This window comes from Sphingomonas sp. Leaf257 (genome assembly GCF_001422185.1).
In the GTDB taxonomy this organism is placed as follows: Bacteria; Pseudomonadota; Alphaproteobacteria; order Sphingomonadales; family Sphingomonadaceae; genus Sphingomonas; species Sphingomonas yabuuchiae.
This window is the reverse complement of the sequence record NZ_LMMH01000008.1, coordinates 1-50476: the sequence shown is the minus strand read 5'-3', so window position 1 is coordinate 50476 and position 50476 is coordinate 1. Positions and strand designations below refer to the sequence as shown.

68 protein-coding genes and 1 riboswitch (1 of these 69 cut by a window edge) are annotated in these 50476 nt (G+C 65.3%); of the genes, 35 read left to right on the top strand and 33 right to left on the bottom strand.

Features of this window, described 5'->3' with window-relative positions; all coding sequences use genetic code 11:
* A protein-coding gene (gene cobJ, locus ASF14_RS06895; protein ID WP_056433395.1) for a precorrin-3B C(17)-methyltransferase crosses the window boundary here: on the top strand, positions 1–595 show its 3' portion. The gene continues 155 nt to the left of window position 1, outside the view; 595 of the gene's 750 nt are visible here — the last part of the coding sequence; the start codon falls outside the window, past its left edge; the stop codon is at positions 593–595.
* On the opposite strand, the gene ASF14_RS06890 is transcribed toward cobJ, so the two are convergent.
* The gene (locus tag ASF14_RS06890; RefSeq protein WP_056433393.1) at positions 571–1317 is read right to left on the bottom strand and encodes a cobalt-precorrin-6A reductase; all 747 of its coding nucleotides are present in this window, start codon (positions 1315–1317) and stop codon (positions 571–573) included. The genes cobJ and ASF14_RS06890 overlap by 25 nt on opposite strands.
* On the opposite strand from ASF14_RS06890, the gene ASF14_RS06885 reads away from it, so the two are divergent.
* Genes ASF14_RS06885 through cobF form a run of 6 tightly spaced genes read left to right on the top strand, consistent with a single transcriptional unit; the run spans position 1316 to position 6422 of the window.
* Positions 1316–2515, top strand: coding sequence for a bifunctional cobalt-precorrin-7 (C(5))-methyltransferase/cobalt-precorrin-6B (C(15))-methyltransferase (locus tag ASF14_RS06885; RefSeq protein ID WP_056433389.1), 1200 nt, complete (start codon positions 1316–1318; stop codon positions 2513–2515). The two genes, ASF14_RS06890 and ASF14_RS06885, sit on opposite strands and share 2 nt — an antisense overlap.
* The gene (locus ASF14_RS06880) at positions 2509–2865 is read left to right on the top strand and encodes a cobalamin biosynthesis protein (RefSeq protein WP_056433386.1); all 357 of its coding nucleotides are present in this window, start codon (positions 2509–2511) and stop codon (positions 2863–2865) included. Before ASF14_RS06885 ends, ASF14_RS06880 begins: the two co-directional genes overlap by 7 nt.
* Positions 2862–3626 (top strand): precorrin-4 C(11)-methyltransferase, encoded by a 765-nt coding sequence (gene cobM, locus ASF14_RS06875; protein ID WP_056433383.1) that lies wholly within the window; start codon positions 2862–2864, stop codon positions 3624–3626. The genes ASF14_RS06880 and cobM overlap by 4 nt, the downstream gene beginning before the upstream one ends.
* Complete coding sequence (locus tag ASF14_RS06870; protein ID WP_056433380.1) at positions 3623–4930, top strand: cobyrinate a,c-diamide synthase; 1308 nt, start codon at positions 3623–3625, stop codon at positions 4928–4930. The genes cobM and ASF14_RS06870 overlap by 4 nt, the downstream gene beginning before the upstream one ends.
* On the top strand, positions 4924–5661 hold the full coding sequence (cobA, locus tag ASF14_RS06865; RefSeq protein WP_236696966.1) for a uroporphyrinogen-III C-methyltransferase: 738 nt from the start codon (positions 4924–4926) through the stop codon (positions 5659–5661). Before ASF14_RS06870 ends, cobA begins: the two co-directional genes overlap by 7 nt.
* Entirely contained in the window at positions 5658–6422 is a 765-nt protein-coding gene (cobF, locus tag ASF14_RS06860; protein ID WP_056433375.1) for a precorrin-6A synthase (deacetylating), read from the top strand. The genes cobA and cobF overlap by 4 nt, the downstream gene beginning before the upstream one ends.
* 194 nt (positions 6423–6616) lie before the next feature.
* On the opposite strand, the gene cobO is transcribed toward cobF, so the two are convergent.
* Together cobO and cobU are read right to left on the bottom strand one after the other, a co-directional pair.
* Entirely contained in the window at positions 6617–7216 is a 600-nt protein-coding gene (gene cobO / locus ASF14_RS06855; protein ID WP_443025766.1) for a cob(I)yrinic acid a,c-diamide adenosyltransferase, read from the bottom strand.
* Positions 7216–7740: a bifunctional adenosylcobinamide kinase/adenosylcobinamide-phosphate guanylyltransferase gene (gene cobU, locus ASF14_RS06850; protein ID WP_056433446.1), complete on the bottom strand. Its 525-nt coding sequence runs from the start codon at positions 7738–7740 to the stop codon at positions 7216–7218. The genes cobO and cobU overlap by 1 nt, the downstream gene beginning before the upstream one ends.
* A gap of 27 nt (positions 7741–7767) precedes the next feature.
* Here cobU and ASF14_RS06845 point away from each other — a divergent pair, with 27 nt between their 5' ends.
* Genes ASF14_RS06845 through ASF14_RS06835 form a run of 3 tightly spaced genes read left to right on the top strand, consistent with a single transcriptional unit; the run spans position 7768 to position 11130 of the window.
* Positions 7768–8757, top strand: a complete 990-nt coding sequence (locus ASF14_RS06845) for an aminotransferase class I/II-fold pyridoxal phosphate-dependent enzyme (protein ID WP_082442122.1) — start codon at positions 7768–7770, stop codon at positions 8755–8757.
* Complete coding sequence (cbiB, locus tag ASF14_RS06840; RefSeq protein ID WP_056433369.1) at positions 8750–9688, top strand: adenosylcobinamide-phosphate synthase CbiB; 939 nt, start codon at positions 8750–8752, stop codon at positions 9686–9688. Before ASF14_RS06845 ends, cbiB begins: the two co-directional genes overlap by 8 nt.
* Positions 9676–11130, top strand: a complete 1455-nt coding sequence (locus ASF14_RS06835) for a cobyric acid synthase (RefSeq protein ID WP_056433366.1) — start codon at positions 9676–9678, stop codon at positions 11128–11130. The genes cbiB and ASF14_RS06835 overlap by 13 nt, the downstream gene beginning before the upstream one ends.
* Here the strand turns inward: ASF14_RS06835 and cobS are convergent.
* The 4 genes from cobS to ASF14_RS06815 are packed head-to-tail and all read right to left on the bottom strand — an operon-like array spanning position 11115 to position 13796.
* Positions 11115–11831, bottom strand: coding sequence for an adenosylcobinamide-GDP ribazoletransferase (gene cobS, locus ASF14_RS06830; protein WP_056433363.1), 717 nt, complete (start codon positions 11829–11831; stop codon positions 11115–11117). The two genes, ASF14_RS06835 and cobS, sit on opposite strands and share 16 nt — an antisense overlap.
* Positions 11828–12385, bottom strand: a complete 558-nt coding sequence (locus tag ASF14_RS06825) for a histidine phosphatase family protein (RefSeq protein WP_056433359.1) — start codon at positions 12383–12385, stop codon at positions 11828–11830. Before ASF14_RS06825 ends, cobS begins: the two co-directional genes overlap by 4 nt.
* Positions 12382–13392 (bottom strand): nicotinate-nucleotide--dimethylbenzimidazole phosphoribosyltransferase, encoded by a 1011-nt coding sequence (cobT, locus tag ASF14_RS06820; RefSeq protein WP_056433355.1) that lies wholly within the window; start codon positions 13390–13392, stop codon positions 12382–12384. The genes ASF14_RS06825 and cobT overlap by 4 nt, the downstream gene beginning before the upstream one ends.
* Positions 13389–13796: a DUF1636 domain-containing protein gene (locus tag ASF14_RS06815; protein WP_056433352.1), complete on the bottom strand. Its 408-nt coding sequence runs from the start codon at positions 13794–13796 to the stop codon at positions 13389–13391. The genes cobT and ASF14_RS06815 overlap by 4 nt, the downstream gene beginning before the upstream one ends.
* 90 nt (positions 13797–13886) lie before the next feature.
* Positions 13887–14071: riboswitch (cobalamin riboswitch) on the bottom strand.
* A gap of 100 nt (positions 14072–14171) precedes the next feature.
* Between ASF14_RS06815 and fumC the strand changes: the two genes are divergently transcribed.
* On the top strand, positions 14172–15572 hold the full coding sequence (gene fumC, locus ASF14_RS06810; RefSeq protein WP_056433351.1) for a class II fumarate hydratase: 1401 nt from the start codon (positions 14172–14174) through the stop codon (positions 15570–15572).
* 102 nt (positions 15573–15674) lie between these two features.
* On the opposite strand, the gene ASF14_RS06805 is transcribed toward fumC, so the two are convergent.
* Positions 15675–16313, bottom strand: a complete 639-nt coding sequence (locus ASF14_RS06805; protein ID WP_076717207.1) for a trimeric intracellular cation channel family protein — start codon at positions 16311–16313, stop codon at positions 15675–15677.
* Between the two features lie 136 nt (positions 16314–16449).
* Here ASF14_RS06805 and ASF14_RS06800 point away from each other — a divergent pair, with 136 nt between their 5' ends.
* Together ASF14_RS06800 and ASF14_RS06795 are read left to right on the top strand one after the other, a co-directional pair.
* Positions 16450–16758 carry a glycine zipper 2TM domain-containing protein gene (locus tag ASF14_RS06800; RefSeq protein WP_042484532.1) on the top strand — a complete coding sequence of 103 codons (309 nt, stop codon included), beginning with the start codon at positions 16450–16452 and terminating at the stop codon, positions 16756–16758.
* Between the two features lie 176 nt (positions 16759–16934).
* A complete protein-coding gene (locus ASF14_RS06795) occupies positions 16935–17498 on the top strand; it encodes a glycine zipper 2TM domain-containing protein (RefSeq protein ID WP_056433345.1) in 564 nt (187 codons plus the stop codon).
* 56 nt (positions 17499–17554) lie between these two features.
* Here the strand turns inward: ASF14_RS06795 and ASF14_RS06790 are convergent, their stop codons facing one another.
* On the bottom strand, positions 17555–17776 hold the full coding sequence (locus ASF14_RS06790) for a hypothetical protein (protein ID WP_056433343.1): 222 nt from the start codon (positions 17774–17776) through the stop codon (positions 17555–17557).
* 276 nt (positions 17777–18052) lie between these two features.
* Here ASF14_RS06790 and ASF14_RS06785 point away from each other — a divergent pair, with 276 nt between their 5' ends.
* Genes ASF14_RS06785 through ASF14_RS06775 form a run of 3 tightly spaced genes read left to right on the top strand, consistent with a single transcriptional unit; the run spans position 18053 to position 20313 of the window.
* Positions 18053–18787, top strand: coding sequence for a hypothetical protein (locus tag ASF14_RS06785; protein WP_056433340.1), 735 nt, complete (start codon positions 18053–18055; stop codon positions 18785–18787).
* 60 nt (positions 18788–18847) lie between these two features.
* A complete protein-coding gene (crcB, locus tag ASF14_RS06780; RefSeq protein ID WP_056433337.1) occupies positions 18848–19222 on the top strand; it encodes a fluoride efflux transporter CrcB in 375 nt (124 codons plus the stop codon).
* Complete coding sequence (locus ASF14_RS06775; RefSeq protein WP_056433334.1) at positions 19219–20313, top strand: RluA family pseudouridine synthase; 1095 nt, start codon at positions 19219–19221, stop codon at positions 20311–20313. Before crcB ends, ASF14_RS06775 begins: the two co-directional genes overlap by 4 nt.
* A 137-nt stretch (positions 20314–20450) precedes the next feature.
* On the opposite strand, the gene ASF14_RS06770 is transcribed toward ASF14_RS06775, so the two are convergent.
* From ASF14_RS06770 to ASF14_RS06760, 3 genes are all read right to left on the bottom strand, one after another.
* Complete coding sequence (locus ASF14_RS06770; RefSeq protein WP_056433331.1) at positions 20451–21017, bottom strand: HAAS signaling domain-containing protein; 567 nt, start codon at positions 21015–21017, stop codon at positions 20451–20453.
* Positions 21014–21349: a PadR family transcriptional regulator gene (locus ASF14_RS06765; RefSeq protein WP_056433328.1), complete on the bottom strand. Its 336-nt coding sequence runs from the start codon at positions 21347–21349 to the stop codon at positions 21014–21016. Before ASF14_RS06765 ends, ASF14_RS06770 begins: the two co-directional genes overlap by 4 nt.
* Before the next feature lie 125 nt (positions 21350–21474).
* Positions 21475–21864, bottom strand: coding sequence for a glycine zipper 2TM domain-containing protein (locus ASF14_RS06760; RefSeq protein WP_056433325.1), 390 nt, complete (start codon positions 21862–21864; stop codon positions 21475–21477).
* Between the two features lie 166 nt (positions 21865–22030).
* Here ASF14_RS06760 and ASF14_RS06755 point away from each other — a divergent pair, with 166 nt between their 5' ends.
* From ASF14_RS06755 to ASF14_RS06745, 3 genes are read left to right on the top strand one after another with little or no spacing between them, the layout of a single operon-like run.
* Positions 22031–22696, top strand: a complete 666-nt coding sequence (locus ASF14_RS06755; protein WP_056433323.1) for an HAD-IA family hydrolase — start codon at positions 22031–22033, stop codon at positions 22694–22696.
* Positions 22693–22908 carry a hypothetical protein gene (locus ASF14_RS06750; RefSeq protein WP_056433321.1) on the top strand — a complete coding sequence of 72 codons (216 nt, stop codon included), beginning with the start codon at positions 22693–22695 and terminating at the stop codon, positions 22906–22908. The genes ASF14_RS06755 and ASF14_RS06750 overlap by 4 nt, the downstream gene beginning before the upstream one ends.
* On the top strand, positions 22905–23588 hold the full coding sequence (locus tag ASF14_RS06745; protein WP_056433319.1) for an ATP12 family chaperone protein: 684 nt from the start codon (positions 22905–22907) through the stop codon (positions 23586–23588). Before ASF14_RS06750 ends, ASF14_RS06745 begins: the two co-directional genes overlap by 4 nt.
* Positions 23589–23870: 282 nt before the next feature.
* Here the strand turns inward: ASF14_RS06745 and gmk are convergent, their stop codons facing one another.
* The 7 genes from gmk to rsmI all read right to left on the bottom strand — a co-directional run bounded on the left by gmk (position 23871) and on the right by rsmI (position 27942).
* Positions 23871–24530, bottom strand: a complete 660-nt coding sequence (gmk, locus tag ASF14_RS06740) for a guanylate kinase (protein ID WP_172839685.1) — start codon at positions 24528–24530, stop codon at positions 23871–23873.
* Between the two features lie 81 nt (positions 24531–24611).
* A complete protein-coding gene (locus ASF14_RS06735; RefSeq protein WP_056433316.1) occupies positions 24612–24821 on the bottom strand; it encodes a hypothetical protein in 210 nt (69 codons plus the stop codon).
* Positions 24818–25027 carry a hypothetical protein gene (locus ASF14_RS06730; protein WP_056433313.1) on the bottom strand — a complete coding sequence of 70 codons (210 nt, stop codon included), beginning with the start codon at positions 25025–25027 and terminating at the stop codon, positions 24818–24820. The genes ASF14_RS06735 and ASF14_RS06730 overlap by 4 nt, the downstream gene beginning before the upstream one ends.
* Before the next feature lie 192 nt (positions 25028–25219).
* The gene (gene gshB / locus ASF14_RS06725) at positions 25220–26182 is read right to left on the bottom strand and encodes a glutathione synthase (RefSeq protein WP_056433310.1); all 963 of its coding nucleotides are present in this window, start codon (positions 26180–26182) and stop codon (positions 25220–25222) included.
* A gap of 57 nt (positions 26183–26239) precedes the next feature.
* Complete coding sequence (locus ASF14_RS06720) at positions 26240–26617, bottom strand: YraN family protein (RefSeq protein WP_056433307.1); 378 nt, start codon at positions 26615–26617, stop codon at positions 26240–26242.
* A 39-nt stretch (positions 26618–26656) separates the two neighbouring features.
* Positions 26657–27013 carry a hypothetical protein gene (locus ASF14_RS06715; RefSeq protein ID WP_056433304.1) on the bottom strand — a complete coding sequence of 119 codons (357 nt, stop codon included), beginning with the start codon at positions 27011–27013 and terminating at the stop codon, positions 26657–26659.
* 59 nt (positions 27014–27072) lie between these two features.
* Complete coding sequence (gene rsmI / locus ASF14_RS06710) at positions 27073–27942, bottom strand: 16S rRNA (cytidine(1402)-2'-O)-methyltransferase (RefSeq protein ID WP_056433301.1); 870 nt, start codon at positions 27940–27942, stop codon at positions 27073–27075.
* Here rsmI and ASF14_RS06705 point away from each other — a divergent pair.
* Together ASF14_RS06705 and cutA are read left to right on the top strand one after the other, a co-directional pair.
* Positions 27941–29176: a penicillin-binding protein activator gene (locus ASF14_RS06705; protein ID WP_082442120.1), complete on the top strand. Its 1236-nt coding sequence runs from the start codon at positions 27941–27943 to the stop codon at positions 29174–29176. The genes rsmI and ASF14_RS06705 overlap by 2 nt on opposite strands.
* Entirely contained in the window at positions 29173–29490 is a 318-nt protein-coding gene (gene cutA / locus ASF14_RS06700) for a divalent-cation tolerance protein CutA (RefSeq protein ID WP_056433297.1), read from the top strand. Before ASF14_RS06705 ends, cutA begins: the two co-directional genes overlap by 4 nt.
* 6 nt (positions 29491–29496) lie before the next feature.
* Here the strand turns inward: cutA and hemW are convergent, their stop codons facing one another.
* Positions 29497–30660, bottom strand: a complete 1164-nt coding sequence (gene hemW, locus ASF14_RS06695; RefSeq protein ID WP_056433295.1) for a radical SAM family heme chaperone HemW — start codon at positions 30658–30660, stop codon at positions 29497–29499.
* Between hemW and ASF14_RS06690 the strand changes: the two genes are divergently transcribed.
* Both ASF14_RS06690 and ASF14_RS06685 read left to right on the top strand, forming a co-directional pair.
* Positions 30659–31279: a CAP domain-containing protein gene (locus ASF14_RS06690; protein ID WP_236696965.1), complete on the top strand. Its 621-nt coding sequence runs from the start codon at positions 30659–30661 to the stop codon at positions 31277–31279. The genes hemW and ASF14_RS06690 overlap by 2 nt on opposite strands.
* A 33-nt stretch (positions 31280–31312) precedes the next feature.
* Positions 31313–31699, top strand: coding sequence for a hypothetical protein (locus ASF14_RS06685; protein WP_056433293.1), 387 nt, complete (start codon positions 31313–31315; stop codon positions 31697–31699).
* Between the two features lie 41 nt (positions 31700–31740).
* Here ASF14_RS06685 and rdgB read toward each other — a convergent pair whose 3' ends face one another.
* Positions 31741–32367, bottom strand: a complete 627-nt coding sequence (gene rdgB, locus ASF14_RS06680; protein WP_056433290.1) for an RdgB/HAM1 family non-canonical purine NTP pyrophosphatase — start codon at positions 32365–32367, stop codon at positions 31741–31743.
* Positions 32364–33080 carry a ribonuclease PH gene (gene rph / locus ASF14_RS06675; protein ID WP_056433287.1) on the bottom strand — a complete coding sequence of 239 codons (717 nt, stop codon included), beginning with the start codon at positions 33078–33080 and terminating at the stop codon, positions 32364–32366. The genes rdgB and rph overlap by 4 nt, the downstream gene beginning before the upstream one ends.
* Positions 33081–33375: 295 nt before the next feature.
* On the opposite strand from rph, the gene hrcA reads away from it, so the two are divergent.
* Both hrcA and grpE read left to right on the top strand, forming a co-directional pair.
* A complete protein-coding gene (gene hrcA / locus ASF14_RS06670) occupies positions 33376–34416 on the top strand; it encodes a heat-inducible transcriptional repressor HrcA (protein ID WP_056433433.1) in 1041 nt (346 codons plus the stop codon).
* Positions 34417–34428: 12 nt separating this feature from the next.
* On the top strand, positions 34429–34974 hold the full coding sequence (gene grpE, locus ASF14_RS06665; RefSeq protein ID WP_056433430.1) for a nucleotide exchange factor GrpE: 546 nt from the start codon (positions 34429–34431) through the stop codon (positions 34972–34974).
* Positions 34975–35030: 56 nt separating this feature from the next.
* On the opposite strand, the gene ASF14_RS22175 is transcribed toward grpE, so the two are convergent.
* The 3 genes from ASF14_RS22175 to ASF14_RS22170 form a co-directional block, all read right to left on the bottom strand.
* Positions 35031–36155, bottom strand: a complete 1125-nt coding sequence (locus tag ASF14_RS22175) for a flagellin N-terminal helical domain-containing protein (protein ID WP_056433284.1) — start codon at positions 36153–36155, stop codon at positions 35031–35033.
* 289 nt (positions 36156–36444) lie between these two features.
* Entirely contained in the window at positions 36445–36672 is a 228-nt protein-coding gene (locus tag ASF14_RS06655; RefSeq protein ID WP_443025763.1) for a hypothetical protein, read from the bottom strand.
* 41 nt (positions 36673–36713) lie between these two features.
* Positions 36714–37187 carry a vgr related protein gene (locus ASF14_RS22170; protein ID WP_082442119.1) on the bottom strand — a complete coding sequence of 158 codons (474 nt, stop codon included), beginning with the start codon at positions 37185–37187 and terminating at the stop codon, positions 36714–36716.
* Positions 37188–37405: 218 nt separating this feature from the next.
* Between ASF14_RS22170 and ASF14_RS21815 the strand changes: the two genes are divergently transcribed.
* Entirely contained in the window at positions 37406–37555 is a 150-nt protein-coding gene (locus ASF14_RS21815) for a hypothetical protein (RefSeq protein ID WP_168371509.1), read from the top strand.
* Here the strand turns inward: ASF14_RS21815 and ASF14_RS22485 are convergent.
* Positions 37506–37694, bottom strand: coding sequence for a DUF6771 family protein (locus tag ASF14_RS22485; protein WP_082442118.1), 189 nt, complete (start codon positions 37692–37694; stop codon positions 37506–37508). The genes ASF14_RS21815 and ASF14_RS22485 overlap by 50 nt on opposite strands.
* 112 nt (positions 37695–37806) lie before the next feature.
* On the opposite strand from ASF14_RS22485, the gene ASF14_RS06645 reads away from it, so the two are divergent.
* Positions 37807–38214 carry a response regulator gene (locus ASF14_RS06645; protein WP_056433282.1) on the top strand — a complete coding sequence of 136 codons (408 nt, stop codon included), beginning with the start codon at positions 37807–37809 and terminating at the stop codon, positions 38212–38214.
* Between the two features lie 167 nt (positions 38215–38381).
* Here the strand turns inward: ASF14_RS06645 and ASF14_RS21360 are convergent, their stop codons facing one another.
* Both ASF14_RS21360 and ASF14_RS21355 read right to left on the bottom strand, forming a co-directional pair.
* Entirely contained in the window at positions 38382–38552 is a 171-nt protein-coding gene (locus ASF14_RS21360; protein ID WP_156361073.1) for a hypothetical protein, read from the bottom strand.
* Positions 38553–38572: 20 nt separating this feature from the next.
* The gene (locus tag ASF14_RS21355) at positions 38573–39127 is read right to left on the bottom strand and encodes a hypothetical protein (RefSeq protein ID WP_156361072.1); all 555 of its coding nucleotides are present in this window, start codon (positions 39125–39127) and stop codon (positions 38573–38575) included.
* 99 nt (positions 39128–39226) lie between these two features.
* On the opposite strand from ASF14_RS21355, the gene ASF14_RS06640 reads away from it, so the two are divergent.
* The 8 genes from ASF14_RS06640 (at position 39227) to ASF14_RS06615 (ending at position 44769) form a co-directional block, all read left to right on the top strand.
* Positions 39227–39652, top strand: coding sequence for a lysozyme (locus ASF14_RS06640; protein WP_056433278.1), 426 nt, complete (start codon positions 39227–39229; stop codon positions 39650–39652).
* Positions 39649–39978: an endodeoxyribonuclease gene (locus ASF14_RS06635; RefSeq protein WP_056433276.1), complete on the top strand. Its 330-nt coding sequence runs from the start codon at positions 39649–39651 to the stop codon at positions 39976–39978. The genes ASF14_RS06640 and ASF14_RS06635 overlap by 4 nt, the downstream gene beginning before the upstream one ends.
* Before the next feature lie 358 nt (positions 39979–40336).
* A complete protein-coding gene (locus ASF14_RS21350; protein ID WP_156361071.1) occupies positions 40337–40810 on the top strand; it encodes a hypothetical protein in 474 nt (157 codons plus the stop codon).
* Positions 40807–41157 (top strand): hypothetical protein, encoded by a 351-nt coding sequence (locus ASF14_RS06625; RefSeq protein ID WP_056433271.1) that lies wholly within the window; start codon positions 40807–40809, stop codon positions 41155–41157. The genes ASF14_RS21350 and ASF14_RS06625 overlap by 4 nt, the downstream gene beginning before the upstream one ends.
* The gene (locus ASF14_RS21345) at positions 41157–41324 is read left to right on the top strand and encodes a hypothetical protein (RefSeq protein ID WP_156361070.1); all 168 of its coding nucleotides are present in this window, start codon (positions 41157–41159) and stop codon (positions 41322–41324) included. The genes ASF14_RS06625 and ASF14_RS21345 overlap by 1 nt, the downstream gene beginning before the upstream one ends.
* Positions 41321–41785 carry a DUF6891 domain-containing protein gene (locus ASF14_RS06620; RefSeq protein WP_056433268.1) on the top strand — a complete coding sequence of 155 codons (465 nt, stop codon included), beginning with the start codon at positions 41321–41323 and terminating at the stop codon, positions 41783–41785. The genes ASF14_RS21345 and ASF14_RS06620 overlap by 4 nt, the downstream gene beginning before the upstream one ends.
* The gene (locus tag ASF14_RS21340; protein WP_156361069.1) at positions 41782–41955 is read left to right on the top strand and encodes a hypothetical protein; all 174 of its coding nucleotides are present in this window, start codon (positions 41782–41784) and stop codon (positions 41953–41955) included. The genes ASF14_RS06620 and ASF14_RS21340 overlap by 4 nt, the downstream gene beginning before the upstream one ends.
* A 402-nt stretch (positions 41956–42357) precedes the next feature.
* Positions 42358–44769 (top strand): hypothetical protein, encoded by a 2412-nt coding sequence (locus ASF14_RS06615; protein ID WP_056433265.1) that lies wholly within the window; start codon positions 42358–42360, stop codon positions 44767–44769.
* A 581-nt stretch (positions 44770–45350) separates the two neighbouring features.
* Here the strand turns inward: ASF14_RS06615 and ASF14_RS06610 are convergent.
* The 5 genes from ASF14_RS06610 to ASF14_RS06590 form a co-directional block, all read right to left on the bottom strand.
* Complete coding sequence (locus ASF14_RS06610; protein WP_056433260.1) at positions 45351–45629, bottom strand: helix-turn-helix transcriptional regulator; 279 nt, start codon at positions 45627–45629, stop codon at positions 45351–45353.
* 59 nt (positions 45630–45688) lie between these two features.
* Positions 45689–45988 carry a type II toxin-antitoxin system RelE/ParE family toxin gene (locus tag ASF14_RS06605; protein ID WP_056433255.1) on the bottom strand — a complete coding sequence of 100 codons (300 nt, stop codon included), beginning with the start codon at positions 45986–45988 and terminating at the stop codon, positions 45689–45691.
* A 90-nt stretch (positions 45989–46078) separates the two neighbouring features.
* The gene (locus ASF14_RS06600) at positions 46079–46459 is read right to left on the bottom strand and encodes a hypothetical protein (protein ID WP_156361068.1); all 381 of its coding nucleotides are present in this window, start codon (positions 46457–46459) and stop codon (positions 46079–46081) included.
* A gap of 1 nt (position 46460) precedes the next feature.
* Positions 46461–46679 carry a hypothetical protein gene (locus ASF14_RS06595; RefSeq protein ID WP_056433236.1) on the bottom strand — a complete coding sequence of 73 codons (219 nt, stop codon included), beginning with the start codon at positions 46677–46679 and terminating at the stop codon, positions 46461–46463.
* 27 nt (positions 46680–46706) lie between these two features.
* Positions 46707–50384 carry a collagen-like triple helix repeat-containing protein gene (locus ASF14_RS06590; RefSeq protein WP_156361067.1) on the bottom strand — a complete coding sequence of 1226 codons (3678 nt, stop codon included), beginning with the start codon at positions 50382–50384 and terminating at the stop codon, positions 46707–46709.
* Between the last annotated feature and the right edge of the window lie 92 nt (positions 50385–50476).

Genomic DNA, 50476 nt, shown 5'->3' with positions numbered 1-50476 from the left:
TAGCGACAACCGGGTCGAGCGAGACCGTGCGCTCCATGCGCTGGAGATGGCGGAGGCGGGCTGCCGCGTCGTCGTCGTATCCTCGGGCGATCCGGGGGTGTTCGCGATGGCGGCGGCGATCTTCGAGCGGGTCGAGGAAGATGCGGGACGCTGGCACGATCTCGACATCCGCGTCCTGCCCGGCATCACCGCGATGCTGGCGGCAAGCGCGCGGGCGGGCGCGCCGCTGGGGCATGATTTCTGCGCGATCAACCTGTCGGATAATCTCAAGCCGCAGGCACTGATCGAGCGGCGGCTGGCGCTGGCGGCGGAGGCGGATTTCGCCATCGCGCTCTACAATCCCCGGTCCAAGGCGCGGCCCGATGCGCTGGACGCGGCCTTTGCGCTGCTGCGCGAGACATGCGGCGACGACCGCCCGGTGCTGTTCGCCCGCGCCGTTTCCACATCCGAGGAGCATTTGCGCATCGTGCCGCTTCTGGAAGCGCGCGGCGACATGGCCGATATGCGCACCGTCGTCATCATCGGCTCCAGCCGCACGCGGATGATCCCGCATGCGGGCCGACCGATCCTCTACACCCCCCGGACGACGCCGTGATCCAGCCAGTCGAGCACGGCGGCGACGCTGCCCACTTGCGGGCGGGGCGGGATGAAGGGGCGGTCGACCATCACCACCGGCAGCCCGAGTTCGCGGGCCGCGTCGAGTTTCGCCCGCGCGCCGGAGCCTCCGGCGTTCTTGGCGACCACTATCTGAATCCGGTGCTCGCGCAGCAGGGCCAGTTCGCCCGCCAGCGTGAAGGGACCGCGATCGACCACCAGTCGGTGGTTTGGAAAACCGGTAGGCTCCGCCGCATCGACGAAGCGCAACAGGTAGAAATGCTGCGCAGCATGCGTGAAGTCCCCGATCGTCTGGCGACCAAGCGCCAGGAAGACACGCGTCGGTTCGGTGTCGAGTGCGGTCACCGCTTCGCCGGTGTTGGCCGCGCGCGTCCAGCGGTCGCCGGGACCCTCCACCCATTCGGGCCGGGTCAACGCGAGAAGGGGTACACCTGCCAACTCCGCCGCCGCAATCGCATTGGCGCTGATCCGCGCGGCGAAGGGATGGGTGGCGTCGACCAGATGGGTGACGCCTTCGCGGTGCATATGGTCGGCCAGCCCCTCGACACCGCCGAATCCGCCCACGCGCGTCGGGATTGCCTGCGCGCGCGGCGCTTCGGTTCGGCCCGCATAGCTGAGCACCGCGCGCTCGCCGCGCTCCGCCAGCGCGGTGGCCAGCGCGCTCGCCTCGGTGGTGCCGCCGAGCAGAAGGATATGGCGCATGGCTGACTCCCAGGCGTGGCTGACGATCGTCGGGATCGGCGAGGATGGCTGGGACGGCCTGACCGCCCCCGCGCGCGCCGCGATCCTGGCCGCCGATAGCGTGATGGGCGCGCCGCGTCACCTGTCGCTGCTGGCCGAGCAGGGCGGGGCGGAGCGGATCGTCTGGCCCGTTCCCTTTGCCGATGGCGTTCCCATGCTGCTGGAGCGGAAGGCTGAGCGGGTGGTGATGCTCGCCTCGGGCGATCCCTTCTGGTTCGGGGCGGGGTCGGTGGTGACCCGCCATCTGGAGCCGGGCGAGTGGGTTGCCTATCCGGCACCGTCCACCCTGTCGCTGGCGGCGGCGCGGCTGGGCTGGCCGGTCGAGACGATCCACAGCGTCGGACTGCACGCGCGGCCCGTCGACACGCTGCGCCCGCATCTGGCGCCGGGGCAACGGATACTGGCGCTGATGCGCGATGGAGCCTCGGTGACGGGGCTGGCCGCATGGCTGGCCGAGCAGGGGTTCGGCGAGAGCAAGCTGACCGTGCTGGAGGCGCTGGGCGGACCGCGCGAGCGGGTGCGGGTCTGCACGGCGGACGCGCTCGACTGGACTGATATCGCCCACCCGGTCGCGGTGGCGATCGAACCTGCCGGGTCGGGCCGTATCCTGCCGCAGGCGAGCGGCCTGGACGACGACTGGTTCGCGCATGACGGACAGATCACCAAGCGTCCCGTCCGCGCGCTGGCGCTCGCGGCGCTCGCCCCACGACCCGGCGAATTGCTGTGGGACATCGGCACGGGCTCGGGCTCGGTCGCGATCGAATGGCTGCTGAGCGACCCGACCACCCGCGCGATCGGGTTCGAGCGTGATCCGGCGCGTCTGGCCCGTGCCGCCGACAATGCCGCGCGGCTGGGTCTGGCACGGCTGGAACTGGTCGAAGGCGATGCGGTGGCCGAACTGGCCGAGCGTCCGCATCCCGATGCGGTGTTCGTCGGCGGCGGCCTGTCGCGGCCGCTGGTCGAGTCGCTGCGGACGTTGCCCCGCTGTCGCCTCGTCGCACACGCCGTCACGCTGGAGACCGAGGCTCTGCTGGCCGAATGCCATGCCCGCTATGGCGGCGAATTGCTGCGTATCGAACTGGCGCGTGCACGACCGCTCGGCACCAAGCGGGGGTGGAAGGCGAGCTATCCCATCGTTCAGTGGCGGGTCGCATGGTGATCGCGGGGTTCGGATGCCGGGCGGAGGCGACTATCGAGTCCTTCCGCAGCGCGCTGGCCGCAACAGGTATGCGCCCCGACGCGCTGGCCGTGCCCGCTGACCGGGCAGGGGTGATCGCGCCCTTTGCCGAAGCCGAGGGGCTGGCCGTCCACCCCGTCGCCGCCGAACTGCTGTCGGGCATCGATACCCCGACGCGCTCGACCGTCAGTCTGGCCGCGCGCGGGGTCGGCAGCGTCGCCGAAGCCGCAGCACTTGCCGCCGCCGGACTGGCGGCGCGGATCGTGGTGCCTCGTGTAATGTCCTCCGACCGCATGGCGACCTGCGCCATCGCCCAGGGAACTGAAGAATGACCGTTCACTTCATCGGCGCCGGACCCGGTGCCCCCGACCTGCTGACCCTGCGGGGCCGCGATCTGATCGCCGCCTGCCCGGTCTGCCTCTATGCCGGATCGCTGGTGCCGGAGGCGGTGCTGGCGCATTGCCCGCCGGATGCGAAAATCGTGAACACCGCGCCGATGACGCTCGACGAGATCATGGCCGAGATTGCGGACGCCCATGGCAAGGGCCAGGACTTGGCGCGGCTCCATTCGGGCGACCTGTCGGTCTGGTCGGCGATGGGTGAGCAGGTACGGCGTTTGCGCGAACTGGGCATCCCCGTCTCGGTGACGCCGGGTGTGCCGTCCTTCGCAGCGGCGGCGGCGGTGCTGGAGAGCGAGCTGACCCTGCCCGGCATCGCGCAATCGGTGATCCTGACCCGCACCCCCGGCCGCGCCAGCGCCATGCCGGAGGGTGAGTCGCTGACCGCCTTCGCCGCGACCGGCGCGACGCTGGCCATCCATCTGTCGATCCACAATCTGGACAAGGTGGTGGCCGACCTGACCCCGCATTATGGCGCCGACTGCCCGGTCGCGATCGTCTGGCGCGCCAGCTGGCCCGAGCAGCGTATCGTCCGCGCGACGCTATCGACCATTGCGGAGGCCGCCGCCGATGGGCCGGAGCGAACCGCGCTGATCCTGGTCGGCCGGGTGCTCGATCAGAGCGATTTCGCAGAGAGCCGCTTATATGCGGAGGGTTATGACCGCCGCTATCGTCCCGGGAACAGCGTAGAATGACACCGGGTCTGATGATCGCCGCGCCCGCCTCGGGCACGGGCAAGACGACGGTGATGCTGGGCCTGCTCCGCGCGTTTCGCGACGCGGGGCTGGCCGTGCAGCCGTTCAAGAGCGGCCCCGACTATATCGACCCCGCCTTCCACCGTGCGGCCTGCGGGCGGGCGTCGTTCAACCTCGACGGCTGGGCGATGCCGGCGACGCTGCTCGATACGCTGGGGCAGCGCGGGGCGGATGCCGAGCTGGTGCTGGCGGAAGGTTCGATGGGCTTGTTCGACGGCGTCGCCAGGCCGGGCGCAACCGGCATGGGCAGCAGTGCCGAGACGGCCAGGCGCATGGGCTGGCCGGTGATCCTGGTCATCGACGTATCGGGACAGGCGCAATCGGCGGCGGCGACCGCGCTGGGCTTCGCGCGCTACGACCCCGAATTGCGGGTGGCGGGCGTCATTCTCAACCGGGTGGCGAGCCCGCGTCACGAGCGGCTGGCCAAGCTGGGGTTCGAGGAGATCGGCCTGCCGGTCTTCGGCGCGCTGCCCCGGCGCGGCGACCTGGTGCTGCCCGAGCGGCATCTGGGGCTGGTGCAGGCGGTCGAGCATCCCGAACTCGACCGGCTGATCGGCGACTATGCGGCGTTTCTGGCGGCGCATGTCGATCTGGAGGCGGTCCGCGCGGCGGCCTATGCCAAGCCCGTCACGCCCGCCTCCGGCACGCTCCCCCCACCGCCCGCGCAGCGGATCGCGCTGGCGCAGGATGCGGCCTTTTCCTTTGTCTATCCGCATATGCTGGAGGGCTGGCGCGCGGATGGCGCGGAGATATTGCCCTTCTCGCCGCTTGCGGACGAGGCCCCCGATGCCTCGGCCGATCTGGTCTGGCTTCCCGGCGGCTATCCCGAGCTTCATGCCGGAAGGCTGGCGGCGGCGGAGACGTTCCGGGCCGGTCTCGCCGCCCATGCCGCGACCAAGCCGATCCATGGCGAGTGCGGCGGCTATATGGCGCTGGGCGAGGCGCTGATCGATGCGGAGGGTGTCAGCCACCGTATGGCCGGTCTGCTCGGCCTCGTGACCAGCTATGCCAAGCGCAAGATGCATCTCGGCTATCGCCGCGCGACTTTGCTCGGCGAGGTGGCCGGGATGCCCGAGGGGGCGGTGCTGGGCGGGCATGAGTTTCATTATTCGACCGTGCTCGAACAGCCCGATGCAGCCCTTGCCCATGTCGTGGATGCGCAAGGTGAGGCGGTGCCCGAAACCGGATCGCGGCGGGGGGCCGTGACCGGCACTTTCTTCCATCTGGTGGCGCGCTGGTGGTGATTGGGGTGGTGATTGGGTTCGTCTCCCTTGTCGGCGCGGGGCCGGGTGATCCGGAGCTGCTGACGCTGAAGGCGGTGCGCTGTCTGGGCGCGGCCGATGTCGTGTTGTTCGACGATCTCGCCGCCGGGCCGATGCTGGGCCATTGCCGCGCCGACGCCGAACTGATCGCGGTCGGCAAGCGTGCGGGCCGTGCCTCGCCCAAACAGGGCGAGATCGACCGGCTGCTGGTCGACCATGCGCTGAGCGGCAAGCGCGTCGTCCGGCTGAAGTCCGGCGATCCGGGTATCTTCGGGCGGCTGGAGGAAGAGATCATCGCCCTGAAGGCCGCCGCCATTCCCTTCGAGATCGTCCCCGGCGTCAGCACGGCGAGCGCGGCGGCGGCGGCGGCGGGCCTGCCGCTGACCCGGCGGTCCGAGGCGCGACGGGTGCAGTTCGTGACCGGCCATGACGTCACCGGCGCGCTGCCCGCCGACCGCAACATGGCGGCGCTGGCGGATGCGGGCGCGACAACCGTGGTGTTCATGCCGAAGCGGACATTCCCTGCGCTGGTCGAGGCGCTGGTCGCGCATGGCCTGTCGCCGAAGACCCCCGCGCTGATGGCCGAGCATGTCGGCTGCCCCGACCAGCGGCTGACCCGCGCGACGATCGGTGCGCTGGCCGCGCAACTGGCGCAAGGCGTGTCGGACAAGGCCGCGCTGATCCTCTACGGCCCGCTGATGGAGGATCTGTGATCCATCTCGACCTGATCGGCATCGGCACGGGCAACCCCGATCACCTGACCCGCGCGGCGGAGACGGCGATGCGGAGCGCCGACCTGATTCTGCTGCCGCGCAAGGAAGACAAGGCCGAGCTGATCGACCTGCGCCGCGACATCTGTGCGCAGGTGCTGGCGGGCACAAGCGTGCGGGTGGTCGAGTTCGACCTGCCGGTCCGCGCCGCCGAGGGGGCGTATCTCGATACGGTCGAGCTTTGGCACGACGCGATCGCCGAACGCTGGGCGGCGGAGATCGCGGCGCATCTGCCGCGCGGCGGGCGGGTGGCGCTGCTCGTTTGGGGCGATCCGTCGCTTTACGACAGCACGATCCGCATCGCGCGGCGGCTGGTCGCGGTGGAGCGGGTCACGGTGGTGCCGGGGATCACCAGCCTGCAACTGCTCTGCGCCGCGCACGCCATTCCGTTCAACGCGGTCGGCGCGCCGGTGATGGTGACGACCGGGCGGCGCCTGCGCGAGGGCGGCTGGCCCGAGGGCGCGGACAGCGTGGCGGTGATGCTCGACGGCGGATGCGCGTTCACCACGCTGGATCAGTCGGACGCGGTGATCTGGTGGGGGGCGTATCTGGGGATGGCGCAGGAGGCGGTCGAGGCCGGGCGGCTGGCCGATGTGGCGGAGCGGATCGTCGCGCGCCGGGCGGAGCTGCGCCGGGTCCATGGGTGGATCATGGATGTGTATCTGCTGCGGCGGGGTGGGGATTTGGTGGGGGAGGAGGCGTGATAGAGCCCGTCGTTCTACCACGCACCGCTCCCCTCCCGCAGGCGAGTTGCGGGTCGGCCATGCCCCCGGCATGGCCTGAACGATGCGGGGCATCGTTCACCCGCAACTGGGCTGGGGGAGGGCCTCGCCCCAAGCCGTGTCGCCCGTGGCTTAGCCCCCACCCCAAACCCCTCCCCCCTGCCGGGAGGAGGGGCTTAGAACTCGATCCCCTTTTGCGCCTTTACGCCCTGTTCGCGGAAGGGATGCTTCACCTGCGTCATGTCCGTCACCAGATCCGCCGCCTCGATCAGCGCGTCCGGCGCATTCCGGCCGGTAATGACGACATGCGTCATCGCGCCCTTGGCGCTCAGCACGTCCAGCACCTCGTCCACCGGCAGATAGTCGTAGCGAAGTACGATGTTCAGTTCGTCCGCGACGATCAGGTCGTAGGCCGGGTCGGCGATCATGCGCTTGACCTCTTCCCACGCACCCCGTGCGGTGGCGATGTCGCGGCTGCGGTCCTGGGTGTTCCAGGTGAAGCCTTCGCCCATGGCGTGGAAATCCACTTCGGGAAAGCGCGCCAGCACCGCCGCCTCGCCGGTGGTCATCGCGCCCTTCACGAACTGGACCATGCCGACGCGCATGCCGTGGCCGACCGCGCGGAGGACCATGCCGAGCGCGGCGGTCGTCTTGCCCTTGCCCTTGCCGGTATGGACGATGATCAGGCCCTTTTCGGCATCGCGGGCGGCGACCTTGCTGTCCTGCGCGGCTTTCTTCTTGGCCATGCGCTCGGCATGTTCGGCGTCGGTTCGCATCATTTCTCTCCTGAAAGCCGCAAGGGAAGCCCCGCCACCACCAGATCGGTCGCATCGCACACCCGCGCGAGCCGCTGGTTGAGCGTGCCTTGCGCATCCCGGAAGCGCCGGGCCAGCGCATTGTCGGGGACGATGCCGAAGCCGACCTCGTTGCTGACCAGCACCACCGGGCCGGGCGCGCTTGCCAGCGCCGCGACCAGCGCATCGCCCGCCGCCGCCAGGTCTTCTTCGCCGAGCAGCAGGTTGGTCAGCCAGAGCGTCAGGCAGTCGACCAGCAGCACCCGGTCGGACCGGCTATGCTCGGCGACCGCTTCCGGCAGGGCCATGGGCGCTTCGACGGTCATCCAGCGTTCGTCGCGATCGGCCTGGTGCCGGGCGATCCGGTCGCGCATCTCGTTGTCCCAAGCCTGCGCGGTCGCGATGAAGCAGCCGGTGGGCGTCATCGCTTCGGCCAGCGCCTGCGCATGGCGGCTCTTGCCCGACCGGGCGCCGCCGAGGACCAACAGGGTGCGGGGCTTCGTCATGCCGGTCCGCATCGCGGGAGCGGGCCGATGACGCAAGCCCAAATGGCGGCGCTGACCCATCATGGCGGCCGGATCGATGCGGCCAGGGCGCTGTTCCCGAACGCGCCCTGGCCGTGGCTGGATCTGTCGACAGGGATCAACCCGGTGCCCTGGACCCCTCCTGAGGGGCTGGAGGTCGATCCCGCCCCCTTGCCGGATCGCAGCGCGCTGGCCCGTCTGGAAGCACAGGCGGCGGCGCATTTTGGTATCGCGGCGGAGCGGGTGGCGGCGGTACCGGGCAGCGAGATGGCGCTTCGCCTGTTGCCGCTGCTGGGCGTGCCGCAGCCGATCGTCGCGGTTCGCCCGAGCTATGGCACCCACGGCGCGGTCGCCTCTGCGCGGGTCGATCAGTCCGCGCTGGACGATTGGGCGGGGCGGGCGGGCAGCCTGCTGATCGCCAATCCCAACAATCCCGATGGCGTCTATCGCTCACCCGAGCGATTGGCCCGGCTGGCGGCGGCGCAAGCGCAGGCGGGGGGCTGGCTGATCCTGGACGAGGCCTTTGCCGATGCGATGCCGGGAAGCGGCTTCGACGGCGGCGACCAGGTCGTGGTGCTGCGGTCGTTCGGCAAGTTCTTCGGACTGGCCGGGGTGCGGCTGGGCTTCGTCATGGCCGCGCCGGAGATATTGGCCCGGCTGCGCAATCTGCTGGGGGATTGGCCGGTATCGGCGCATGCGATCAGCTGGGGCAGCGCGGCCTATGCCGATCGCGCATGGATCGCGGCGACCCGGATCGCTTTGGTCGAACGGGCGGCGGCGTTGGATGCGGTGCTGGCGCGTCATGGCCTGATCGCGCGCGGAGCCTGTCCGCTGTTCCGCATGGTCGAGACACCGGAGGCGGCCGTCATCTTCCAGCGATTGGCAGCGGCGGGCATATTGATCCGGCCCTTTGCCGATGCGCCGGAACGACTGCGCTTCGGCGTGCCTGCTGTGGCCGCGGATTTTGAACGATTGGATGAGGCGTTGCGGCATGGCTGATCCGGTGGCGTTGGTGGCGCTGGCGCTCGATGCCACGATCGGCTGGCCGGACCGGCTTTATGCGCGCGTCGGCCATCCAGTGGGGGCGTTTGCACGGTTCCTGAATCTGGCCGAACGGCTGGGCAATTCGCCCAGGCGGTCCGAGGGCGTTCGGCGGGGCCTGGGTGTCGTGACCATGATCCTCCTGATCGCCCTGACCGGCGGGATGGCATGGGGCCTCGACCATGCGGCGCATATGTGGCTCGGCCGCTGGGGCTGGATCGCCAGCGCCGTGCTGGCCTGGCCCGCCCTCGCGCAGCGGAGCCTGTATGTCCATGTCCGGCCCGTGGCCGACGCGTTGCTGCGCGGTGACCTGCCCGCCGCGCGAGCGCTGGTCGCGCGGGTGGTAGGACGCGATACCGGGCGGCTGGACCAGGCGGGCGTATCGCGCGCCGCGATCGAGACGCTGGCGGAGAGCTTCTGCGACGGCATCGTCGCGCCGCTCTTCTGGCTGCTGCTGCTCGGGCTGCCGGGGGTGTGGATGTATAAGGCGATCAACACCGCCGACAGCATCATCGGGCATAAGGAACCGCGCTGGCGGGCGTTCGGCTGGGCGGCGGCGCGGATCGATGACGGGGCGAACTGGGTGCCTGCGCAAATCGCCGGGTTGCTGGTCTGCCTGGCGGGCGCGGGCGGCTGGGCGGTGATGAAGCGCGACGCGCGCGCCCATGCCTCACCCAATGCGGGCTGGCCCGAGGCGGCGATGGCGGGCGCGTTGGGCGTCGCGCTGGCCGGGCCCGTCGCCTATGACGGCGTGACCCAGATCAAGCCTTGGATCGGACGCGAAGGGCGGGCCGCTTCGCCAAAGGACATCGTGACCGCCCTGCAAATCTATGCACGCGCCTGCCTGCTGCTCTGGGTGATCGCGGGGAGTGTCGCATGGCTGGCGTGATGATCCAGGGCACCGGCTCGGACGTGGGCAAGTCGGTGCTGGTGGCGGGGCTGTGCCGCGCCTTCGCCAATCGCGGGCTGCGCGTTCGTCCCTTCAAGCCGCAGAATATGAGCAACAACGCCGCAGCCACGCCCGATGGCGGCGAGATCGGACGGGCGCAGGCGACCCAGGCGATGGCGGCGCGGGTGCCCGCCCATGTCGACATGAACCCGGTGCTGCTGAAGCCGCAGGGCGACCGCACCTCGCAACTGATCGTCCGCGGACAGGTGCGGGGGATGCTGCCCGCGTCCAAGTGGCGCGAGGGGCGGATCGGGCTGCTCCCCGAGGTGGTCGATTGCTATCGCCGCCTGGAGGCGCAGTGCGATCTCGTGATCGTCGAGGGAGCCGGGTCGCCCGCCGAGGTCAACCTGCGCAGCGGCGACATCGCCAATATGGGCTTTGCCCGCGCGGCGAATGTGCCGGTGGTGCTGGCGGGCGATATCGACAGGGGCGGGGTGATCGCGTCCCTGGTCGGCACCAAGGCGGTGATCGCGCCTGAGGATGCCGCGATGATCCGGGGCTTTCTAGTCAACAAGTTTCGCGGCGATCCGGCGCTGTTCGCCGATGGCATGGGCGTGATCGCCGAGCATACCGGCTGGCACTCGCTGGGCTTGATCCCCTGGCTGGCGGACGCCACGCGACTGCCCAGCGAGGATGCGGTCGTTCTGGAGCAGAGCCGTACGGGCGCCGGGGGGCGGGTGGTCATCGCCTGTCCGATCACGCCGCGCATCGCCAATTTCGACGATCTCGATCCGCTGCGCCTGGAACCGCAGGTCGATCTGGTCATGGTCCGCCCCGGCGAGCCGATCCCCGACGCCGCGATGATCGTGCTGGCGGGATCGAAGGCGACCATCGCCGACCTGGCCTTTATCCGCGAGCAGGGTTGGGACATCGACATCGCCGCGCATGTCCGGCGCGGGCGGCCGGTGCTGGGCTTGTGCGGCGGATATCAGATGCTGGGCCGCTCGGTCGCCGACCCGGACGGGATCGAAGGGCCTGCGGGACGTGTCGCAGGGCTGGGGCTGCTCGACGTGGAGACCGTGCTCACCGGCGAGAAGACCGTGCGGCCGGTGACGGGCGAGGCGCTTGGCGCGTCCTTCTCGGGTTATGAAATCCATCTCGGGCGCACCAGCGGCCCCGATACCGCGCGTCCGGTCGGCCATCTCGCCGATGGCCGGGCGGAGGGGGCGATCCGCGCCGATGGGCTGGTGGCGGGCAGCTATGTCCATGGCCTGCTTGGGCAGGCGGGGCAGCGTGCGGCGTGGCTGGCGCGGATCGGCGTGGCGGGGCAGGGGCCGGATCACCGCGCCGATGTCGACGCCGCGCTCGACGCCATCGCCGCCGTGCTGGAGGCGCATGTCGATTGCGACGCGCTGCTGCGGATCGCTCAGGGCAGGGCGTAGAGGACGGCGGCGAGGAGCAGCGCGGTTTCGGTCAACTCGATCCCTGCGCCATGCACGTCGCCCGTCACCCCGCCCAGCTTGCGCCGGAACCAGAGCGACAGCGCCAGGATGATGAGTGGTGCGGTCGCGAGCGGCGGATAGGACAGGCTCAGCGCTAGGCCTGCGAGTATCCAGCCGATCATGTCGACCGGCCGCACCGCGCGGGCGACCATCGCGCCCAGCCCTCCGGGGCGTAAGGGCGTCAACAGTCGCGCCCAGACCAGCGGCCCGACCCGCGCCGCCGCCGGGATCAGCGCGACCATCGGCCATGCCTTGGGGGGAAAGGCATGAAGCAGCACCAGCTTGGCGGTCAACTGCATTGCCAGCGCGACCACACCGAAGCTGCCGATATGCGGATCGGCCATTACCGCCAGCAAGCGCGACCGATCGCCATGCGACGCGCCCAGCCCGTCAGACAGGTCGGCCAGCCCATCCAGATGCAGCGCCCCCGTCGCCCAGACCCAGGCGACCAATGCCGCCAGCGCGCCCGTCCACGGGTCGATGCGCACACCCAGCCAGCCCGCACCCGCGACGATCACCCCGATGACCAGCCCCGCCACCGGGTAGAGCCGGATGGCCCGTGCGAAATCCGCTTCGTCCGCCTCGACGCGCGGCATGGGCAAGCGGGTCAGGAAGCCCAGCGCGACGATCAGCGCCTTCATGCCGTCGCCAGCCCTGTCACCTGCGCGCTGCGCGGCGTGCCGTCCCACACCTCCAGCGTGACCAGCGCGGCATAGGGCAGCGCGAACGACCATGTCGCGCGCAGGTCGAACCCGCACAGGACATGCAACGCCGCGCGGATCGCGCCGCCATGGGTGACGACCAGGGTCGGCTCGGGGGACAGATCGGCGATGGCGCTTCGCACACGGGCGACCAGATCGGACCAACGCTCGCCACCCGGTGGCGGGGCGGCATCGGGATCGTCCCAGAAGCGGGCCAGCGCTTCCGGCTCGATGTCCCCCGCCGCCAGTCCGTCCCAGTCCCCGAAATCCAGTTCCCGCCAGCGCGGATCGACCTCGGTCGGACCAATCGCCTCGGCACAGGCGCGCGCGCGCGACAGGTCGGAGGCGATGCGGCGGGCGACGTCCAGCCCATCCGCCCGCGCAACGCAGGCCGCGATGCCCCCGGCCGTGGCAGGGCTGTCGGTGCGGCCCAGCATCCGCCCCGTCAGCTCGGGCTCGCCGTGACGGAGCAGATGCAGGCGAAAGCCGGTCACGCGCCCGCGATGCCCGCCTCGGCAAAGGTCGCCATGCCGTCATGCGCCACGATCGCGGAACGGATGACCTGCACCGCGACCGCCGCGCCGCTCGCCTCGCCCAGCCGCATGCCCAGCGACAGGATCGGCTCCAGCCCCAGCCGGGCGAGCAGCAGGACATGGCCCGGCTCGGCCGAACAATGGCCCGACAGGCAATGTGCGCTGATCGCCGGATTGGCATGGGCCAGCGGCGCGATGGCGGCGGTGCCGATAAAGCCGTCGAGCACGACCGGAATCCGCTTGTGCCGCGCGGCCAGCACCGCGCCCGCCATCGCCGCGATCTCGCGCCCGCCCAGGCGGCGCAGGATTTCGAAGGCGCTGGTCAGATGCTCGCGGTGCAGTGCGAGGCCCTCGGCCACTACCGCCGCCTTGCGCTGAACGCCCTGCGCATCGACCCCCGTGCCCGGCCCGACCCACAGGGCCGGGCCGCCCCCGAAACTGGCGGCGGCAAGCGCGGCGGCGGCGGTGCTGTTGCCGATCCCCATCTCGCCCAGCACGAGAAGGTCGGCATCGCCCACCGCCTCGGCCCCGGCGGACAGCGCGCTCAGGCACTCTTCCTCGGTCATCGCGGGAGCGGTCGTGAAGTCGGCGGTCGGTCGGTCGAGGTCGAGCGGCACCACCGCCAGTTCCAACCCTGCCGCCGCCGCCAGCGCGTTGATCGCGGCCCCTCCGGCGGCGAAATTGGCGACCATCAGCTCCGTCACCTCGGCCGGAAAGGCGCTGACCCCGCGCGCGGTGACGCCGTGATTGCCCGCGAAGATGACCACGCGGCCGCGCTCGATCCGCGGCCGCTCGACGCCCTGCCATCCGGCGAGGAAGATCGCGATATCCTCCAGGCGGCCCAGCGAACCCGGCGGCTTGGTCAACTGGCCCTGTCTCGCGGTGGCGGCGGCGCGGGCCTGGTCATCGGCCCGGGGCAGGGTGGCGAGTGCCGTCTCGAACGCGGCGATATCAGGGAAAGCGGTCATTCGACGACATATCCTTCGGGGGGCGTGCGGGTGAGGAAATGGCCTTTCACCCCTTGCGGCCATTGCTTGTAGGGCACCTGGCCCCAGTCGCTGTCGGCATAGGCGCGGGCATAGTCCAATATGGCGCGCGCGGCGTCGTCATCGGGGGTGAACTTGCCCATGACGTATCCGACCTTGCCGGGGCAGCGCAGATGGACGGTGCAGAAGGACTGGCAGGCGAAGAGACAGGGCATCTCCTCGACCGCGACCTCGGCATAAGCAGGGTCGGACGCCTGCACCCGGCGCAACGCCTCGACCAGCAGCGCGCCGCCGCGCTGGCCCTGGTCGTTTTCGCGCGCCTCGTCGGATAGGCGGCAGGTGTTGCAGGCGACCACGGCGGGGCCGTTCGCGGCGGGCTTCAGCATGAAAAAGGCTCGTACATCGGGCAAGTCTCCAAAGGCGCTGTCGCCGCGCGAGGGGAAAGCCCCGTTCCGTCCGGTACACCCTGACCAGCCGAAGGACGACCACGACGGGCAGGTCTCCTGGCTCGCGGGTCGGGGCCGGTCCGCCGCCTTCTCGGGGATTACCCCAATGGCGTCGTGGCGGGCGGCTCGCCGCTTACAGTTGCAGGGGCAGCCGGGGTGTCGCACCCCATTCCCTTTTCATCCTCTTTCAAGGAACCTGTCGCGAAGGCGGCGATAGGCGGGCAGGGGCCGGGTGGCAAGCGTCGTGCCCTCGTCCGTCGGCGTTGCGGTGACTATATGGGGGAACCCCTGACCCCATCGGTGAGTCCCTGTCGCATGACCCAGAACGCCACCACCCGCACCGAAACCGATTCGATCGGCCCCATCGAAGTCCCCGCCAGCGCCTATTGGGGCGCGCAGACCGAGCGCAGCCTGGAGAATTTTCCTTTCGGCACGTGCGAGCAGATGCCGATCAGTATCGTCCATGCGCTCGCCATCGTGAAGAAGGCGGCGGCGCGGATTAATCGTGGCCATGGCTTGGCGGCGGACAAGGCCGATGCGATCGAGGCGGCGGCGCAGGAAGTGATCGACGGGCGCCATGACGAGCAGTTCCCGCTCGTCATCTGGCAGACCGGCTCCGGCACCCAGTCCAACATGAACGCGAACGAGGTGATTGCGGGCCGCGCCAACGAGATGCTGACCGGTACGCGCGGCGGCAAGTCGCCGGTCCATCCCAATGACGATGTGAATCGCGGCCAGTCGTCCAACGACACTTTCCCGACCGCACTCCACGTCGCCGCCGCGATTGCCGTGACGAGGCAGCTTTTCCCCGCGCTCGACCGGCTCCACGCCGCGCTGGAGGCCAAGGCGGAGGAATGGGATTCGATCGTCAAGATCGGCCGCACCCATTTGCAGGACGCGACCCCGCTGACCCTGGGCCAGGAATTCTCCGGTTACGTCCAGCAACTCGCCAATGCCCGCGACCGGATCGAGGGGACGCTCCACCGCAATATCCTGCCGCTTGCACAGGGAGGGACGGCGGTCGGCACCGGGCTGAACGCGCCGAACGGCTTTGCCGAGGCGATCGCGGCGGAGATCGCCGAGGCGACCGGTCTCGATTTCGTGACGGCGCCCAACAAGTTCGAGGCGCTGGCCAGCAATGACGGGCTGGTCGACCTGCATGGGACGCTGAATGTCCTGGCGGTGGCGCTGACCAAGATCGCCAACGACATCCGTTTGCTGGGCTCCGGTCCGCGCTCGGGGTTGGGCGAGCTGGAACTGCCCGCCAATGAGCCGGGCAGCTCGATCATGCCGGGCAAGGTCAATCCGACCCAGTGCGAGATGCTGACCATGGTCGCCGCGCAGGTGATCGGCAACAATGCCGCCGTCACGGTCGGCGGGCTTCAGGGGCATCTGGAACTCAATGTCTTCAAGCCGCTGATCGGGGCGAACGTGCTGCGCTCGATCCACTTGCTGTCGGTCGGCATGGAGAGTTTCGCCGAGCGGACGGTCGAGGGGATGACGGTCAATCGCGACCGGATCACCGAGTTGCTCGACCGCTCGCTGATGCTGGTGACGGCGCTGGCGCCCGAGATCGGTTACGACAATGCCGCCAAGATTGCCAAGCACGCGCATCAGAAGGGGCAGACGCTGAAGGAGGCCGGGCTGGAACTGGGCTTTGTCGACGAAGAAACCTTCAATCGGGTTGTGCGGCCGGAGTTGATGCTGGGGCGGTGAGGGATTCCCTTGGGCTTCGACTTCGCTCAGCCTGAACGGCGGTTGGGACGGGATATAAACATCCGTTCAGCCTGAGCGAAGTCGAAGGCCACGCCCCAGCGCCTACCCCCGATCCCACCCCTTGGCCGGATAGGCAGGCAAGGCGATCCGATACCGGATCGCCGCCCCGCGCAAGACGAACCCGGCCAGCGCCGCGATCGGCCCGGCGCCGGGCACTCCCAATTGCATCAGGATCACATAGCTGGTCGAGGACAGCGCCGCCGCCGTCACGTACAGTTCCGGCCGCATCAGGATCGACGGTTCGCCCGCGATCACGTCGCGGATGATGCCGCCGACACAGGCCGACACCACGCCCAGCATCGCCGCCGGGATGGGGGTGATGCCATAGCCGCTCGCCTTGGCCGCGCCGTACACGGCATAGGCCGCCAGCCCCACCGCGTCGAACCAGTCGAGCGCGCTGCCCCGCCACCAGCGCGCAGGTGTCGCCCAGACCGCGACCGCCGCGATCAGGCAGACAAGCGGCACGCGGGCGTCGTGCACCCAGAAGACCGGCGCATCGATCAGCAGGTCGCGCAGCGTCCCCCCGCCGACCCCGGTGATCAGCGCGAAGAAGACCAGCGTGACCATCGTCTGGCGGTGCTTGGCCGCGACCAGCGCGCCCGACACGGCGAACACGGCCAGCCCTGCCAGGTCGAGCCAGGGCATCACGGCGGGCAGCATGGCGGTAGGTTGAGGCAGCATCATGGGCGACCCTAGAGCGGCCCTTTGCGGGGGGAAAGGGCGGCGCGAGGATGAACGTGACGTTATCTCCCGTTCATGCAACGGACGGTAGAAGTAAGACGTTACGGCGTCAGATCAATTTGAAAGGAAGTTTGTGATGCGGAAATTGATGCTTGCCCTGGGTTGCACCGCCATGGTCGTCCCCACGCTGGTCCTGCCGGTGACCGCCGCCGACGCGCAGCGCCGCTACAAGTATCGCGAATGGCGCGATGACCGTGGCCGCGTCCGCTGCCGCAAGCCGGACGGCACGACGGGTCTGGTCGTCGGTGGCGTCGCGGGTGCGCTGCTGGGCCGCACGATCGATACGCGCGGCGACCGCACGCTGGGTACGCTGGGCGGTGCCGCCGTCGGCGCGCTCGCCGGTCGCGAGATCGAGCGCGGCACGAGCAACCGCCGCTGCCGCTGAATCGGCTTTCCCCCTGGCGGGAAAACAGGGGGCGTCACCTTCGGGTGGCGCCCTTTTTTGTTTGAAAAATCAAACAGATGATTCTGTCTCAATAGTGAACGCCAAGTAGTTTTCGGTTCACGCAACAAGCGGGATAAGTGCGGGTTCTTCCTCCCATCATCAACGGGAGTTCGAGTATGCGTATTGCTCTGTTGACGGCGACGATAGCCGCCACCGCCTTTTCCGCCATCCCTGCCGAGGCGCAGCGGAACGGCTGGGAAGCCCGTCAGGAATATCGCGAAGACGTGCGCGATGCCCGCCGCGACTATAATCGCGACGTCCGCCGCGCCGATTCCCAGCGCGACGTCCGCGAGGCCCGCCGCGAATATCGCGAGGATATCCGCGATGCCCGCAAGGATTACCGGCGCGACATGCGCAACGTCCGCTGGCGCAACTACGACTATAACCGCTTCGAGCCGGGCCAGCGCGGTTACTATCCCGAGCGCTATTATCGCGACGGCCGCTATTATCAGCCGCGCGCGCTCGGTCGGAACGACCGCATCTATCGCGGCATGAACGGTCGCTATTACTGCCGCCGCAATGACGGCACGACCGGTCTGGTCATCGGTGGCCTAGCGGGTGGCGCGCTGGGCAATGTGATCGCGGGCGGCCGTTCGCGCCTGCTGGGCACGGTGATCGGGGCCGGCGGCGGCGCGCTGCTCGGCCAGCAGATCGACCGCGGCCAAGTTCGCTGCCGCTAATCGGCGGACGGCGTAAAGGACGGCCCGGCGGGGAGACCTGCCGGGCCGTTCGTCGTTCAGATGAAGCCGCCGCCCAGCATCAGGCGAAGACCGAAGATCAGGATGAGGATCAGGTTCAGATTGCGCCCCGTATTGCGCGACGACAGCGCCCCCACGGCCGCGCCGACGATCGCGATGGGGATCACGAACCAGTAACCCCAGGCGAAAAAGGGCAGGAAGGGCACGATCCCGAGCAGAAGCGCGACCAGGCCGATGACGATCGAGAACAGGTTCAGCATGGCGTCCAAGATGGCGTGGAGGGGCCCGGTCTACAAGCGCGGCCGTCCATATCCTGTCATGATGGGGTACGGTGGTAAAAAGTTGGCCATGCGCTTCCCAAAGCACCACCCCGGCGGAGGCCGGGGTCCAGTTGCGGACAATGGGAGAAACTCACAAGCGCTCACCCAACTGGATCCCGGCCTTCGCCGGGATGGGCAGGCGGGTTCTGTTGAGGATGGCCCCATCGGTGACGATCGTTAAGGATCGCGTCTCTTCCCCGTGCTAGACGCTCCCTCATGATGGCGAAGTCGCACTATTTCCTGATCCCGCTGGGCTGCCTGTTGCTGGGGGCATGCGGCGGCCGGTCCGATGACGATGCGCAGCTGAACGCGCTCGACAATGAACTGGCTTCGATGAACGACGGCAGCCCGACGCGCGACCCGCAACTGCGCGAGGCGCTGGCCGGGCAGATCATGGTCGACCCCGGCCTCACCCAAAGCGCGAACGCCAACGCTGTGCGCCCGCCCAACCGGCCCGCCAGCGATCAGCTGCCCTCGATGCCGCCGCCCGCCGATCCGGTCGATGCCCGTACGCTCAAGTCCGCGCCTGCCGCCGCACGTGACTGCCCCGAATGCCGTGCCGCGGCCGGGGCCTTCACGCTGGCGGCCAAGGCGGGGCAGCAGGCGGGCAATGCGGCCTGCCTGTCGGGCCTGCGCTATTCGGCGACATGGGCGAACCGGACGCCCGGGGCCTTCGCCCCCTATCCAGGGTCGCGCGTCGCGGAGGCGGCGGGCAATGACGCGAATGGCTGTGCCTTCCGCATCGTCAGCCTGCGCACCGCAGCCCCCGCCGCCAAGGTCATCGATTATTACTACACTCGCGCCAGCGGAGCGGGCTATAGCGCCGAACACAAGCTGGACGGCGCGCAGCATGTCCTGGGCGGCACGCGAGGGGCGGCGGCCTATATGGTCTATGCGACGACCAGCCCAGACGGCGGCACCGATGTCGATCTGGTCGTCCGGGGCGGTTGAACCGCACCCTTACGCTTGTCCTTTGCGCGGGTGACGGGGTTGCGCTAAGGGACGGCGATCATGTCACCGCTTTTTCTCGTGATGCTGGGCGGCGCATTGGGTTCGGGGGCACGGTATTGGACCGGCCGCCAGATGCTCGATGCGTTCGGCCCGGACTTTCCCTATGGCACGCTGACCGTCAACTGGGTCGGTGGTCTGCTGATGGGATTGCTGGCCGGCGTCCTCGCCCGGACCGGCGGCGCGGAGGGGTGGCGGCTGTTCATCGGCGTCGGGATTTTGGGAGGGTTCACCACCTTCTCCTCCTTCTCGCTCGATACCATCACCCTGATCGAACGCGGCCAGATCACGGTCGCGCTCGGTTATGTCGCCTTGTCGTTGCTGGGTTCGCTGGCCGCGCTTTGGGCCGGACTTTCGATAACAAGGATTTTCGCATGACGGACTATGTCCGCCAATTCACGGTCGGCTATGACGATGACGGCATCCGGCTAGACCGCTGGTTCAAGAGGCATATGCCCGACACCAGCTTCACCACCGTCGCCAAATGGGCGCGCACCGGCCAGTTGCGCGTCGACGGGCTGCGCGCGACGCCGGGCGACCGGATCGCGGCGGGCCAGGTGCTGCGCGTGCCCCCCGCCGAGCCTGCGCTGGCCGAGAGCAGCAAGCCGACCATGCGCCCGCGCCACATCCTGTCCGAAGACGAGGAGTCGTTCGCGCGCGAGATGGTAATCCACAAGGATCGCGACGCGCTGGTCCTCAACAAGCCGCCGGGTCTGGCGACGCAGGGCGGGACCAAGACGACCACCCATGTCGATGGCCTGCTCGACGCATTGCAATTCGAGGCGGAGGGGCGCCCCAAGCTGGTCCACCGGTTGGACAAGGATACGTCGGGCGCGCTGCTGGTCGCGCGCAATGCCCGCGCGGCGGCGTTTTTCGCCAAGGCCTTTTCGGGGCGCACCGCCAAGAAGATCTATTGGGCGCTGGTCGTCGGCGTGCCCTCGATCGACGACGGCACGATCGAACTGCCCATCGCCAAGCAGCCGGGCACCGGCGGCGAGAAGATGCATGTCGACGAGGAAAACGGCCAGTCGGCGCGCTCGCGCTACCGCGTGATCGAACGGGCGGGCAACAGCTGCTGCTGGGTCGAGTTGCAGCCCTTTACGGGCCGCACCCATCAGCTGCGCGTGCACATGGCGGCGATCGGCCACCCCATTGTCGGCGACGGCAAATATGGCGGCGCGGCGGCGTTCCTGACCGGCGGGATCAGCCGCAAGATGCATCTGCACGCGCGCCGCATCCGGGTGGACCATCCCGATGGCGGCCGGATCGACCAGACCGCTGAACTTCCCAGCCACTTCGCTGAATCGATGAACCAGCTCGGCTTCGACGAGATTCGCGGCGACGTCCTGCCCCAGGACGAGGATCGTGGCCCGCCGCCCAAGGAAGTCCTGAAGCAGCGCGCCAAGGCGCATGCCAAACAGTATCGCAAGGAACGCCGCGGCGAACGGCGGGGTCGAGGGGCGCGCTGATCCGTCTTTTCCTCCCCTTCAAGGGGGGGGGGACCATGCGCAGCATGGTGGAGGGGGCGTACGGCAAGGGACATGCATTGCCGTACGCCCCCCTCCGTCAGGGCTGTCGCCCTGCCACCTCCCCGTGCCGGGGAGGATCAGTGGGATGCGCGCAACACATGCCGTCCCGTGCCGCGCAGGACCAGCGTCGCCAGTGCGTAGCAGGCGAGCGCCCCGGCGAGAGCGAGCGGCAGAATCCATAGCCCCATCATTTCCGGCGCTGCGGGGGGATCGGTGAGAATGCCGAAGGCCGATCCTTGCGGCAGTGACCAAAGCCCGACATGGCTGGGAAAGAGCGGCTTCACGATCGCGACCGCCGCAAAGCACAGCGCGAACAGATAGAGCAGCATGGCGGCCAGCACCCCGCCGAACGCCGCCACGCTGCGTCCCGACCGTATCAACAGCGCGTGGATCAGCGGGGCAGGGCGATCGTCACCCAGCGCCCCGGCCAGCCGAAACTCCTGAATATAGCGCGCGGCCATCGCATGAGGCGGTCCCATCGCCGCGATCGCGGCTTCGAGCGAATCGTGTCCCGCCGCCAGGCTGTCGGTCAGATGGCTTTCTATTTCGCGGACGAGGCCGTCGCGATCCTCGGCCGGGATCACCTGCAACGACCAGCGCAGACGGCGGACATAATCGGCGATGAGGCGGGCAGGCTCGGTCATGGCTGATCCTCGACTAGGGTGGTGATGGTGGTTCGGAAATCGACCCAGGCCGCGCGCATCGCTTCGGCCAGCGCCGCGCCCTCCGGGGTGAGGCTGTAATATTTGCGCGGGTTGCCGCCCTCGGCTGGCAATTCCCAACGGCCGGCGATGCGGCCCGCTTTCTCCAGCCGGGCGAGAAGCGGATACAGGCTGCCCTCACTGACCAAGTCGCCCCCCGCCCGGATGCGGCCAAGGATTTCCAGGCCATAGGCTTCGCCGCGAGTCAGGACCGACAGCAGTACCAGCTCTGCCGCCCCTTTGCGCAACTGCGATTGCCAGCTTCCGATATCCATACAAGATAGATAATGCAGCATACCTTGCTATGCAAGGTGCTTTGACGGACAAATGGTAAGGCCCCGCCGACCGGGGTCGACGGGGCCTTCGATGCCAGGGGAGGGGGCTTTTCGCCCCCGTCCCGTTAGCGACGGCAATAGCCGGGGTTGTTCGACTTTTCGATCGCGTTGCCGGCCAGCGCACCGGCGCCACCACCCAGGATCGTGCCGAGCGTACGGTCGCCCCGCGTGTCGATCGTCCGGCCCAGCAGGCCACCGGCGATCGCGCCGACGATGGTGCCCGTGGTGCCGTTGTTGCAGCGCTGCGGGCCACGATTGTAATAGCCGCGATTGTACCCGCCACGGTCGTAATAGCCGCGATCATAGCGCGGGCCGCGATTGTAACCGTCCGAATAGGCGTCGCCATAGGCGCGGTCATAACGGTCATAGTAACGCTGTGCCGAAGCGGCGGTCGGAACCATGGCCGTGGCGCCGACGGCAAGGGCGGCGGCAGCGAGCGAAAGCTTCTTGAACATCACGATCTCCCTTGATCTTCAAACCGGCGGCGGCGGGGTGATTCCCGTCGTCGTTGAAGCCCTTATGGGTGATTCGCCATGTTCCGATGCTGAATGCGGTTGTTAGCTGTTGTTCATCCGAAACGTCATGCTTCCCCCGCGCCGGGCTTGCCGATAGGAGGGAGCGATGACGCGCCCGCGCCTTGCCCTGTTCGATTGTGACGGCACTCTGGTCGATAGCCAGGCCAATATCTGTCTCGCCGCCGTCGAGGCGTTCACCATGGCGGACCTCACGCCGCCGCCCGCGCCTGCGATTCGACGCATCGTCGGGCTGAGCCTGGTCGAGGCGATGCGCGTGCTCGCCCCCGATCAAGCCGACACGATGCACCACCAGTTGGCCAGCGACTATAAGGACGCCTTTTTCCGCCTGCGTACGGCGGGCGCCATGGAGCCGGAGCCGCTGTTCGACGGCATCCCGGCGCTGCTTGAGCATCTGGCGGGGGAGGGCTGGCTGATGGGCGTGGCGACGGGCAAGTCGGATCGCGGGCTGAAGCGGGTATTGGCCGAACATGGCCTGGCCCATCATTTCGTCACGCTGCAAACCGCCGACCGGCATCCGTCCAAACCCGACCCGTCGATGGTGCTCGCCGCCATGGCCGAGACCGGGGTGGCGGCACAGGATGTCGCGATGATCGGCGATACGAGCTTCGACATGGCGATGGGCAAGGCGGCGGGCGCCTTCGCGGTCGGCGTCGCCTGGGGATATCATGACGTGAAAGAACTGGTGAACGCAGGCGCCGAGGTCGTGGCGCAAGAGGTCGCGGATCTGCCCGCCCTGCTGGTGCGGCCATGAGCGGCGACACGCGCGCGCGGCGGCACTGGTTCATCATCATGGGGGTGCGCCTGATCGGCGTGGCGGGCGCGCTGTTCGGCGTGGTGCTCGCATCGCGCGGGGTGGCATGGCCGCACAAGGCGCTGGGCGTCGCCATCATCCTGTCGGCGCTGGCGATGATCGCGATCGTGCCTGCCGGTCTGGCGCATCGCTGGCGGAGCGGGGGCGAATGAAGCGGTTCTGGAAGGACGTCTCGGTCGATGCCGAGCAGGTGGTGCGGCTGGACGATCGGCCGGTGCGCACGCCGGGGCGGGTGCCGCTGACGCTGCCGACGCCTGCGCTGGCCGAGGCGGTCGCGGGCGAGTGGCGCAGTGTCGAGGAAACGGTCGATCCGCGCGCCATGCCGCTGACGGGCCTCGCCAATGCGGCGATCGATCGAATCGGCGCGGACCCGGCGCCGTTTGCGGACGGGCTGGCACGTTATGCGGAGAGCGACCTGCTTTGTTACCGCGCCGACTCGCCGCCCGAACTGGTGGCGCGGCAGGATGCGGTGTGGAACCCGCTGCTGGACTGGGCGCGCGACCGCTATGACGTGCATTTCACGCTGGTGACGGGGATCATGCACCGGCCGCAACCTTCCGCGACCGTCGAACGACTGGCACAGGCTGTGGCGGCGCTCGATCCATTCCGGTTGGCCGCGCTGTCGCCGGTGGTGACGATCACGGGCTCGTTGGTGCTGGCGCTGGCGTTGCTGGAGGATGCGGCGGATGCCGACACGATCTGGACCGCCGCACATGTCGACGAGGATTTCCAGGCGGAGCAATGGGGCGAGGATTACCTCGCCGTCGAGGCCCGGGAGGCCAAGCGGCGCGAGTTCGACGCGGCGGTGCGGTTCTTGAAGGCGCTGGGGTAAGTGTGTTTCGAGGGCAGGGCGTAGGCTTTGACTGCGCTCAGCCCGAACGGGGTTGGGGGCGCTGCCGGTCGCCCCGCGCGGGTTCCCGCCTACCCTACACTCCGTTCACACTGAGCGAAGTCGAAGTGTACGCGATGCGCGTGCGGCCAGGCTTTCCCTTGGGCTTCGACTACGCTCAGCCTGAACGGAGGGGGGATGTGGACAGGGTCCCCAGTGTCGGTTGCCCCTACGTCACCCTCCGTTCGCACGGAGCGAAGTCGAAGTGCATGCCCGGCTTCGCGCTTACTTCGTGGTCAGCTTCCGGATGAACCCGATCAACCCCGTCTGGCGCGAGCGCTTCAATCGTTCGGCCTGGAGGATGGTCTTCACCCCCTGGAAACACTGCTCCACGTCGTCATTGACCAGGACATAGTCATAGCCGTCCCAGTGGCTGACCTCGTTGGTCGCACGCGCCATGCGGGCGTCGATCACCTCGACCGAATCGGTCGCGCGGCGCTCGAGTCGCTGGCGCAGTTCCTCCATCGAGGGGGGGAAGATGAACACACGGACCACGTCGCCGCCCGCGATCTGGAACAGCTGCTGCGCGCCCTGCCAGTCGATGTCGAACAGCACGTCCTTGCCGGCCGCCAGCATCGCCTCGACCTGCGCGCGCGGCGTGCCGTAACGGTTGTCGAAGACATGCGCCCATTCGAGGAACTCGTCATTCGCCACCATGCGGCGAAATTCCTCGAGATCGACGAAGTGATAGTCGCGGCCGTCCTCTTCGCCCGGCCGGATGCCGCGCGTCGTCGCCGACACCGACATCTGCAGGCCGTCGTCATCGGCGAGCAGCTTGCGTGCGATCGTCGACTTGCCCGCGCCCGAGGGCGAAGACAGCACGAACAACATGCCGCGGCGCTTCAGCTTGTGGGGATCGTCGAGATGGGCGGGCGAGTTGGGCATATCCGCCTTTGACGCACGCGGTTGCAGCGCGTCAAGAGATGCTTGACGCGCTGCGGTATCGCTTTGGCTTTCGAGCGTCGCTCAGTAGCGGTTGCCCACGGCCTTGCCCGCCTTGCGACGGTCATAAGCCTTCTTGGCCGCATAGCCGCCGCCGAGCAGCAGGCCGAGCGGCCCCAGACGGCGCATGCCGCCGACGGCCAGCGCGCCCAGTGCCGCGCCCTTGAAGCCGTCATTGCCTTCGCGGCGACCAATTTCACGCCCGACGAGCGCGCCGATAATACGTCCGATCATGCTGCTTCTCCGAAAACCCGGTCCTTGATCTCACCCACGCCGCGCAGCACCGCCCAGCCCACCGCATAGGTGATGACGAGCGGCAGCACGACTTTCAGGACATTGGCGGTGACCGCACCGATGACCGCGCCGTCCGCGACGCCGTCGTCACCCGACATGCCGTCGATGGCGGCGCCCACCATGGCGCCGATGGTCGTTGCACCCATTGCCTATGCCCTTCGTTGCTCGAGGCGAACAAAGCATGGGAGGGGGGATGGGTTCCGTGAGCGTAATCTTCCTCCCCTGCAAGGGGAGGTGGCGCGCGTAGCGCGTCGGAGGGGTGTCACTCCTATCGACAGCGCGATACCCCTCCGTCAGGCCTGCGGCCTGCCACCTCCCCTTGCAGGGGAGGAAGATTCTTAGCCCCTACCTGCGACCTTCGCTTCGATCGCGTCCCAGATCAGGCCCGCGACATCCGTCCCGTCGAACGCCTCGATCGCGACGATACCCGTCGGCGAGGTGACGTTGATTTCGGTCAGCCATTCGCCGCCGATCACGTCGATGCCGACGAACAGCAGCCCACGCCGCTTCAGTTCCGGCCCGAGCACCGCGCAGATTTCGCGCTCGCGCTCCGTCAATTCGGTCTTCTGCGCCGAACCGCCGACCGCCAGGTTGGAACGGATTTCGCCCTCGCCCGGCAGGCGGTTGATCGCGCCCGCGACCTCGCCGTCGATCAGGACGATGCGCTTGTCACCCTTGGCCACGGCCGGAAGGAAGGCCTGCACCATATGCGGTTCGCGGTACGCGGTGTTGAACACCTCGATCAGCGCCGACAGGTTCGCGCCGTCGCGCCCGACCTTGAAGATCGCCTTGCCGCCATTGCCGTGCAGCGGCTTGATCACGATCTCGCCATGCTGCGCCAGGAATGCCCGCGCCTCGTCCAGCGAGCGGGTGACGAGGGTGGGCGGCATGAACTGCGGATAGTCGAGGACGAAGACCTTTTCCGGCGCGTTGCGCACGCTGCGCGGATTGTTCACGACCAGCGTCTTCTCGGCGACCCGCTCCAGCATATGGGTGGCGGTGATATAGCCCAGGTCGAAGGGCGGGTCCTGCCGCATCAGCACGACATCGGCTTCGTCGCCCAGATCGAGTTTGACCGGCTCGCCGAAGCGGTAATGATCGCCCGTGACGCGCTGCACGGTGACGGGATGCGCCTTCGTCCAGAGATGCCCATCCGACCAGTTGAGGTCACCCGCGTCATAGTGAAACAGCTGATGCCCGCGGGCCTGGGCCGACAGCATCAGCGCGAAGGTCGAGTCCCCCGCGACATTGATCTGGTCCATCGGGTCCATCTGGACGGCGACGGTCAGCGGCTGGGACATGGGGGCTTCCTTCCTTGGGGTGTTGCGGACGGGAGGTAATCGCTGCCCGCGCGCCTGTCACCCACACCATGCATTTTCGATGTGACGCGGACGGCTACCCGGCGCGAGCAGGATCACGTCGACCCGGATGTCGTCACCCGGCCCGGCATAGGTCGCCATCAGCACCTCGGCGGCGGCGGCCACCCGCGCCAGCCGCCGCGCGTCGATCGCGAAATCCAGTTCGGCGGCGGTCTTGCGCGTCTTCACCTCGACAAAGGCCACCAGCGACCCGCGTCGCGCGACCAGATCGACCTCGCCCGCAGGCGTGCGGACGCGGCGGTCGAGGATGGTCCACCCCTTCAGCCGAAGCCACCAGGCCGCTAGGCGTTCACCGCGACGGCCAGCTTCCTCGGCGGCACGACGATCACGGCGGGGGCGGGCGGAGGGCAGGGGCATGGACCCATGCTATCCAAGGATAGCGGCGCGGGCGAGCGATTACTCCGGCGCGGTCAGCCAGGCCAGGCTGTCCTCGGCAGGATCGAAGACGCGTAAATAGGGCTGGGTCATCAGCCGACGGATCTGTTGCCGCCCGATCGCGCTGCCGTTGATCATCGCGATGCGGCTGGCGCGGGGGAAGTCGCGCAGTGCCTCATGCACCGTCATGATCGCGTCCTTCGGCTGGACGTTGATCGCCGACATGTCGATCCGCAGGCGATATCCGGGGCGGAAGCCGCTGCGCCGGAACGCCTCGACCAGTTCCTGGGCATAGCGGTTCGCGACCTCGGTCGTGAAATGCCCGGTCCATTGGATGTCCAGCAGGTTGATGTCGCGGCGAAACTGAAAGGCGTACATGGTGATCCCCAGCTTCCCCCCTGCGCCGTCGATCCTTGCGGAATTGCTAATGCGGGTTCTTAATCGGTCGAATCGCCGTCCTTCATCGCCAGTGCGCGGGCATAGAGCGTCTTGCGGTCGAGCCCGAGCGCCTTGGCGACCTCGCTCGCCGCACGGCCGACGGGCAGGCGGGTGAGCGCTTCGGCCAGCGCGGCGTCGGAATCCTGTTCGGTGGCGGGCGGGGCTTCGCCGGGCGGCGCGACGACGATCGCGATCTCGCCCTTCGGCCCACCCTCGGCATAGCGCGCGGCGAGGGTGGAGAGGGTGCCGGTCACGGCCTCCTCGAACTTCTTGGTGATCTCGCGCGTCACCGCCGCCTCGCGGTCACCCAGTCCCTGGGCCAGCGCGGTCAGCGTCGCCGCCAGGCGTGGCCCTGATTCGTAGAGGACCAACGTCGCGCGAATGCCGGCGATCTCGGCAATGGCGTCGGCGCGCGCCTTTTCCTTGGGCGGCAGGAAGCCCGCGAACAGGAAGCGATCGGTCGGCAGCCCGGCCAGCGTCAGCGCGGCGATCGCGGCACAGGGGCCGGGGATCGTCACCACCGCATGGCCCGCCGCGCGGGCATCGCGCACCAGCTTGTAGCCGGGGTCCGAGATCAAGGGTGTCCCGGCATCGGACACCAGCGCCACCGCCTGGGTCGCCATACGCGCGATCAGGCCGGGGCGGACATGCTCGGCATTGTGGTCGTGATAGGGCTGCATGGGCCGCTTCACCCCGATATGGCGGAGCAGCCCGGCCGTCACGCGACTGTCCTCGACCGCGATGATATCGGCGTTTGTCAGAATGTTGGCCGCGCGCGGAGACAGATCGCCGAGATTGCCGATGGGGGTCGCGACGATGTACAGGCCGGGTTCAAGAGTGTTTTCGGTTTGGGTCACGGGGATCGTCATGACAGAGGCAGGGCTGTTCGTACAACCGGGGGCCGTCATTCGGGGCCGCTTCCGTTCCTATGGCGCCGGGCGGATCGGCCGCGCGGTCGCGCTGGCGACGACGCTGGCGCTGGCCGCCTGCCAGACGATCGTGCCGCGCGGGCCCGTCGACCAGCCCGAGACGCGGCCGGTGCCGACCACCCCGCGCCCCTCGACCGAGCCGGAGGCGGGACTGCCGCGCGACACCGCGCGCCATCGCATCGCACTGCTGGTGCCCTTGTCGGGCAGCAATGCCGGGGTTGGCCAGTCGATCGCCAATGCGACGATGATGGCGCTGCTCGACGCGCAGGCCGACACGATCCGCATCACCAATTACGACACCACGACCGGTGCAGCCGCAGCGGCGCAGAAGGCGATTGCCGAGGGCGCGCAACTGATCCTCGGGCCGCTCTTGTCCGAGGATGTCCGCGCCGTCGGCCCGGTGGCACGCGCCGCGCGGGTGCCGGTCATCAGCTTTTCCAACGACGTGGGCGTGGCCGGGAACGGCACATATCTGATGGGCTATACGCCCGCCCAGTCGATCGACCGGGTCGTTACCTATGCGCGCGGGCGCGGCGTCACGACCTTTGCGGGGCTGGTGCCCAACGGACTCTATGGCGAACGTGCCTCCACCGCCTTTCTGCGCGCGGTCGAAGGGGCGGGGGGGCAGGTCGTCTCGCTCCAGCCCTATGGCCGGGTCGCGGGCGGTATCGGCGCGGCGGCGCAGCGGCTGAACGCCAAGGCCCCGTATGACGCCGTGCTGATCGCCGATGGCGGCGCGACGGCGGCGGCGGCGGCGCCGATCCTGAAGCGCGGATCGGGCGCGAATACGCGGCTGCTGGGCACCGAATTGTGGAATTCCGAATCGGGCATCGCGTCGCGGGCAGGGTTGAACGGCGCGTGGTTCGCCAGCGTTTCCAACACGCTCTACCGCCAATATGCGACCAAGTACCGCGCCCGCTTCCGCGCCGCGCCCTATCGCCTGTCGAGCCTGGGCTATGACGCGGTCCTGCTGACCGTGCGGATCGCGCGCGACTGGAAGATGAACGCACCCTTCCCCGAGACACGGCTGCGTGCGTCGGACGGCTTTGCCGGCATCGACGGCGCCTTCCGCTTCGGCCGCGACGGCGTGGCCGAACGCGCGCTGGAGGTGCAGGAACTGCGCGACGGCACCGCCGTGACCGTCAGCCCCGCACCGACCGGGTTCGGGGGGTGAGCGACCAGGCCATCGTCGTCCTGTGCGCGGTCGGCAGCCGCGACGAAGCGGCGGGTATCGCGCACGCGCTGATCGAACAAAGGCTGGCCGCGTGCGTCCAAATGACGCCGGTCGAAAGCTGGTATCGCTGGGACGGCGCGGTCCAGCATGAGCCGGAGGCGGTGCTGCACATCAAGACGATGCGCAGCCGCTTCGCCCAACTGTGCGAAACGATCGAAGCGCTGCACAGCTATGACGTGCCGGAGATCGTGGCGCTGCCGATCACCGACGCGTCGCCGCGCTATCTGAATTGGGTGCGCCAGTCGGTTGGCTGAGGCGAATCAGTCGTCTGTCAGCACGACTTCCCGCAGGATCGCGTCGAGCAGGAGCGCCCCCGCTTCGGTGACGATCAACCGTTCGCCGTCCAGCCGGACCAGACCCTGTTGGGTCAGCGTGGTAATGGCGGCGCGGTTCACCATCTCGCGTCCCTCGGCCAGCGCGGTGACGCGGGACAGGTCGACGCCCTCCGCCAGACGCAGGCCCATGACCAGTGCCTCGGTCGCGCGGGTGATCGGGGGGAGGGTTTCCTCCAGCTCGATGCCGTGGCCGTTGCGGTCGACGGCGCTCATCCAGTTTTCCGGCTTCTTGCGACGGGCGGTGGCGACGCCTTCGCGGCGGCCATGCGCGCCGGGGCCGACCCCGGCATAATCGCCGTATCGCCAATAGGTCAGGTTATGGCGGCTCTCCGCGCCGATCCGAGCGTGGTTGGAGGTCTCATAGGCGGGCAGGCCTGCGGTGGCGGTGATCGCGCGTGTCGTCTCGAACAGGTCGGCGGCGGCATCGCCGTCCGGAATGACCAGCCGCCCGGCCGCCGCTTCGGTATGGAAGCGCGTGCCCGGCTCGATGGTCAGCTGATAGAGCGAAAGATGCTCGGTGCCAAAGCCGATGGCGCGGGTCAGCTCGGCTTCCCAGTTCTCCAGCGGCTGGCCGGGGCGGGCGTAGATCAGGTCGAAGCTGACCCGGCCGAACTGCTCCTGCGCGGTCTGGAGCGCGCGCAGCGCCTCGTCCACGCCGTGCGCGCGGCCCAGGAAGTGGAGCGCCTCGTCATCCAGCGCCTGCACGCCCAGCGAGGCGCGATTGACCCCGGCGGCGGCGAGGTCGGCGAAGCGCGCCGCCTCGACCGAAGAGGGATTGGCCTCCAGCGTGATCTCGATCCCCTCGGCAAAGCCCCAATGGCGCTCGGCCGCGTTCAGGATTGCAGCCACCGTGGCGGGCGGCATCAGCGAGGGTGTACCGCCGCCGAAAAAGATCGAGGTTAGCCGCCGCCCTGGCAGCATGGCCGCTTCATGCGCCAGATCGGCCAGCAGCGCCTCGGCCCAGGCCGCCTGGTCCACCGACTCGCGAACATGGCTGTTGAAGTCGCAATAGGGACATTTGGAGACGCAGAAGGGCCAATGGACGTAGAGCGCGAGCGGGCTGGGTGCGGGCGATATTGCGGAGGACATGATGTGCGACGATATGGCGGCGATGCGCACGCTTCGCTATCTCTTATCTTCCGTGCCCGCCGTGCTGCTGCTGGCGGCTTGTGGACCGGTGATCCCTTCGCAGACCGGCGGGATGGAACGGCCGCCGCCCCGGATCGTCGAGCAGCGGACTTCGGACGCGCCCGCGTCGCGTGGGACAGGATTGCTGCGTCAGGCGATGCTCGACGGCCACCGGACCGCGCGGGCGGATATGGGCCTGCCGCCGCTCACATGGGACGAAGGGCTGGCGGCGAGCGCGCTGGCCTATGCGCAGGAACTGGCGCGGACCGGTCGTTTCCAGCATGCCGAACAGCCGCAGGGACCGACGCGGCAGGGTGAAAATCTGTGGACCGGCACGCGCGGCGCCTATCGCTATGACGAGATGATGGGCCATTGGCTGGCCGAGCGGCGCAATTTTGTGAACCTGCCCGTGCCCCAGTCCAGCCGCACGGGCCAGTTTGGCGACGTCGGTCACTATACCCAGATCGTCTGGGCCCGTTCCACGGCGGTCGGCTGCGCGATGGCGAGCAATGCGCGCGACGATTTCCTCGTTTGCCGCTATAGCCCGACCGGCAACGTCTTTGGCGAGCGGGCCTTCTGACTCGGCCGGGCATGACGGGAAGGTACTGACGCGATGGCGAACCCTTATGATCCGATGGCGTGGATCACCTTCTGGACCGCACCCGCCCGATTCGCGGTGATGGCGGGCGAGGCGATGCTGAGCGCGCAGAGCGTCATGGCCTCGCGCATGGGGGCGATGGCAACGGGTACGTCCTCGGCAGCGGAAATGACGCTGATGGTCAGCGAGAAGGTCAAGGCCTTCGACCAGTCGGCGAAGGTCTGGAATCGCGATCAGGCGGCCCTGTCGAAACTGTCGCGGCACAATCCGCAGGGCGGAATGCTGCATGCCTGGGAGTCGATGGCGCGCGCGATGCTGATCGGCGCGTCGATGCCGGTCCAGGCGATGGCGCCGGTGCACCGGACGGTGACAGCCAACCAGAAGCGGCTGGCGAAAGGGTAAGCGCATTCCTCCCCAAGCTGTGCTTGGGGAGGAATAAACGGTCAGAACACCGCCTTCACCAGTTGGCCGAATGCGTCGGCGCGGTGGCTGATGCGGTTCTTTTCGTCCTGGTCCATCTCGGCGAAGGTCTCGGTGCCGCCGATCGGCTGGAAGATCGGGTCATAGCCATGGCCCTTGTCCCCGCGCGGCGGCCAGACGATCGTGCCGTCGACGCGGCCCTCGAACCATTCGACATGGCCGTCGGGCCAACCGACCGCCAGTGCGCAGACGAAATGCGCGGCGCGGCTCATGTCGGGTTCCTCGTTCAGCCGATCCTCGACCGCGCGCATCGCCATGCCGAAGTCCTTTTCCGGCCCCGCCCAGCGCGCCGAGAACAGCCCCGGATCGCCGCCCAGCGCCTCGACGCACAGGCCGCTATCGTCCGACAGCGCGGGCAGGCCCGACAGGTCGGCGGCAGCGAGCGCCTTCAATTCGGCATTGGCGACGAAGGTCGTGCCGGTTTCCTCAGGCTCGGGCAGGTCCAGGTCACCGGCCGCGATGACCTCCATGCCATAGGGCGCGAGGAGTTCGCGGAATTCCACGATCTTGCCCTTGTTGTGGCTGGCCAGGACCAGCTTGCCCGGCGTCAGCTTGCGGATCGCCTGACGGCCGTTTCCTTCGCCGCTCATGCGCGGATCGCCCGGTCCTGCGCCGCGAAAATCTCGGTGCAGCCCATGCGTGCGAGACGGAGCAGACGGAGCAGCGCCTCTTCGTCATAGGTGGCGTGCTCGGCGGTCGCCTGAACCTCGGCGATGTGGCCGTTTTCGATCAGCACGAAATTGGCGTCGGCATCGGCGTTCGAGTCCTCGATATAGTCGAGGTCGAGGACCGGCGTGCCCTGATGGATGCCGCAGGAGACGGCGGCGACCTTGTTGCGGATCGGATCGCTGGCCAGCTTGCCCTCGGCCATCAGCTTGTTGACCGCCATGCGCAACGCGACCCAGGCGCCCGAAATGGCGGCGGTGCGGGTGCCGCCATCGGCCTGGATCACGTCGCAGTCGATGGTGATCTGCCGCTCGCCCAGCGCCTTGAGGTCGCAGACGGCGCGCAGGGAACGGCCGATCAGCCGCTGGATTTCCTGGGTACGACCCGACTGCTTGCCCTTGGCCGCCTCCCGGCTGCCGCGTGTATGGGTGGCGCGGGGGAGCATGCCGTACTCGGCCGTGACCCAGCCTTCGCCCTTGCCGCGCAGGAAGGGGGGCACGCGCTCTTCGACGCTGGCGGTGACGAGCACCTTGGTATCGCCGAACCCGATCAGCACCGAACCTTCGGCGTGACGGGTGAAATTCGGCTCGATCGTGATGGGACGCATCTGGTCGGGCATCCGGCCGGACGGGCGCATAGTCTTCTCCTTGTTCCTTGGCACCAGCCCTAACCGGCCCCCGCGCGATGCGCCAGAGAAGACGATGGCGAGCGGAAGACACTCTTCTCTCTCTGCGTCCTCTGCGCCTCTGCGCGAAATTTTTCTCACGCGGAGACGCGGAGCCGCGGAGATTGTTCGCTTCTTCTTCCGCGTCTCCGCGCCTCCGCGTGAACCATTCTTCTTTTTTGCGCGCAGAGGCGCAGAGGACGCTGAGAAGAAGGGGTGTGTCTCCCGATCGCTTGAGCCGGTGCGGGGCGATGCCTACATTCGCGGCATGGTCACCCCACCGATCACCGAGTTGACCGACCGCGCGCGCGATATTTTTCGCGTGGTGGTCGACAGCTATCTGACGAGCGGCCAGCCCGTGGGGTCGAAGACGATCGCGCTATCGGGGATCAACCTGTCGCCCGCCTCGATCCGCAACGTCCTTCAGGAACTGGAGGAGCGCGGATTGCTGGCGGCACCACATACCAGCGCGGGGCGGATGCCGACCGATATCGGTTTGCGGCTGTTCGTCGACGGCATGATGCATGCCATGGAGCCCAGCATCGAGGAACGCGCCGCGATCGAGGCGCGCGCCGCCCGCTCCGGCCCGGTCGAGGAGGCGCTGGCGGCGACGACGGCGGTGCTGTCGGGGCTGTCGGCCTGTGCGGGCCTGGTCATGGTGCCCAAGCGCGAGATGAAGCTGCGCTCGATCGGCTTCGTGCCGTTGTCGCCGACCCAGGCGCTGGCCGTGCTGGTCGCGGAGGATGGCGCGGTCGAGAACCGGGTACTGGAACTGCCCGCCGGCATGACGCCGTCGGCGCTGGTCGAGGCGGGCAATTACCTGTCCGCCACGCTGGCGGGCCTCACGCTGGGTCAGGCGCGCGACCGGCTGGAGCGCGAACTGGCGGCGGGGCGCGCGGCGCTGGACGGCGCGGCGCGGGCGCTGGTCGAACAGGGTCTGATCGTGTGGAGCGAGGATGGCGCGCGGCGCCCGATCCTGATCGTGCGCGGGCAGGGGCGGTTGATCGACGCCGCCGCCGCCGCCGATCTGGAGCGGGTCCGCGACCTGCTCGACGATCTGGAGGGCAAGCAGGAAATTGCCAGCCTGCTTGATTCGGCGCGCGCCGGGGATTCGACGCGTATCTTCATCGGCGCGGAGAACAAGTTGTTCGCGCTGTCGGGGTCTTCGGTGATCGCCCGGCCTTTTCGTGGACTGGACGGCCAAGTGGTCGGTGTGGTCGGCGTAATCGGGCCCACGCGGTTGAACTATGCCCGCGTCGTGCCCATGGTGGATTTCACGGCGGCAACGCTCGCCCGGATGATGGGCTGAACAGGGATTATGATGAGCGATAACACGACCAACGAGACCCAGAACGACCTGCGCGAAGAGACGGCGGAGGCCGCGCCTGAAGTGGCCGTGCAGGACCGCGTCGCCGAGCTGGAGAACCAGCTGGCCGAGGCCAAGCAGCAATATCTCTATGCCCAGGCCGAAAACCAGAATGTCCGCCGCCGCGCCGAGAAGGAAGCGGTCGACGCGCGCAACTATGCCGCGACCGCGTTCGCGCGCGACGTGCTGTCGGTCGCCGACAATCTCCAGCGCGCGCTTCAGGCGATTCCGGCCGACCTGCGCACGGACGACAAGTGGAAGGGGCTGGTGACCGGTCTCGACGCCACCGGCCGCGAACTGGACAGCGTGCTCGGCCGTCACGGCATCACCAAGATCGAAGCGATGGGCCAGCCGCTCGACCCCAACAAGCATCAGGCGATGATCGAAATGCCCTCCGACCAGGAGCCGGGCACGATCGTGCAGGAGATGCAGTCGGGCTATATGATCAAGGACCGCCTGCTCCGCCCCGCGCTGGTCGCGGTGGCCAAGAAGCCCGACTGATCGGGCTTTCCGAATGGATGGGGAAAGGGCGGTCCTTTCGGGGCCGCCCTTTTTCGTTATTGGCCGAGCAGCTTCAGCACGTCCTTCTGGCTCTGATTGGCCTGGGCGAGCATCGCGGTCGAAGCCTGGGCGAGGATCTGTGCGCGGGCGAGCTTCACCGACTCTTCGGAATAATCGGTATCGGCGATCCGCGAGCGGGCTTCCGACAGGTTGGTCGTGCCGCTGGTCAGCGTGCTGACCGCCGATTGCAGTCGGTTGGCCGTCGCGCCGAGCTGCCCCTGGACGCTCGCCACCGTGCCGAGCAGTTCATCTACGCGCTTCAGCGTATTATCGGTGCGATAGCGGTTGGTAACGTTCAGTTCGTCGGTCAGCGAAAATTGGCGACGCTGGATAAATTCATCATAGCTATAACCTGCACTGTAGGTCGAGCCGTTGCGATCATACCACTGATCTCCGACGCGCTGATAGACGATGCGGCCGATATCGTCCCGCGTGATATCGTCTCCTGCGATTTTTCCCTTCGCCATATAGTCGTCGAACGTCACCAAATGAGATTTTGTGGTGTCTAGGCTGTTCAGAGTTTGAGGTTGTGTAAGGCGAGCTTGGTAATCATTGTACCAATAGCCGTCTATATTCCGAACATAGGCTGTGGGGATAGGCGGTACAGATATAGGAATCGTGTCGCTGATATTGGGCCCCGCCTGAACGTTCAGCTTTACGCTGGCATCGACCAGTTGATTATTGCTGTCGTACACGGGCGGATTGTTGTTGAACAACGCCACCCCGTTGAACGAGGCATTGCGAAGCGTCTGGTCGATCTGCGTCGACACGGCGGTCACTTCCAGCTGGAGTGCGGCGCGGTCGCTCATGCTGTAGGTGCCCGACCCCGCCTGCACCGCCAGTTCGCGGACCCGTTGCAGCATGTTCGATACTTCGGTCAGCGCACCGTCGGCGGTCTGGACCAGCGAGACGCCGTCCATGGCGTTGCGGATGCCCTGCGTCATGCCGCGGATCTGCGCCGTCATGGAACTGCTGATCGCCAGCCCGGCCGCATCGTCCTTGGCCGAATTGATCCGCTGGCCCGAGGATAGCCGCGCCATGGACTGGGCCAGATCGGTATTGGCGCGCTGCGTGGCCGCCATCGCTCGAAGCGCGGCGCCGTTGGTGTTGATGACCGTCATGGTAACTCCCATCCCCTGACGAGCGCGGGAGGCCCCGCGCGCGAGAAAGATGGTTGACGAAATTAACCATGATCGAACAATCCGGGCTTTTCCCGGATATTAACGGGTGGCCGTGAGATTTTCGGGGTTCGGGACTTTCCCTCCCCCATCCCCTCCCGCCTGCGGGAGGGGCGTGCCCGGGGCGATAGCATGCGCCGCCGCGACGTTGGTCCCGAAGCTCACCCAGTATCGCTCCCCTCCCGCAGGCGGGAGGGGATGGGGGAGGGCACTTGCCCCGAACGAAACCCCCTCAGTCAGCCCCCCGAAACGGCACCAAGGTCCGATACTGCGCCAACGGCGGCGCCCCCGCGACCACCGCCCCGCGCTTCAGCATAAAGGCATGGCGGACGATCTCCGCCTGCTGCTCAAGTCCATAGCGATCGAAGCGCTGCCCCGGCTTCAGGCAATAGCTATAGCGGCAAAAGGGATGGCGTTTCAGCGGCAGGAATATGCCCCGCTGATGCTGCCAGATATTCACCCTGTGTTTGCGTGAATGCAAACTGCCAAAAGTTTGTTGATCTAGCGGAAAACGCCCAAAAGCGCCTCGTAAGAGGAGAGGGGAGGAGCGCCCGGAACGGGATAGCCTTGCCGCATGAGGAAGGCATGCCTGACGATCTCGGCTTGCTGCTCCAGCCCATAGCGATGCAGCTTCCATCCAGGCTTGAGGGTGTAGCTGTATCGGCAGAAAGGGTGGCGAGCGAGGGGAAGATAGACACCGCGTTGTGTCTGCCAAACGTGGCAGAGTTCGTGCAGAAAGAGGCCCTGACTGCCCAGCGCTTCCTTGCTGAAGTCCTCGCTCCACATGTCGCTTTCGGGGTGGAGGTGCAGATGACCGCACGGAGCCATGACGGTATGCTTGGGCTGAAAGAACGCCCACTTTTTCCGTCTTACCTCAACGCCAGCGAGGTTTACGCTGTCCCGGTACACGGACTTGGCGAGGGCAATTTCACCCGGCGTGAGTAAGCGACCTGATCCCTTCGGTGTCTCTGTCATTAAATAATCATGGGGTGGGCGTGTCAGCCCCGCAAGCGGCGTTGCAGCCGTTTCCAGGCAGTCTCGCTGGCGCCCCATTCGGGAAACGTCGGTGGTAGGTTGGCAGGCATGATATGTTTGGGACGCGCTCCGCATTTCGAGCAGCGCAGGTAGCCCGGCAGACATTCCATTGCGGTGTTCTTGCGGAAGAGAAAGCACCAACGCGCGAAGGGATCACGATGCACTACGCCCTGATGGCCGCACGAACCGCAGACTGCTCCGATATTCGCGTGATGACGGGTAAAATCAGAGAGCGTTTTAAACCGCGCGTTGCCCACATCAAAGGGGTAGGGGCAGTTGGTTTCGATCAGGCAAACGGCTGGGATTGAGCCGTTCGCATATGGTCAGCGCCAGCTCTTTGGCCGCCTGCTCGCGGATGCGTTGAACGGGAGCCGTGAGGCCTACGCGCGCCCAACCTGCGGAGGTGAGCAGCGCATCACTGATTGCGTGGGGATCGATGCGTTCCATTGCCCAATGAGAACATAGGGGGAACGATTCGGCAAGGGTCGTTTTTCTCGGTGACAAACCATTGTTTTTGGGACGTGAGGAAACTGCCTCCGAAACGGCTGGTTGTTGGCGGATGGAAAAGTCGACGACCCCTTACGCCCTCGTCGTAGACGACGATCCGATCATTCTCATGGATGCCTGTGACATCCTTGAGGAGGCTGGCTTTCGGTTCCATGAGGCCGATAATGGGGATGCCGCTGTCACGCTCCTGGACGAACATCATAGCAGCGTGATCCTGCTCTTCAGTGACGTAGAGATGCCGGGTGGTCGCAACGGCTTCGAGTTGGCCCGCCATGTCGATAAGCACTGGCCACATATTGAAATCGTGATTGCCAGCGGCAATGTAAAACCCAAGCCAGGGGACATGCCAGAGAAGGCCACGTTCATCGCCAAGCCGTTCAATGCTCGAATGGTACACGAGCATCTGAGAAAGACGCTCCCGGACGACAAAAAGCCGGAGCCGTTGAAAAAGGCAGTTTAGATATGGCGATGGCCCCGTTTCTGGGGCCATGCTGTTATGGGTAAATCTCTTCGTACAAGTCCATCAACGCTCGGCCGAGTAGATTGGCAATCGGGCAGTGAGGATCGATCTGGAGGAGCGCCACAATGTCACTGCGGTAGCGCTCCACCTTGTCTTCGCGGGTCAGTTCACTTTCCACGGAGTATGCCAAAGATGCGTTCGAGCCCTTGGCTCACACGCTTCATTGTCGCCTCATGTTCAGCCTTGGTGGCTTCATAGCGGGTGTTCATCTCCTCGACCTGCGCTTCCAGCTGACCGATGGTGTTCTCGACCAGTTCGCGTAGTACCTTGTCCGTCATGGGCGTTGTCTCCTCTTGTTTTAGTGGATTGTCGGACCATCACGGCGTGGATTGCCATGTGGGTCGAATAGGACCGGTACAAGCGCTTCGCTCGGTGACTTGCCGCGAAGAATGCGTTGCTTTAGCGTGCGCTTACAAACGCCTAGTATCTCTGACCACTCAACCAAGCTCTTTTTCGTGCCATCGACTTCTATGTACGGACTGTATCGTGTGGTAAGCGAGCCGCACTTCATCTTCGTCTTGTACTTCTTCAAGCCCCAACCCAAGTCTGCCACCTGGGCGCGAGGGCTACGTCGATTGCGCTGCTGAAGGCTGCGCGAAGTCCAAGCGATGTTACCGGGTTCATATCCCTTGTCGTTGCTCACGCGGTCCAGCGTCAGTTCGGGACTTGGCTTAGGACCGATCGCTTTCAGGAAGTTCGCAAATCCGTCTTGTCCGATGAAGGACGAGTCCACCGTGATGCCGCGACCACCATAGTCGTTATATTGGGGGTGCTTGTCGTTCGTGCAGCGGAAGATCGCATTCCTAAGAGCAGCCTTCTCAGACTTGTAATTCTGCTTTGGAAATTTGGACATCTCTCTCTCCTTCTGTTGTTACACAGATACTTATCGGAGAGGATGAAACGTAAACTGCGCACTTAACTGGCAGCGGTAGTCCGTTCTGATAGATACTGGATGAAAACATCATCCAACGGACTTGCCCTTATCAAACAGTTTGAGGGATTGCGAACACAGGCGTACATTTGCCCTGCTGGCGTTCTAACCATCGGCTACGGCTCGACTGGCGCGCATGTTAAGCGCGGCATGGTCATCACTGAGGCGCAAGCGACTGCGCTACTTGCTCAGGATGTTGTGCGGTTCGAGAAGGCAGTAAACGGGCTAGGGGTCGCGCTCACCCAGAACCAATTCGATGCGCTCGTATCGTTCGCCTTCAATGTCGGGGAAAAGGCTCTTCGCGATAGTACGCTGGCGAAGAAGCTAAAGGCAGGCGATTACAAGAGAGCGGCTGCGCAGTTTGGTGCGTGGGTCAAAGGGGGCGGAAAGACCCTGCCAGGACTAGTGCGGAGGCGGGCGGCAGAAGCTGCGCTGTTCGTGCGATGACGTACCGCAATCCCTTTGAAGCGCGCTGCGCTCGCGACCTGGGAGCCGGGTGGGAGTATGAAGCGGTTAAGCTGCCCTACATCCTAGAATGCACCTACATGCCTGATTTTATCGACCGGGAGGGTAAGCGCATCGTGGAAGCCAAGGGCCTGTTCGATGCGGGGGATCGCCGCAAGATGCTCGCCGTGAAAAAGGCCTATCCCGATTGGACGATCGAGATTTGGTTCACCAACCCGGCGAAGACGATCAGCAAGGCAAGCAAGACCACGTATCAGGAATGGTGCGCCAAGCATGGCTTCGTCGCCAAGCGGGGGCCGACTAAGTAGTGGTGTCCTAGTGTTAGGGCGTTTCCGGCGGGCTGCTCAAAACCCACTGTGATATTCGGCCCCGTGTTGCTTTGGCAGCGCGGGGCTTTTTCGCGGGTATAAGGATCGCGCGCCTACGCGCGAGGCGGGGACAGGCTACTCGTCTCGAATCAGGACGCCGCCAAAAAATCTCGACTTGCCAGCACGGCGTTTGTCGCCCATACCCCGACTCGTCTTCACAGACACATGGCTGCGAGCGGTCCTTGCTCAGGTTCGATTCCTGGGGTGCGCCACCAACGACACCAATTGCCGTTGCCCGTTAGCGCCCTGCGCTTGCGGTGTGTTTCTGTGCCCGCGCTGCGGGAGAAAGACGTACTCGGTGAAAATCGAAGATAACCGGATCAGCCATGCCGTGGGCGGGGCTTTGCCGTACAAACCATTGGGGCGTATTGCTCCTGGCGAGAGCGTGGGTCGGCCTCAGCGCGACACCGGCCATTTTCCTGCAACGGGCTCGGGTGTGTGGAGCGCGCCCTATCCGATCATGCCTTGCGGCGGCATGGTGTGGGGTATCGCAGATGGCGTTGTCCATTTCAGCCCGGTCCTGCCTAAGGGTGTCTCGGCTGATGCTGCCGCGTTCATTTACGGCATCATGTCGTGGGTCTTCTACGCGCCGGAAGGCGCAACGATCTTCTCGGTCGAGAAGACCGTAGGCGATAGCCCCTTGTCCTGGCTGAATGTATTCACCTCCACGAAGGAGGATTGGGCAGCGCTCGACGCACTGTACGCGCGGCTGATGAAGGCTGCTGACGTCCAGGCCGAGGTCATGGCTGTTTGTGATGAGGTGCGGGCATGAGGCAGTCTGAAATCCGGCCGGATGGCAAGCTGCACCTCTTCGGCAGCAAGGCAGGCATCAAGAAGGTCAAGGACAATGGCGTCAAGGTCGCTGTCCCTCAGGACGTGCCGTTCATGGTCATCACCAAGGCGGCAGGACTTTTCCTGACGCACGGCCCGGTTGGCGGCAGCAAGGTGGCCTATCAGCTGATTAAGTGGGCCTATCATAACGTGCCTGCCTTCGGCGTCTCGATTGAGCCGACAAACGGCATCAACATGCCTGTGATCTGGCTTCCGAGCCAGGATGCCGCGAAACGGGCGGTAGCGTCGCTGAACGGCGCATCGCTCGTCTCGATGGGGGTGCAGTGATGGACCGCGAACTCCAGCACCCGCTTGCCAACCTGCTTGCCAGCGTCGCGGATGAATGGCTCCGCTATTTTGGCGACACGGATGCGCAGGTGGAAGAGATGCACAGCATCATCGCCGATATTGCGCATGACCGTGTGAGCCTCGCTCCAGAGGAGGTGGAAGCATGAACTACGGGGCGGTCGAGTACGACCCGGATCAGGCAAAGGAGGCGATCAGGAAGTTCGCCCTTTTGTACTTCCTCAAGCATGGCGCGTCGAACAGTAATGCTGACCAATTGTCTGACAGCATCTACAACGCTCTAGATGAGGCAGAGCGAACGGAAGCGTTCAACCGTCTGTCATCGGCTGTTGAGCGCGCGTTCAACCGGCTGCGCATCAACGGCTATCGCTGCGAGCAGGACTGGCAATGCTGCATGTCATGCGGCTGGGCTGCAATCCCTGACGAGGAAGCCGACCATGCCGTCTGGTATCACAGTCAGGACCGTGCAGTCGCGTTTGATACCGGTAAGCTCTTGCTCGTCTGGCAGGGCGATGCTGCCCTTATTCGTTCGTGCCTTGAGGCAGAAGGCCTTGCGGTCGAGCATGACGGCACGGTCGAGCGTCGCATCCGCGTGGAGATGCCGTCATGAGCGCGAACAGCGTCGAAATCGACGAAGACAACCCGAAGGCAAGCCTCTTCACCGCAGCGGTTTGGTTCTTCTGCAACGAGGGTCCCACACCGGAGGCATGTGCCGCGCTCGTGCTTAAGGTGTGCGAGGCGATGGCCTATGTGCAGACCCTCGATCCCGAAGACCGCTAGCGGTTGTTCAGGGCCGCTGCGCGTATCTGGGCGGCACTGACGGTCTGGGGGTTGGAAGGGTCGCACTTGGCTTGCCCCCAGATCACCGATTGGCTCAGCCCAAGGTGTCATATCGTAGACCCGCAAACCCGCAGATTCCTGCGGGAAATGGCCCTTTGTTACAAATCCATATAAAGATGATGATGTAACACCAGCAATGGCGAAGCCCGTTATGCAGTCTGCGTCGATGAATAATGACACCGATAAGGGGCATATCATATAAATAATCTGTAGACGATGTTTGGCTGGAAACCGCCGTCGTCTATGACGGCGAAGCCAAGCATCCTTGTACCAAACAAAGAGTCAGGCCCGTCGTGCGATTTCCAGCCCGCACGACGGGCTCTTTGTTTTCGAGGTACAAAAATGAACATCAACCTAATCAGCCGCGGATGCGGCCAGGGCAAGACACAAGCTGCCCTCAACATCATGGCAAAAACCGAAGAGCGTTACGTGATGGCACAACCCAGCCTCCGTCTCGTCAACCAGAGCCATGCCGACTTGCTCGGCAAGAACCCTGATGCTCGCGCACAGGTCATCACCAGCGATACCAACGGCGGAGTAGGGCAGAGCATTCGTGCCGCCCTGTCGCGTCCCGGCCTGCTCGCGCAATCGCCCAACCTGCTGTTCGTGACGCACAAAGGCGTGATGGACCTGGACGGAGCCGACCGCAGCGGCTGGAACCTGATCGTTGACGAGATCCCCAGCGCGACTGAACACCTCGAATACAAGCTGAAGCTGACCCGCCGCTATGTGGTGCGTCACCTCGCTATCCGTCCCGGTATCGGTGACAGCTACGAGCTGGTCATCAAGCCCGGTCACATCGAGAAGGTGCAAGCGATGCTGCGCGATGCGGGCAAGGATACGCTCGCCGCTGCGCTCGCCGATCTCTGGAACCTGCTGCTTAACCCGCACTATCGCGTCTTCGTCACCAAGTCGGAGTGGCTGAGCGCGGGCGAGACGGCACGCGGCGATGTGGAGTTGAATGCGCATGCGATCCTCCAGCCTTCGGTCTTTGCCGGGTGGAAGAGCGTGACGCTGATGGGCGCGAACGCCGACAAAAGCCGTCTCGTGCAGATTTGGTCGCAGATGGGCGTGACGTTCAGCGCGCATCCCAGCATCGAGAACATGGCGCACAGTCAGGCTACCGGCATGCGGCTGACCGTTCGTTACATGACCAACAAGGTGTGGACCCGATACCTACGCGATAACGCGCTCGGCCGCACTGGCTTCCGCGATATGGTGAGCAAGCTCGTTCCCAACCTGCCAGACGATTATATCTGGAGCGCCAACAACGCCGACACGGGGAAGGTCGAACAGATCATGGTGGGGCGCAAGCTGCCGCCCGTATCGCATGGCCTAAATGCCTATCGCAGCATCGACACTGCCGTGAGCCTGGGCAGCTTTAACGACGACCTCGCGCATGCGCGCTTCCTCTCTGATGCTTTCCAACTGTCCGACGAAGACCTGTTCCGCAGCCGTGCGGGTGAAATGACCTATCAGATGGTCATGCGGACATCGCTGCGCATGGAAGGCGAGAGCAAGCCTGTCAGCGCATTCGTACCGGACTGGCGCACTGCTGAGTTCCTGGCCGAGTTGCTGCCCGGCGCTCGCGTCGAACATCTGGACCTGGGCATCGAAGAATTGAGGGGCGCCAAGCCCCGTTTCCGTGTGGCGAACACGGCTGCTGAACGCATGGCCAAGACCCGCAGCAAGCAGGCGGCGGCGGTCGAACGCAGCAACGAATTGCTAGAGCTTCACCGCATCGCATCGGGTGCGCTCGTCGGCGAAGCCCCGGTCATCATCACCAGCAAGGCAGTGGTCGCAACGCGCGACATCGCCAGCCATGCGCTGCCCGATTGGGATAGCCTGCGCGACCTCCTGGAGAGCGATCGTCACCGCAAGCTGGACAAAGATAAGGCCGGATTGATCGTCGGTTCGCTCATGGACCCTGACGCCAGCCCCGATAGCGTCGCCGGTCTCGCGAACGTGGTCTATACCCAGTTTGCCTGGATGGACGTGGACGATGGCGACTGCTCGCCGGAACAGGCTTCGCGCCTGCTCGGTGACGTAAAGCACCTCGTCTACTCCAGCTTCAACAACGGCAAGGTGGCGGGCAAGCACCGCTTCCGCATCGTCGTGCCAATGAACAAGCCCGTGGATGCTCCGACCTATCGCGCCATCTGGCAGGTGCTGGCCGACCGTTTCGCCGCCGCAGGCTTCTGGGTGCCGACGAAGGCTGGTGAGGAAGTGCCAGGCAATCGCCCGGTGAGCGGTCTCGACTACAGTAAGTGCAAGGTCAGCGACTTCATGTACCGCCCGGTTCGCACGGCGGACAAAACGAAAAACGTCTGGATTGATTGCTGGTCCTTGCCGATCATGGACGTGGACGGCTTCGTGCATGCAATCCGTGATGACGAAGACGAACTGCTCGACCTGTGGCTGGAGGAGCGCAACGCCAAGCGCGCTCGCGAAGAGGCGCTGTTCAAGGACGTTCCCGATCTGCTGATCCAGTACCGGGCGCAGGCAGCGGCAGCGACGAAGCGTGATGCTGCGGAGCGGGTCGCACAGGAGTTCGCCGCGATCCCAAGCGGCGGCATGAACCAGAACCTCTTTCGGTTGGCGAAGTGGCTCGTGGCTAGCGGGCATTCGCCGGACGAGATGTTCGCGGAATTGTCGATGCTGCTGGCGAGTCGTCCAGGCGGCAAGGATCACCAGCGAGACCTACAGGATATTCGCGAAGACGCGGTTCGAGGCCGCATGAGAATTGCACGATGATTTTTGATGTTGAAAAATGTGATGGCTACCAAGCCTGGACGACTGACTATGACGCTGCGCTGGAGGCTTGGTGCCTCCAGCATGGCTATCCGACCCAACGATATGATGACGGTATCCGAATCGAGGTCCGCAGCCGATCCCAGGCCACATATCTACAAGTCGCGTGGGGGAACCTATGACACCCGCCGACTTGATCCGCGAGTTTCTGGCGAAGGGCGGTAGGGTCACACAGTGCAAGGCTGTCGTGCCGCGCAATATCGCCCGTGATGCCCCTCCGCCCTTTCCGCCGTTGCACGTTTACGAGGAAGCGTTCGACGCTTTGCAGAACCAGCGACCGGGCGAACGATGGAGCGCCGACTGGTGGGCGGCATATGACATCGGCCCATGCGATCCCAATCGGGAGATCGCAGAAGCCGCCGCCGCGTTCGTTATTGCACGGGATGAAGGGCTGGAGAGCGGCGAGCTATATCGACGCAGCTTGTGCCATAAAGCCCCGTGGAAGCGCGTGAAGCCCCGGAGAACATCCGGGGCTTCACTGTATGCGGAATACCTGATTGACGCTGTACGGGGCGCTGTGGGCGTTAGCGGGTGCGATTGTACTCCAGCTGCCAGCGGTAAACGAGGTCCGTGAATTGCTCGCCAAACAGCGTTCCCAGCCGTTCAGCAACATCAGCGTCCACCGGGGCATCACCGTCGATCACGCGGTTCAGTACATCGCGCTTCATGTCGATCCGCTCCGCTGCCTCCTCGACCGTCAGTCCCTTTTCGGCGATCTGATCGCCAATCATCGAACCAGGATGCGTAACCCCGCGCTCGTCGTGAACGATCATGTCTTCGGGATCAGAGATTTTGTAGCTCATATTGGCCTCCAGGATGACGCTAACAAAAATGGCGGCAAAAAGCGAGGGGCGCGCGCCCCTCAGTGATAATCCTCGTAGTCCAGCACGGTGACTTCTTGGCGGGGGATATTGACGATGAAAGTCAACCGATAATTGCGCGTAACGACGAGTGACCAACTATCGGGGCGACTAGGTGCAAGATCATGCGCCTTCCAGCTTGGAACTGCGCGAAGCTGGTTGGGATGATCCATGACCTTGATAGCGGCAATCATTTCAACGATCTTGCGCGTCTCAAGTGCGTCGAGCCCCTTAACGCTAGTCCGGCCGGGGTTTTCAACGAGTGCCTTAACCCGCTTGTCCTTCACGCTAACGATCTTCATTTTTGGATGCTCCGTGCTGTATTCCAATTTGATACAGCCGCATTCCAAAAGAGCGACTAAAGATTGCCGGACTCGCAAAAATCTGGAGGATTATCTCCTGCTTTTTGTCACCGCATCCAGAACTTGCTTCATCATGTCCTTTGTCTCGGTCATCATGTTTTCGAGGTTCTGGGTGGTATTTTTCAGCACGGCCAGTTCGCGCGCCGCGTCCTCTCGCTTACCGTCGAGGGCGACGATCTTCTGTTCAGCGCCCCGAAGGTCGTGCTTGAGTTCCTTGATGTCGCGGTCAGCGTTGATGATGCGGCTGACGACCCAAGCCATATAGCCCAGGACGGCGAATAGGGCGGTGATCGCGCCAGCAGCTTCGCCCAGTGGCTTGTACCACGGGTTCACCACTGGGGCGGGCACTTCGACGGTTGCCTTCAAGGTCGATTGAACGACCGGCGGGGGCGTTTGGGCTGTGGCTGTCATGTCAGTTTCCCAGCGCCTTGTCGCCGACTGCCAGCGCGATAAGACCCACGATGCCTGCCTGTGCCAGCCGTGTTCCAATCATCGAACGAATGAAGGGGATGCTCCAAACCCATTTGGCGACAATCCAACCCTTACCCGCGAGAGCGCCAGCGCGCGCCAGCTTGCTTACGGGCTTCACTTCACTTTCTGCGGTCTTTTCGACCGTCTCATTATCATTCATTTTAATCTCCTAATCCGGAAGTTCCCCTTAGTTGGTTGGCTTGATCGGCCTGTTGTTGGTTGCTTGATGATACAGGAACCACGAGCTACCGGCGTTGTCCGGGCCTAGTGCGGTCTGTTCTGCCAACTTCTGTTGGAAGCGCTGCTCGGCGAGATCGACACAAGCATCCAAATCGCTGCCCGTCATGCCCATATCCTTGAGCAGAGCCGGGCCAGCGAGCATCTGGTCGCACGCTTGTCCGTCGCGACGATCCCAGATGGGGTTGCCGTTATTGTCACGGTCATAGACCTCATCCCATGTTCGACAGCGAGGGTTCTGTGCCATATCGACTTCCTCGAAAGTCTGCGGCAGCTTTGATACGTCCCCGCCCGATGCGTAAATCTGCTCGTTCGTCCACAGGATGGTCATGTAGGCATAGCGTGAGTTGATAAGCGGATTTTTGATACGCCCGACAATACGCTTGCGATGGGCGGCCACGAGCCAGTCCATAATGGCCTTTGCCTTGGGCGATGCTGCGCGAATTGCATCGTTGAAGCCAAGTCGTTCAGCCATATGAAGTGCGGACAACCAGTAGCCGGTCATGAAATCGTGTGTGTGAATACCCTCGCGATTACCCAGGCCCGCATTTGCCAATCCGAAGCGGGCGCAGGCGGCATAGATCAACAGATTTTCGTCAATCTGCCCGTTCTTCATTACATTAGTGGGAGGGTTAAGGATACCGGGGGTGGACGCGTATGAGCTGTCATAAAACTGCTCAAAGTCGAACACGACCCAATCTAGCATTTCGTCACGGCTGTATAGGCGAGTGCTACCCTTTGACGCTGTTTTCCAGCACAATGCCGCATGAGCGAACTTCCACGCCGCACTACGCTGCGTGATGTTACCAGGGCCGTAATAGCTATACAGGATATTGTTGTCATAGAGGCGAGGTTGGTCACTCATCCTATGACCAAGGAACGCAAACTCCGGCGACTTGAATAGCAATGAACCCCAATGTGGGAATTGGTGGGCGTGCGCGTCATCAATCGAGTTGGTGCCGAAAATTGGGCGCTTGGGATCGTTATCTGAACCGGAGGTGCCGGATACTCGAAGTGGGTTGCTTCCTCGTACCCATTCTGAAACTCGTCCGCTTTGAATGTACCATGCTGTGCTCGGTGAAATGCTCATTTCGCCCGGACCATAATAGTGGTTGCGCAACGTGACCTTGCGGCGGGCATTACCCTTGTAGACCGGGGTTGGACGGCCTTTTTCCAAAGCATGGTAGGGGTCGCTGGCATAGCCGGTGAGATAGTCGAGCGCGATTTTTCGCATCGACACGCCTGTCATGGGGTGCGTGCTTTCCATGTCCAAGGCATAGCGAGCGACCATTTCTGGCATGATCTGGCGATCATCGCGCACGCCGCCAGGGCCAGTCAGTGGGGATCGGCCCATCTGATTGAATGGTGCGTATTTGAGGAAGATGCCCGCATTGGGGACCACACCGCGAGAATAGTAGAGCAGGTTGTAGGGCAGCTTCTTGCCAGCTTCGTTCGCAAGCTGCTGGATTTCTTCGTAGGTCGTCGGCTCGTAGCTCATGACCTGCCAGTTGCCGAAGCCGTTCTGCTGACCATTGTTGCCATAAATCAAGCGCATGTCAGTGCCGTTGGTCGAGTATCCGGTATAGCAAGCGAAGGGTACGCGCTGATCGAACACGGGGACGCGCTTCCATACGTCGGTCTTGCTGTAAGGCTCGCACTCGTGACTGCGCCAAATGACCGACGAACGTACCGTACCCGAATTGAAATGCGGATTATCACTCGTAATCATCGCATTACCAACGCCATCCCATGTGCCTTCCCAGGCCGGTTTGATGCTTGCGCTATTAAGGGGCTGGCCGTTGGGCAATTCGACGCGACCGAGCATATTGCCTTCAGCATCGTAGATCAGCCACTTGTGGGGCACCATGTAGCTTTCGTTATCCTTAGGATCACCGAATGGGTTTGCTGGCATCTTGCTTTCGTCCCAATCGTAGAAGAACTGGAATTGAACATAGGTGCCGATACGAATGCCTTCGCAGTAATAATTGATGCCGTTTATGTTTGGGCAAGAACCTTGTGGGACTACCTCAGTCCACGCGGCTTGTGCGCCATATAGCGCAGCGTCCTCAAAGCGGACGTTCTGCGCCACAGGCTTAGTCATCACCAATTCGTTGGGGTGAAGGACGCCCACGCCAGAGGACCAATCCTCCAATACAGCTTTGTAGGCGCGGTACTTGGGGATGGTCATTTCACCGATGGTGATGCCCAGTGTATAACCCTGCCCATCACTGGTCGAATAAGTGAGGTTACGCTGCGCGACTGCGGATGTGATCGCGCTGGCATCGACAACAAGGCTGTTGAGATCGGCGACGCTGATCGAACCATTGGAGACAGCTTGATACGTCTTGGCGTCCTCAATCTTGGTGAAAGATACGCTACAAGACTCGAACTCAAATCCAGGAATGGCGTCATTCACGTTGCCATGGCTTGAGCCGATGTAGACGCGAGATGTCGCATTGATGGACGGCTTAAACTCCGTGTCGATGCGGTCACTGGCCTGCTGACCGTCCAGGAAGAATGTTACATACCCGCCCTTGCCGGTTAGATCATTTTCCCAAAGGACTTCGTACGTCTGTACGCTTCCCCGGTTGATAAGGCGGTTTGTTCCTGCCCTAACATCACCACCGCCAGCCTGCGAGGAAAGGTAAACCGTTAGTTCGTCCGTCCAATTATACTTGAGTGTAACTTCACCAGTACCCCAAGCACCAATCATGCCGATAATGCCTGTTCCACCGGCTGGGATGAGGCACTTGACTTTCAGGCGAACTCCAGCAGGAACCATACTTGTCTGATAGTCGCTTGTGATAGAGAAGTCGGTGTTCAGCGCAGCTGACGCAAGAGATTGGTAGTCGTTCTTGTCCAGAACGAGGCGATTACCATTCCAGACGATCTTATCCTTGGAGTACTCGATTGGCATGATCGCCGCTGCGTCAACTGCGTTGCCCTTTGGGCGGAATTCAGTGCCGTTCCATGTCCAGTCAGACGAGCGCGTCACGGGCACTTTAGAAGTAACCGTCTTCTTGATTGGGATACCACTCGGAGTGGTGATCGTGAAAGACTTGTTCGTCTCGCCAATCGACAGGTTGAGCGGGAAGATAGAGCCGGGGGCAACGAAAATTTCGCCAGCGCCACTGAGGTTCAGTTCCTCCTTGGGGAAGCTGGGCTGAGGCATGGGGGCATTGGTCAGGCCAAGCGTGATCGCGTAGCCGCTGGTCGTGCTGTTGATCCACAGGCCAACGCCCGCATTCTTTTTGTCGTATGGGATAACGACCTGCGCTTGCTGTGTGAGGGTGATGCCCTCCGGTTCGCCATTGGCGACGGGGACGATCATGTAGACGCCTGGGCTACCTGCTGGCTGGGGGCTGTACTGGCTGAAATTGACGATGGAGCCAAAGCCGCTGTCACCGCTCTTACCGGCTGGACCCTCAGGGCCTTGCTCACCCTGCGGTCCCTGTGGGCCGACCGTGGCGTCAACCAGCTCGCCCGCAATGTCGATAATCTTCTGAACCTTCTTGGAAAGGTCGTAATTCTCATTCTTGAGCGGCAATAAGGTATAGGAAAGCTGCGATGCGGTAGAACCGGGATAGGGTTCGATCAGCGTGAGACTGTTAGGACTATCAATTGTCAATCGGCGTCCAAAAAGGACCCCCTATCGGCGTCCAAAAGGGACCCCCTTCGTCGAGCAGCGTGACGGGTATGACGGGTGCACCGTTCGCGCTG

Excerpts from the sequence above, each read along its gene's own strand:
- ASF14_RS06885 (WP_056433389.1), top strand. The coding sequence starts at position 1,316 with ATGGCTGACTCCCAGGCGTGGCTGACGATCGTCGGGATCGGCGAGGAT.
- ASF14_RS06890 (WP_056433393.1), bottom strand. The coding sequence starts at position 1,317 with ATGCGCCATATCCTTCTGCTCGGCGGCACCACCGAGGCGAGCGCGCTG.
- ASF14_RS06880 (WP_056433386.1), top strand. The coding sequence starts at position 2,509 with ATGGTGATCGCGGGGTTCGGATGCCGGGCGGAGGCGACTATCGAGTCC.
- cobM (WP_056433383.1), top strand. The coding sequence starts at position 2,862 with ATGACCGTTCACTTCATCGGCGCCGGACCCGGTGCCCCCGACCTGCTG.
- ASF14_RS06870 (WP_056433380.1), top strand. The coding sequence starts at position 3,623 with ATGACACCGGGTCTGATGATCGCCGCGCCCGCCTCGGGCACGGGCAAG.
- cobO (WP_443025766.1), bottom strand. The coding sequence starts at position 7,216 with ATGCGAACCGACGCCGAACATGCCGAGCGCATGGCCAAGAAGAAAGCC.
- cobU (WP_056433446.1), bottom strand. The coding sequence starts at position 7,740 with ATGACGAAGCCCCGCACCCTGTTGGTCCTCGGCGGCGCCCGGTCGGGC.
- ASF14_RS06845 (WP_082442122.1), top strand. The coding sequence starts at position 7,768 with ATGACGCAAGCCCAAATGGCGGCGCTGACCCATCATGGCGGCCGGATC.
- cbiB (WP_056433369.1), top strand. The coding sequence starts at position 8,750 with ATGGCTGATCCGGTGGCGTTGGTGGCGCTGGCGCTCGATGCCACGATC.
- ASF14_RS06835 (WP_056433366.1), top strand. The coding sequence starts at position 9,676 with ATGGCTGGCGTGATGATCCAGGGCACCGGCTCGGACGTGGGCAAGTCG.
- cobS (WP_056433363.1), bottom strand. The coding sequence starts at position 11,831 with ATGAAGGCGCTGATCGTCGCGCTGGGCTTCCTGACCCGCTTGCCCATG.
- cobT (WP_056433355.1), bottom strand. The coding sequence starts at position 13,392 with ATGACCGCTTTCCCTGATATCGCCGCGTTCGAGACGGCACTCGCCACC.
- ASF14_RS06815 (WP_056433352.1), bottom strand. The coding sequence starts at position 13,796 with ATGCTGAAGCCCGCCGCGAACGGCCCCGCCGTGGTCGCCTGCAACACC.
- fumC (WP_056433351.1), top strand. The coding sequence starts at position 14,172 with ATGACCCAGAACGCCACCACCCGCACCGAAACCGATTCGATCGGCCCC.
- ASF14_RS06805 (WP_076717207.1), bottom strand. The coding sequence starts at position 16,313 with ATGCTGCCTCAACCTACCGCCATGCTGCCCGCCGTGATGCCCTGGCTC.
- ASF14_RS06800 (WP_042484532.1), top strand. The coding sequence starts at position 16,450 with ATGCGGAAATTGATGCTTGCCCTGGGTTGCACCGCCATGGTCGTCCCC.
- ASF14_RS06795 (WP_056433345.1), top strand. The coding sequence starts at position 16,935 with ATGCGTATTGCTCTGTTGACGGCGACGATAGCCGCCACCGCCTTTTCC.
- ASF14_RS06790 (WP_056433343.1), bottom strand. The coding sequence starts at position 17,776 with ATGCTGAACCTGTTCTCGATCGTCATCGGCCTGGTCGCGCTTCTGCTC.
- ASF14_RS06785 (WP_056433340.1), top strand. The coding sequence starts at position 18,053 with ATGATGGCGAAGTCGCACTATTTCCTGATCCCGCTGGGCTGCCTGTTG.
- crcB (WP_056433337.1), top strand. The coding sequence starts at position 18,848 with ATGTCACCGCTTTTTCTCGTGATGCTGGGCGGCGCATTGGGTTCGGGG.
- ASF14_RS06775 (WP_056433334.1), top strand. The coding sequence starts at position 19,219 with ATGACGGACTATGTCCGCCAATTCACGGTCGGCTATGACGATGACGGC.
- ASF14_RS06770 (WP_056433331.1), bottom strand. The coding sequence starts at position 21,017 with ATGACCGAGCCTGCCCGCCTCATCGCCGATTATGTCCGCCGTCTGCGC.
- ASF14_RS06765 (WP_056433328.1), bottom strand. The coding sequence starts at position 21,349 with ATGGATATCGGAAGCTGGCAATCGCAGTTGCGCAAAGGGGCGGCAGAG.
- ASF14_RS06760 (WP_056433325.1), bottom strand. The coding sequence starts at position 21,864 with ATGTTCAAGAAGCTTTCGCTCGCTGCCGCCGCCCTTGCCGTCGGCGCC.
- ASF14_RS06755 (WP_056433323.1), top strand. The coding sequence starts at position 22,031 with ATGACGCGCCCGCGCCTTGCCCTGTTCGATTGTGACGGCACTCTGGTC.
- ASF14_RS06750 (WP_056433321.1), top strand. The coding sequence starts at position 22,693 with ATGAGCGGCGACACGCGCGCGCGGCGGCACTGGTTCATCATCATGGGG.
- ASF14_RS06745 (WP_056433319.1), top strand. The coding sequence starts at position 22,905 with ATGAAGCGGTTCTGGAAGGACGTCTCGGTCGATGCCGAGCAGGTGGTG.
- gmk (WP_172839685.1), bottom strand. The coding sequence starts at position 24,530 with ATGCCCAACTCGCCCGCCCATCTCGACGATCCCCACAAGCTGAAGCGC.
- ASF14_RS06735 (WP_056433316.1), bottom strand. The coding sequence starts at position 24,821 with ATGATCGGACGTATTATCGGCGCGCTCGTCGGGCGTGAAATTGGTCGC.
- ASF14_RS06730 (WP_056433313.1), bottom strand. The coding sequence starts at position 25,027 with ATGGGTGCAACGACCATCGGCGCCATGGTGGGCGCCGCCATCGACGGC.
- gshB (WP_056433310.1), bottom strand. The coding sequence starts at position 26,182 with ATGTCCCAGCCGCTGACCGTCGCCGTCCAGATGGACCCGATGGACCAG.
- ASF14_RS06720 (WP_056433307.1), bottom strand. The coding sequence starts at position 26,617 with ATGCCCCTGCCCTCCGCCCGCCCCCGCCGTGATCGTCGTGCCGCCGAG.
- ASF14_RS06715 (WP_056433304.1), bottom strand. The coding sequence starts at position 27,013 with ATGTACGCCTTTCAGTTTCGCCGCGACATCAACCTGCTGGACATCCAA.
- ASF14_RS06705 (WP_082442120.1), top strand. The coding sequence starts at position 27,941 with ATGACAGAGGCAGGGCTGTTCGTACAACCGGGGGCCGTCATTCGGGGC.
- rsmI (WP_056433301.1), bottom strand. The coding sequence starts at position 27,942 with ATGACGATCCCCGTGACCCAAACCGAAAACACTCTTGAACCCGGCCTG.
- ASF14_RS06690 (WP_236696965.1), top strand. The coding sequence starts at position 30,659 with ATGATGTGCGACGATATGGCGGCGATGCGCACGCTTCGCTATCTCTTA.
- hemW (WP_056433295.1), bottom strand. The coding sequence starts at position 30,660 with ATGTCCTCCGCAATATCGCCCGCACCCAGCCCGCTCGCGCTCTACGTC.
- ASF14_RS06685 (WP_056433293.1), top strand. The coding sequence starts at position 31,313 with ATGGCGAACCCTTATGATCCGATGGCGTGGATCACCTTCTGGACCGCA.
- rdgB (WP_056433290.1), bottom strand. The coding sequence starts at position 32,367 with ATGAGCGGCGAAGGAAACGGCCGTCAGGCGATCCGCAAGCTGACGCCG.
- rph (WP_056433287.1), bottom strand. The coding sequence starts at position 33,080 with ATGCGCCCGTCCGGCCGGATGCCCGACCAGATGCGTCCCATCACGATC.
- hrcA (WP_056433433.1), top strand. The coding sequence starts at position 33,376 with ATGGTCACCCCACCGATCACCGAGTTGACCGACCGCGCGCGCGATATT.
- grpE (WP_056433430.1), top strand. The coding sequence starts at position 34,429 with ATGAGCGATAACACGACCAACGAGACCCAGAACGACCTGCGCGAAGAG.
- ASF14_RS22175 (WP_056433284.1), bottom strand. The coding sequence starts at position 36,155 with ATGACGGTCATCAACACCAACGGCGCCGCGCTTCGAGCGATGGCGGCC.
- ASF14_RS22170 (WP_082442119.1), bottom strand. The coding sequence starts at position 37,187 with ATGACAGAGACACCGAAGGGATCAGGTCGCTTACTCACGCCGGGTGAA.
- ASF14_RS21815 (WP_168371509.1), top strand. The coding sequence starts at position 37,406 with ATGCACTACGCCCTGATGGCCGCACGAACCGCAGACTGCTCCGATATT.
- ASF14_RS22485 (WP_082442118.1), bottom strand. The coding sequence starts at position 37,694 with ATGGAACGCATCGATCCCCACGCAATCAGTGATGCGCTGCTCACCTCC.
- ASF14_RS06645 (WP_056433282.1), top strand. The coding sequence starts at position 37,807 with ATGGAAAAGTCGACGACCCCTTACGCCCTCGTCGTAGACGACGATCCG.
- ASF14_RS21360 (WP_156361073.1), bottom strand. The coding sequence starts at position 38,552 with ATGACGGACAAGGTACTACGCGAACTGGTCGAGAACACCATCGGTCAG.
- ASF14_RS21355 (WP_156361072.1), bottom strand. The coding sequence starts at position 39,127 with ATGTCCAAATTTCCAAAGCAGAATTACAAGTCTGAGAAGGCTGCTCTT.
- ASF14_RS06640 (WP_056433278.1), top strand. The coding sequence starts at position 39,227 with ATGAAAACATCATCCAACGGACTTGCCCTTATCAAACAGTTTGAGGGA.
- ASF14_RS06635 (WP_056433276.1), top strand. The coding sequence starts at position 39,649 with ATGACGTACCGCAATCCCTTTGAAGCGCGCTGCGCTCGCGACCTGGGA.
- ASF14_RS06625 (WP_056433271.1), top strand. The coding sequence starts at position 40,807 with ATGAGGCAGTCTGAAATCCGGCCGGATGGCAAGCTGCACCTCTTCGGC.
- ASF14_RS21345 (WP_156361070.1), top strand. The coding sequence starts at position 41,157 with ATGGACCGCGAACTCCAGCACCCGCTTGCCAACCTGCTTGCCAGCGTC.
- ASF14_RS06620 (WP_056433268.1), top strand. The coding sequence starts at position 41,321 with ATGAACTACGGGGCGGTCGAGTACGACCCGGATCAGGCAAAGGAGGCG.
- ASF14_RS21340 (WP_156361069.1), top strand. The coding sequence starts at position 41,782 with ATGAGCGCGAACAGCGTCGAAATCGACGAAGACAACCCGAAGGCAAGC.
- ASF14_RS06615 (WP_056433265.1), top strand. The coding sequence starts at position 42,358 with ATGAACATCAACCTAATCAGCCGCGGATGCGGCCAGGGCAAGACACAA.
- ASF14_RS06610 (WP_056433260.1), bottom strand. The coding sequence starts at position 45,629 with ATGAGCTACAAAATCTCTGATCCCGAAGACATGATCGTTCACGACGAG.
- ASF14_RS06605 (WP_056433255.1), bottom strand. The coding sequence starts at position 45,988 with ATGAAGATCGTTAGCGTGAAGGACAAGCGGGTTAAGGCACTCGTTGAA.
- ASF14_RS06600 (WP_156361068.1), bottom strand. The coding sequence starts at position 46,459 with ATGACAGCCACAGCCCAAACGCCCCCGCCGGTCGTTCAATCGACCTTG.
- ASF14_RS06595 (WP_056433236.1), bottom strand. The coding sequence starts at position 46,679 with ATGAATGATAATGAGACGGTCGAAAAGACCGCAGAAAGTGAAGTGAAG.